The sequence below is a fragment of the Streptomyces sp. NPDC088252 genome, assembly GCF_044740965.1.
In the GTDB taxonomy this organism is placed as follows: Bacteria; Actinomycetota; Actinomycetes; order Streptomycetales; family Streptomycetaceae; genus Streptomyces.
Genome location: NZ_JBIURS010000005.1, coordinates 409,224 through 452,325 on the forward strand (window position 1 = coordinate 409,224; position 43,102 = coordinate 452,325).

Annotated in this window: 50 protein-coding genes (1 of these 50 running past the window's edge); 36 read left to right on the plus strand and 14 right to left on the minus strand. The window is 70.7% G+C overall.

The genetic code is table 11. The features are described 5' to 3' along the window. Together ACIOHC_RS13750 and ACIOHC_RS13755 are read right to left on the minus strand one after the other, a co-directional pair. A protein-coding gene (locus ACIOHC_RS13750; RefSeq protein WP_401842799.1) for an ABC transporter permease crosses the window boundary here: on the minus strand, nt 1-13 show its 5' end (the start). The gene continues 2,570 nt to the left of window position 1, outside the view; 13 of the gene's 2,583 nt are visible here — the first part of the coding sequence; its start codon is at nt 11-13; its stop codon lies off the left edge, out of view. Between the two features lie 71 nt (nt 14-84). After that, nucleotides 85-807: an ABC transporter ATP-binding protein gene (locus tag ACIOHC_RS13755; RefSeq protein WP_389636265.1), complete on the minus strand. Its 723-nt coding sequence runs from the start codon at nt 805-807 to the stop codon at nt 85-87. 164 nt (nt 808-971) lie between these two features. Between ACIOHC_RS13755 and ACIOHC_RS13760 the strand changes: the two genes are divergently transcribed. Then, nucleotides 972-2,201 carry a sensor domain-containing protein gene (locus tag ACIOHC_RS13760; protein WP_351073860.1) on the plus strand — a complete coding sequence of 410 codons (1,230 nt, stop codon included), beginning with the start codon at nt 972-974 and terminating at the stop codon, nt 2,199-2,201. Next, nucleotides 2,189-2,845 carry a response regulator transcription factor gene (locus ACIOHC_RS13765; RefSeq protein ID WP_351073859.1) on the plus strand — a complete coding sequence of 219 codons (657 nt, stop codon included), beginning with the start codon at nt 2,189-2,191 and terminating at the stop codon, nt 2,843-2,845. The genes ACIOHC_RS13760 and ACIOHC_RS13765 overlap by 13 nt, the downstream gene beginning before the upstream one ends. Nucleotides 2,846-2,878: 33 nt before the next feature. Here ACIOHC_RS13765 and ACIOHC_RS13770 read toward each other — a convergent pair whose 3' ends face one another. Then, complete coding sequence (locus tag ACIOHC_RS13770) at nt 2,879-3,265, minus strand: VOC family protein (RefSeq protein WP_351073858.1); 387 nt, start codon at nt 3,263-3,265, stop codon at nt 2,879-2,881. 148 nt (nt 3,266-3,413) lie between these two features. On the opposite strand from ACIOHC_RS13770, the gene ACIOHC_RS13775 reads away from it, so the two are divergent. Together ACIOHC_RS13775 and ACIOHC_RS13780 are read left to right on the plus strand one after the other, a co-directional pair. Beyond that, entirely contained in the window at nt 3,414-4,049 is a 636-nt protein-coding gene (locus ACIOHC_RS13775; protein ID WP_351073857.1) for a nucleoside/nucleotide kinase family protein, read from the plus strand. A 71-nt stretch (nt 4,050-4,120) separates the two neighbouring features. Continuing rightward, complete coding sequence (locus ACIOHC_RS13780) at nt 4,121-5,248, plus strand: aminopeptidase P family protein (RefSeq protein ID WP_351073856.1); 1,128 nt, start codon at nt 4,121-4,123, stop codon at nt 5,246-5,248. Between the two features lie 64 nt (nt 5,249-5,312). On the opposite strand, the gene treZ is transcribed toward ACIOHC_RS13780, so the two are convergent. After that, nucleotides 5,313-7,094 carry a malto-oligosyltrehalose trehalohydrolase gene (gene treZ / locus ACIOHC_RS13785; protein ID WP_351073855.1) on the minus strand — a complete coding sequence of 594 codons (1,782 nt, stop codon included), beginning with the start codon at nt 7,092-7,094 and terminating at the stop codon, nt 5,313-5,315. 169 nt (nt 7,095-7,263) lie between these two features. Between treZ and ACIOHC_RS13790 the strand changes: the two genes are divergently transcribed. Continuing rightward, nucleotides 7,264-8,661 carry a GH1 family beta-glucosidase gene (locus ACIOHC_RS13790; RefSeq protein WP_351073854.1) on the plus strand — a complete coding sequence of 466 codons (1,398 nt, stop codon included), beginning with the start codon at nt 7,264-7,266 and terminating at the stop codon, nt 8,659-8,661. Here the strand turns inward: ACIOHC_RS13790 and ACIOHC_RS13795 are convergent. Further along, a complete protein-coding gene (locus tag ACIOHC_RS13795; RefSeq protein ID WP_351073853.1) occupies nt 8,650-9,879 on the minus strand; it encodes an MFS transporter in 1,230 nt (409 codons plus the stop codon). The genes ACIOHC_RS13790 and ACIOHC_RS13795 overlap by 12 nt on opposite strands. Before the next feature lie 96 nt (nt 9,880-9,975). Between ACIOHC_RS13795 and ACIOHC_RS13800 the strand changes: the two genes are divergently transcribed. Continuing rightward, nucleotides 9,976-11,106 (plus strand): alpha-L-fucosidase, encoded by a 1,131-nt coding sequence (locus ACIOHC_RS13800; protein ID WP_351073852.1) that lies wholly within the window; start codon nt 9,976-9,978, stop codon nt 11,104-11,106. Here ACIOHC_RS13800 and ACIOHC_RS13805 read toward each other — a convergent pair. Further along, nucleotides 11,078-11,989 carry a GNAT family N-acetyltransferase gene (locus ACIOHC_RS13805; RefSeq protein ID WP_351073851.1) on the minus strand — a complete coding sequence of 304 codons (912 nt, stop codon included), beginning with the start codon at nt 11,987-11,989 and terminating at the stop codon, nt 11,078-11,080. The genes ACIOHC_RS13800 and ACIOHC_RS13805 overlap by 29 nt on opposite strands. Nucleotides 11,990-12,170: 181 nt before the next feature. Next, nucleotides 12,171-13,124 (minus strand): GNAT family N-acetyltransferase, encoded by a 954-nt coding sequence (locus ACIOHC_RS13810; RefSeq protein WP_401842803.1) that lies wholly within the window; start codon nt 13,122-13,124, stop codon nt 12,171-12,173. A gap of 343 nt (nt 13,125-13,467) precedes the next feature. Here ACIOHC_RS13810 and ACIOHC_RS13815 point away from each other — a divergent pair, with 343 nt between their 5' ends. After that, nucleotides 13,468-14,034 carry an FHA domain-containing protein gene (locus ACIOHC_RS13815; RefSeq protein ID WP_401842805.1) on the plus strand — a complete coding sequence of 189 codons (567 nt, stop codon included), beginning with the start codon at nt 13,468-13,470 and terminating at the stop codon, nt 14,032-14,034. A gap of 85 nt (nt 14,035-14,119) precedes the next feature. Here the strand turns inward: ACIOHC_RS13815 and lpdA are convergent, their stop codons facing one another. Further along, a complete protein-coding gene (gene lpdA, locus ACIOHC_RS13820; protein ID WP_351073849.1) occupies nt 14,120-15,523 on the minus strand; it encodes a dihydrolipoyl dehydrogenase in 1,404 nt (467 codons plus the stop codon). Between the two features lie 147 nt (nt 15,524-15,670). On the opposite strand from lpdA, the gene ACIOHC_RS13825 reads away from it, so the two are divergent. Both ACIOHC_RS13825 and ACIOHC_RS13830 read left to right on the plus strand, forming a co-directional pair. Beyond that, nucleotides 15,671-16,630 carry a LysR family transcriptional regulator gene (locus ACIOHC_RS13825; RefSeq protein WP_351073848.1) on the plus strand — a complete coding sequence of 320 codons (960 nt, stop codon included), beginning with the start codon at nt 15,671-15,673 and terminating at the stop codon, nt 16,628-16,630. A gap of 73 nt (nt 16,631-16,703) precedes the next feature. Continuing rightward, nucleotides 16,704-17,849 carry a cytochrome P450 gene (locus ACIOHC_RS13830; protein WP_401842807.1) on the plus strand — a complete coding sequence of 382 codons (1,146 nt, stop codon included), beginning with the start codon at nt 16,704-16,706 and terminating at the stop codon, nt 17,847-17,849. On the opposite strand, the gene treY is transcribed toward ACIOHC_RS13830, so the two are convergent. Both treY and glgX read right to left on the minus strand, forming a co-directional pair. Continuing rightward, a complete protein-coding gene (treY, locus tag ACIOHC_RS13835) occupies nt 17,809-20,205 on the minus strand; it encodes a malto-oligosyltrehalose synthase (protein WP_401842809.1) in 2,397 nt (798 codons plus the stop codon). The two genes, ACIOHC_RS13830 and treY, sit on opposite strands and share 41 nt — an antisense overlap. A 133-nt stretch (nt 20,206-20,338) precedes the next feature. Further along, nucleotides 20,339-22,504: a glycogen debranching protein GlgX gene (glgX, locus tag ACIOHC_RS13840; protein ID WP_351073845.1), complete on the minus strand. Its 2,166-nt coding sequence runs from the start codon at nt 22,502-22,504 to the stop codon at nt 20,339-20,341. A 354-nt stretch (nt 22,505-22,858) separates the two neighbouring features. On the opposite strand from glgX, the gene ACIOHC_RS13845 reads away from it, so the two are divergent. Together ACIOHC_RS13845 and ACIOHC_RS13850 are read left to right on the plus strand one after the other, a co-directional pair. Next, entirely contained in the window at nt 22,859-24,091 is a 1,233-nt protein-coding gene (locus ACIOHC_RS13845) for an SAV2148 family HEPN domain-containing protein (RefSeq protein ID WP_351073844.1), read from the plus strand. A gap of 78 nt (nt 24,092-24,169) precedes the next feature. Beyond that, nucleotides 24,170-24,898 (plus strand): 3'-5' exonuclease, encoded by a 729-nt coding sequence (locus ACIOHC_RS13850; RefSeq protein ID WP_351073843.1) that lies wholly within the window; start codon nt 24,170-24,172, stop codon nt 24,896-24,898. Between the two features lie 61 nt (nt 24,899-24,959). Here the strand turns inward: ACIOHC_RS13850 and ACIOHC_RS13855 are convergent, their stop codons facing one another. Continuing rightward, nucleotides 24,960-25,826, minus strand: a complete 867-nt coding sequence (locus ACIOHC_RS13855) for an aminoglycoside phosphotransferase family protein (RefSeq protein ID WP_351073842.1) — start codon at nt 25,824-25,826, stop codon at nt 24,960-24,962. A 125-nt stretch (nt 25,827-25,951) separates the two neighbouring features. Between ACIOHC_RS13855 and ACIOHC_RS13860 the strand changes: the two genes are divergently transcribed. Then, nucleotides 25,952-26,749: a carbohydrate ABC transporter permease gene (locus ACIOHC_RS13860; RefSeq protein WP_389636270.1), complete on the plus strand. Its 798-nt coding sequence runs from the start codon at nt 25,952-25,954 to the stop codon at nt 26,747-26,749. A 29-nt stretch (nt 26,750-26,778) separates the two neighbouring features. On the opposite strand, the gene xerC is transcribed toward ACIOHC_RS13860, so the two are convergent. Together xerC and ACIOHC_RS13870 are read right to left on the minus strand one after the other, a co-directional pair. After that, nucleotides 26,779-28,065, minus strand: coding sequence for a tyrosine recombinase XerC (gene xerC, locus ACIOHC_RS13865; protein ID WP_401842810.1), 1,287 nt, complete (start codon nt 28,063-28,065; stop codon nt 26,779-26,781). Nucleotides 28,066-28,501: 436 nt separating this feature from the next. Beyond that, complete coding sequence (locus tag ACIOHC_RS13870) at nt 28,502-28,984, minus strand: hypothetical protein (RefSeq protein ID WP_401842812.1); 483 nt, start codon at nt 28,982-28,984, stop codon at nt 28,502-28,504. A 112-nt stretch (nt 28,985-29,096) separates the two neighbouring features. Here ACIOHC_RS13870 and ACIOHC_RS13875 point away from each other — a divergent pair, with 112 nt between their 5' ends. From ACIOHC_RS13875 to ACIOHC_RS13950, 16 genes are all read left to right on the plus strand, one after another. Beyond that, complete coding sequence (locus ACIOHC_RS13875) at nt 29,097-29,342, plus strand: helix-turn-helix domain-containing protein (RefSeq protein ID WP_389636273.1); 246 nt, start codon at nt 29,097-29,099, stop codon at nt 29,340-29,342. A gap of 5 nt (nt 29,343-29,347) precedes the next feature. Further along, nucleotides 29,348-29,614, plus strand: coding sequence for a DNA-binding protein (locus tag ACIOHC_RS13880; protein WP_401842814.1), 267 nt, complete (start codon nt 29,348-29,350; stop codon nt 29,612-29,614). 87 nt (nt 29,615-29,701) lie between these two features. Beyond that, nucleotides 29,702-30,235, plus strand: coding sequence for a hypothetical protein (locus tag ACIOHC_RS13885; protein ID WP_401842815.1), 534 nt, complete (start codon nt 29,702-29,704; stop codon nt 30,233-30,235). Next, nucleotides 30,232-30,828, plus strand: a complete 597-nt coding sequence (locus tag ACIOHC_RS13890; RefSeq protein WP_401842817.1) for a hypothetical protein — start codon at nt 30,232-30,234, stop codon at nt 30,826-30,828. The genes ACIOHC_RS13885 and ACIOHC_RS13890 overlap by 4 nt, the downstream gene beginning before the upstream one ends. Beyond that, on the plus strand, nt 30,825-31,157 hold the full coding sequence (locus ACIOHC_RS13895; RefSeq protein ID WP_401842818.1) for a hypothetical protein: 333 nt from the start codon (nt 30,825-30,827) through the stop codon (nt 31,155-31,157). The genes ACIOHC_RS13890 and ACIOHC_RS13895 overlap by 4 nt, the downstream gene beginning before the upstream one ends. Then, nucleotides 31,154-31,363, plus strand: coding sequence for a hypothetical protein (locus ACIOHC_RS13900; RefSeq protein WP_401842820.1), 210 nt, complete (start codon nt 31,154-31,156; stop codon nt 31,361-31,363). Before ACIOHC_RS13895 ends, ACIOHC_RS13900 begins: the two co-directional genes overlap by 4 nt. Continuing rightward, nucleotides 31,360-31,665: a hypothetical protein gene (locus ACIOHC_RS13905; RefSeq protein WP_401842821.1), complete on the plus strand. Its 306-nt coding sequence runs from the start codon at nt 31,360-31,362 to the stop codon at nt 31,663-31,665. The genes ACIOHC_RS13900 and ACIOHC_RS13905 overlap by 4 nt, the downstream gene beginning before the upstream one ends. Then, on the plus strand, nt 31,662-32,078 hold the full coding sequence (locus ACIOHC_RS13910; RefSeq protein WP_401842822.1) for a phiSA1p31-related protein: 417 nt from the start codon (nt 31,662-31,664) through the stop codon (nt 32,076-32,078). The genes ACIOHC_RS13905 and ACIOHC_RS13910 overlap by 4 nt, the downstream gene beginning before the upstream one ends. Further along, complete coding sequence (locus ACIOHC_RS13915) at nt 32,071-32,355, plus strand: hypothetical protein (RefSeq protein ID WP_401842823.1); 285 nt, start codon at nt 32,071-32,073, stop codon at nt 32,353-32,355. Before ACIOHC_RS13910 ends, ACIOHC_RS13915 begins: the two co-directional genes overlap by 8 nt. A gap of 122 nt (nt 32,356-32,477) precedes the next feature. Then, the gene (locus ACIOHC_RS13920; protein ID WP_401842825.1) at nt 32,478-33,527 is read left to right on the plus strand and encodes a hypothetical protein; all 1,050 of its coding nucleotides are present in this window, start codon (nt 32,478-32,480) and stop codon (nt 33,525-33,527) included. Between the two features lie 102 nt (nt 33,528-33,629). Then, on the plus strand, nt 33,630-33,863 hold the full coding sequence (locus ACIOHC_RS13925) for a hypothetical protein (RefSeq protein WP_401842826.1): 234 nt from the start codon (nt 33,630-33,632) through the stop codon (nt 33,861-33,863). Between the two features lie 106 nt (nt 33,864-33,969). Then, nucleotides 33,970-34,794 (plus strand): PD-(D/E)XK nuclease-like domain-containing protein, encoded by an 825-nt coding sequence (locus ACIOHC_RS13930; RefSeq protein WP_401842828.1) that lies wholly within the window; start codon nt 33,970-33,972, stop codon nt 34,792-34,794. Between the two features lie 10 nt (nt 34,795-34,804). Further along, complete coding sequence (locus tag ACIOHC_RS13935) at nt 34,805-35,761, plus strand: AAA family ATPase (RefSeq protein ID WP_389636285.1); 957 nt, start codon at nt 34,805-34,807, stop codon at nt 35,759-35,761. 77 nt (nt 35,762-35,838) lie between these two features. After that, nucleotides 35,839-36,207 carry a hypothetical protein gene (locus tag ACIOHC_RS13940; RefSeq protein WP_389636286.1) on the plus strand — a complete coding sequence of 123 codons (369 nt, stop codon included), beginning with the start codon at nt 35,839-35,841 and terminating at the stop codon, nt 36,205-36,207. Continuing rightward, complete coding sequence (locus tag ACIOHC_RS13945; protein WP_401842831.1) at nt 36,204-37,034, plus strand: hypothetical protein; 831 nt, start codon at nt 36,204-36,206, stop codon at nt 37,032-37,034. Before ACIOHC_RS13940 ends, ACIOHC_RS13945 begins: the two co-directional genes overlap by 4 nt. Further along, nucleotides 37,031-37,435 carry a hypothetical protein gene (locus tag ACIOHC_RS13950; RefSeq protein ID WP_401842832.1) on the plus strand — a complete coding sequence of 135 codons (405 nt, stop codon included), beginning with the start codon at nt 37,031-37,033 and terminating at the stop codon, nt 37,433-37,435. Before ACIOHC_RS13945 ends, ACIOHC_RS13950 begins: the two co-directional genes overlap by 4 nt. A gap of 222 nt (nt 37,436-37,657) precedes the next feature. Here the strand turns inward: ACIOHC_RS13950 and ACIOHC_RS13955 are convergent, their stop codons facing one another. Next, the gene (locus ACIOHC_RS13955) at nt 37,658-37,870 is read right to left on the minus strand and encodes a hypothetical protein (RefSeq protein ID WP_401842833.1); all 213 of its coding nucleotides are present in this window, start codon (nt 37,868-37,870) and stop codon (nt 37,658-37,660) included. 185 nt (nt 37,871-38,055) lie between these two features. On the opposite strand from ACIOHC_RS13955, the gene ACIOHC_RS13960 reads away from it, so the two are divergent. The 8 genes from ACIOHC_RS13960 to ACIOHC_RS13995 all read left to right on the plus strand — a co-directional run bounded on the left by ACIOHC_RS13960 (nt 38,056) and on the right by ACIOHC_RS13995 (nt 43,066). Further along, a complete protein-coding gene (locus tag ACIOHC_RS13960; RefSeq protein WP_401842835.1) occupies nt 38,056-39,867 on the plus strand; it encodes a DNA cytosine methyltransferase in 1,812 nt (603 codons plus the stop codon). Nucleotides 39,868-40,027: 160 nt separating this feature from the next. Then, on the plus strand, nt 40,028-40,801 hold the full coding sequence (locus ACIOHC_RS13965) for a helix-turn-helix domain-containing protein (RefSeq protein WP_401842837.1): 774 nt from the start codon (nt 40,028-40,030) through the stop codon (nt 40,799-40,801). Further along, entirely contained in the window at nt 40,798-41,535 is a 738-nt protein-coding gene (locus ACIOHC_RS13970) for a hypothetical protein (protein WP_401842838.1), read from the plus strand. Before ACIOHC_RS13965 ends, ACIOHC_RS13970 begins: the two co-directional genes overlap by 4 nt. Further along, nucleotides 41,532-41,843, plus strand: a complete 312-nt coding sequence (locus ACIOHC_RS13975; protein ID WP_401842840.1) for a hypothetical protein — start codon at nt 41,532-41,534, stop codon at nt 41,841-41,843. Before ACIOHC_RS13970 ends, ACIOHC_RS13975 begins: the two co-directional genes overlap by 4 nt. Then, complete coding sequence (locus ACIOHC_RS13980) at nt 41,840-42,160, plus strand: hypothetical protein (protein WP_401842841.1); 321 nt, start codon at nt 41,840-41,842, stop codon at nt 42,158-42,160. Before ACIOHC_RS13975 ends, ACIOHC_RS13980 begins: the two co-directional genes overlap by 4 nt. A 119-nt stretch (nt 42,161-42,279) precedes the next feature. Then, complete coding sequence (locus ACIOHC_RS13985; protein WP_401842843.1) at nt 42,280-42,471, plus strand: helix-turn-helix domain-containing protein; 192 nt, start codon at nt 42,280-42,282, stop codon at nt 42,469-42,471. Beyond that, entirely contained in the window at nt 42,468-42,686 is a 219-nt protein-coding gene (locus ACIOHC_RS13990) for a DUF6011 domain-containing protein (RefSeq protein WP_401842845.1), read from the plus strand. The genes ACIOHC_RS13985 and ACIOHC_RS13990 overlap by 4 nt, the downstream gene beginning before the upstream one ends. Beyond that, nucleotides 42,686-43,066 carry a DUF4326 domain-containing protein gene (locus ACIOHC_RS13995; RefSeq protein WP_401842846.1) on the plus strand — a complete coding sequence of 127 codons (381 nt, stop codon included), beginning with the start codon at nt 42,686-42,688 and terminating at the stop codon, nt 43,064-43,066. Before ACIOHC_RS13990 ends, ACIOHC_RS13995 begins: the two co-directional genes overlap by 1 nt. Nucleotides 43,067-43,102 lie beyond the last annotated feature (36 nt).

The following is a 43,102-nucleotide window of genomic DNA, read 5'->3' on the forward strand; positions in this document are numbered from 1 at the left end:
ACGCCCGCCGCACCCCGGACCGCACATCCCCCCGGGACCTGCGCCCATCCGTGCTCGTGGACGGTGCCGTGCTCGTGTCCGTGTTCATCGCAGCCGACCGCCGTCCATCGTCAGCACGGTGTCCGCCCAGCCCGCCGCGACCGGATCATGGGTGACCATGACGACCGTGCGGCCGTCGGTCCGTACCGCGTCCCGCAACAGACCGAGCACCAGCGACGCCGACTCCGGGTCCAGGGACGCCGTCGGTTCGTCCGCGAAGATCACATCGGGCTCGGTCACCAGGGCCCGTGCCACCGCGACCCGCTGCTGCTGGCCGCCCGAGAGCGTCGCGGGACCCTGGGTCCCGCGGCCCGCCAGTCCGACCCGGGCCAGCAGATCCCGGCCGCGGGTCAGTACCCGCTCGTCCGACGGGTCGGCGCCCGCCAGCACCAGCGGCAGCACGACGTTCTCCTCGATGTTCAGCGAAGGCACCAGATTGAGGGCGTGCGACTGGAAGACGAAACCGATCCGGTCCCGGCGCAGCCGGGTCAGCGCCGCCTCGGACAGCGAGCCGAGATCGGTGCCGCCGACCCGTACGGTCCCCTCGGTCGGACGGTCCAGGCCCGCCGCGCACTGCAGGAACGTGCTCTTCCCCGATCCCGAGGGGCCCACCACCGCGGTGAAGCTCCCGGCCGGGACGGCGCAGCTCACCGCGTCGAGCGCGACCGCCTCCCGACCGCCACCGCGCCGCCCGTAACGTCGGCTCACCGACTCCAGACTCAGCGCGGTCGCCCGCACCCCCGTGATCGTCTCCACCGTCGATCCCACCGTTCCTTCTCCGCCATATGCCTTCTGACCTGCATAAACAATAGGAGTGTGGCAGTTTCGGGGCGAGGGTGAGCGCTCCCGGACCGGGGGTTCAGCCAGCTCCACCACGGCCCGGGAGAGGGCACCACTCCTCAGGCCGGCGCACCCCCGTAACGTGAAGGGTCATGACCACCCCTCCCGCCCCGCTGACGGTCGCCATCCGGCGTTCGTGGGATGCGTCGCGCTACCTGTTCATCGGTGTCCCGATCGCGCTGCTCGCGTATGTGGGCACGTTCCTGGTGGTGGCGGCCCTGATGTTCGCCGTCGTGCTCATCGGACTGCCGGCCCTGCCCGAGGCCGCCAAGGTGCTGCGCCGGTTCGCGGAGTTCGAGCGCCGCAGGGCGGCGGCGCGGCTCGGTGTTCCGTTCACGCCGACGCCGTACCTCCCCCTGGACGGCGGTGAGCTCTCCGAACGGGTCCGGTGCGTCCTCACCGACCCGACGGTCTGGCGCGACGCGCTCTGGCTGCCGATCCAGGCGCTCATGGGCAATGTCCTCGGCTACCTCGCCATGGTGCTGTGGCCGGTCGGGCTGCTCGTGGACGGAGCCGCGCTGCCCGTGGCACATCTGCTGGACCGGCGGTCCGCCGACGAGTACGGCACGCCGCCGCCCGTGCGCCAGGGGTGGGTGCTGCGCTGGCACGCCGTGCTCGCCGATCTGTCGGCGACCTGGACCCGGTCCCTGCTCACCCGGTCGCCGTCCACCGCCCTCGCCGACCGGATCGCCCAGCTGACCGAGAGCCGGGCCGGGGCGGTCGAGGCGCACGGTGCCGAACTGCGCCGCATCGAACGGGATCTGCACGACGGCGCCCAGGCCAGGATCGTCGCCCTGTCGATGCGCATCGGCCTCGCCAAACAGCTCCTGGACCGGGACCCGGCCGCCGCCCGCATCCGCCTCGACGAGGCACAGGACGGTGCGGACGAGGCCCTCGCCGAGTTGCGGCACGTGGTGCGCGGCATTCATCCGCCGGTACTGACGGACCGTGGACTGGCCGGGGCGGTACGGGCATTGGCCGCCGACGCCGGCGTGCCCGTCACCGTGCGACTCGACGGTGTCGAGGACGGGCGGCGGCTCCCGGCCGCGATCGAGGCCGCCGCCTACTTCGTGATCGCCGAGGCCCTCACCAATATCAGCAAGCACAGCGGCGCCGCGGCCGCCAGTGTGCGGATCGACCGGACCCCCGCCGCCCTCCGGGTGGTCATCGGCGACGATGGTCACGGCGGCGCGGACGAACGCGCCGGCAGCGGGCTGGTCGGAATCAGGCGGCGGATCGCCGCCCTCGACGGAACCACCCGCATCAGCAGCCCCACCGGGGGGCCGACGAACATCGAAGTGGAGCTGCCGTGCGGATCGTGATCGCCGAGGACAACGCGCTGTTGCGCGAGGGCCTGATCCTGCTGCTCACCAGCTCGGGCCACGAAGTGGTGGCCGACGCCGCGACCGGGCCCGAGATCCTGCCGGCCCTGCTGGAACACCGCCCGGACGCCGCGGTGCTCGACGTACGGCTCCCGCCCACCTTCCGCGACGAGGGGCTGCGCGCCGCGATCGCCGCCCGCGCGGAGCTGCCCGACCTGCCGATCCTGGTCCTCTCGCAGTACGTCGAGGAGACGTACGCCGCCGAGCTGCTCGCCCGGGGCGCCCGGGGCATCGGCTATCTGCTCAAGGACCGGGTGGGCCGGGTCGACCAGTTCCTCCAGGCGCTCGACCGGGTGGCGGGCGGCGGCACGGCGCTCGACCCCGAGGTCGTGACCCAGCTGCTGACCCGCAAGTCGTCGGCCGAACCCCTGCAGAGCCTCACCCCGCGCGAGCGCGAAGTCCTGGAGCTGATGGCGCAGGGCAAGGCGAACGGCACCATCGCCACCGAACTGGTGGTGACGGAACGGGCCGTGAGCAAGCACATCGGCTCGATCTTCGCCAAGCTCGGCCTGGAACCGGACGACGGCACGGTGCACCGGCGGGTGCTCGCGGTACTGGCGTACCTGGAGGGCAGCACCCGCTGAGCGCGCCGGGACCGCTGCCCCACCCGGGCCTCCTCACTCCGGCTGGAGCAGATCCCAGCGGTTGCCGTACAGGTCCTCGAAGACCGCCACCGATCCGTACGGCTCGTGCCGCGGCTCCTCCAGGAACCGCACCCCGGCGGCCAGCATCCGGGCGTGGTCGCCCGCGAAGTCCTCCGTGTGCAGGAAGAAGCCGACCCGGCCACCCGTCTGCGCACCGACGCTCGCCCGCTGCGCCTCGTCCTTGGCGCGGGCCAGGAGCAGCCCCGTCCCCTGCGTGCCGCGTGGTCGCACGACCACCCAGCGCGAGCCGTCGCCCCGGTCGGTGTCCTCCACCAGTTCGAGGCCGAGGGCGTCCGTGTAGAAGGAGACGGCTTCGTCGTAGTCGCGGACGACCAGGGTGACCAAGGCGATGTGCGGCATGGGACTCCTCGGAGGGGAGCGGGCCACGGTGTGGCGATCCGGTTCGTAGTTATACGTAACACTACCCCTCTCCGTGAAAGCCGTGTCGACCGCACCACGACGACACCCGCCATGACATGCGTCGGGCGCGGGGCAGGACAATGCCCGCATGGACATCAGCGACCTCACCGGGCCGACGGCCCGCGCCCGGCGCCTCGCCGTCCCCGGCCAGCGCCGCATCCTCGGCATCGCGGGACCGCCCGGGGCCGGGAAGTCCACCCTGGCCGCGCGGCTCGTCGAGGCGCTCGGCCCTCTCGCCGTCCTCGTCCCCATGGACGGCTTCCACCTCGCCGGGGCCGAGCTGGAACGGCTGGGCCGGGCCGGGCGCAAGGGTGCCCCCGACACCTTCGACGCCGCCGGGTACGCCGCCCTGCTGCGACGCCTGCGCCGACCGGAACCGGACACCGTCGTGTACGCCCCCGCCTTCGACCGGGCCCTGGAGGAGCCGATCGCCGGGGCCGTACCCGTTCCTCCGGACATCCCGCTCGTCGTCACCGAGGGCAACTACCTCCTGCATGACGAGGGCGCCTGGGCATCCGTGCGCGGGCTGTTGGACGAGGCGTGGTTCCTGGAACTCGAACCGGCCCTGCGGGTACGCCGGCTCGTCGACCGGCATGTGCGGTTCGGCAGGCCGCGGCCCCGCGCGGAGCGCTGGGTGGCCGAGTCGGACGAGCCGAACGCGCGCCTGGTCGAGCGGGGGCGTTCGCGCGCCGACCTCGTGGTGCGGGCGCGGCCGGAAACCTGATTCCCGCTCGCGCCGAGAGGAACGCACGGGCAGGATGCTGTGTGCCGTGTCGCGCCCCCAGGAGGTTTCGCATGTCCAGCCCCGACCAGCCCGTACCGTTCACCGCCGACGACTACCGGGCCCGGATGGCGCGTGCCGCCGAGAGCGCCGCCGAGGCCGGGCTCGCGGGGGTTCTGGTCGCTCCCGGACCCGACCTCGTTCATCTCACCGGCTACCAGCCCGTGAACACCGAACGTCTCACCGTTCTCGTCCTCAGGGCCGGCCAGGACCCCGTCCTCGTCGTCCCGACCCTGGAGGCCCCGGACGCCGAGAAGGCCGTCGGCGCACCGGTCCTCACCTTCCGGGACTGGACCGACGGCAAGGACCCGTACGCAGTCACCGCCCCGCTGCTCGACGGCCGGGGCCGGTTCGCGGTCAGTGACAACGCCTGGGCGATGCATCTGCTCGGACTGCAGCGGACGCTCCCGGACACCTCGTACGTCTCCCTCACCGACGCCCTGCCGATGCTGCGCGCGGTGAAGGACGCGGCCGAGCTGGAGCGGCTCGCGGCCGCCGGGGCCGCCGCCGACGCCACGTACGGCGAGATCCTCAAGGTCCGCTTCGCCGGTCGCAAGGAGACCGACATCGCCGCCGAACTGGCCGCCCTGCTGAAGCGGTTCGGGCACTCCCAGGTCGACTTCACGGTCGTCGGCTCCGGTCCGAACGGCGCCAATCCGCACCACGAGGCGGGCGACCGCACCATCGAGCGGGGCGACATGGTGGTGCTCGACTTCGGCGGCCTCAAGCACGGCTACGGCTCCGACACCTCCCGTACGGTCCACGTCGGCGAACCGACCGCCGAGGAGCAGCGGGTCCACGACATCGTGCGGGAGGCCCAGGAGGCGGGCTGTGACGCGGTCCGGCCCGGCGTCGCCTGCCAGGAGATCGACCGGGCGGCCCGCGCCGTCATCACCGGATTCGGCTACGGCGAACGCTTCATCCACCGCACGGGCCACGGCATCGGCGTCACCACCCACGAGCCGCCGTACATGATCGAGGGCGAGGAACAGCCGCTGGTGCCCGGAATGTGCTTCTCCGTGGAGCCGGGCATCTATCTGCCGGGCCGGTTCGGTGTCCGGATCGAGGACATCGTGACCGTGACCGAGGACGGCGGCCGACGCCTCAACAGCACTGCCCGCGAACTGGCGATCGTCGAGTAGCGGGACGGGGCGCCGTGCGGGGCGTCCCGCACGGGTCCTCCGGTCGGCGCGGGCGCCCGGTGTCTCAGTCGTCGGCCAGCACCACGCACGACTCCGGCGGCAGATGCAGCAGCCCGTCGCCGCCGGGCGCCCGCAGCGGCTCCCAAGCGGCCACCACCCTGACTCCGGCACCCCGGCGCCGGCCACCGCCCAACGCGATCGTGGCCGGCTTCTCGTCGAGGTTGACCGCGATCCGCAGATCGCCCCTGCGGTACGCCAGCCAGCGTGCCTGCTCGTCGTGGGCGGTGCGCACCGACGCCAGATCCGGGTCGGAGAGGTCGGGCAGTGTGCGGCGCAGGGCGATCAGCTCGCGGTACCAGGCGTGCAGCCGGGCGTGCGGCTCCCGCGCCGGTTCGCCCCAGTCCAGGCAGGAGCGGTTCCGGGTGGCCGGGTCCTGCGGGTCCGGGATGTCGTCCGCCGTCCAGCCGTGGGCGGCGAACTCACGCCGCCTGCCGTTGCGGACCGCCTCGGCGAGTGCCGGATCGGTGTGGTCGGTGAAGAACTGCCAGGGGGTACGGGCGCCCCACTCCTCGCCCATGAACAGCATCGGGGTGAACGGCCCGGTCAGTACGAGGGCCGCGGCGCAGGCCAGCAGGCCGGGGGAGAGCGTGGCCGAGAGCCGGTCGCCCAGTGCCCGGTTGCCGATCTGGTCGTGGGTCTGGGCATAGCCGACGAAGCGGTGGGCCGGGGTGCGGGCGATGTCGACGGGACGGCCGTGGGTACGGCCGCGGAAACCGGAGTACGTGCCGTTGTGGAAGAACGCACTCGTCACGGTCTTGGCGACGGCGGCCAGCGGGGCGGCGGCGAAGTCCGCGTAATAGCCCTGCGACTCTCCCGTCAGCGCGGTGTGAAGGGCGTGATGGAAGTCGTCGTTCCACTGGGCGTGCAGTCCGATGCCGCCCGATTCGCGCGGTGTGGTCGTCCGCGGGTCGCAGAGGTCGGACTCGGCGATCAGCGACAGCGGACGGCCGAGTTCGGCCGCGAGCGCGTCGGTCGCCGTGGACAGTTCCTCCAGGAAGGTCAGTGCCCGGGTGTCGGCCAGGGCGTGGACCGCGTCCAGCCGCAGCCCGTCGAGCCGGTAGTCCCGCAGCCAGGCGAGCGCGCTGCCCAGCAGATACGCCCGCACCTCGTCCGAACCGGGGGCGTCCAGGTTGACCGCCGCGCCCCACGGGGTGTGATGGGTGTCGGTGAAGTACGGGCCGAAGGCCGGAAGGTGATTGCCGGACGGGCCGAGGTGATTGTGGACCACGTCCAGGAGGACCGCGAGCCCGAGACCGTGCGCCGTGTCGACGAAGCGCTTGAGTCCTTCCGGTCCGCCGTACGGCTCGTGCACGGCCCAGGGCGACACCCCCTCGTATCCCCAGCCGTGCGTGCCGGGGAAGGGGCAGACGGGCATCAGGGACACATGGGTGATGCCCAGTTCGGCGAGGTGGCCGAGGCGGGCCGCCGCGGCGTCGAAGGTGCCCTCGTCGGTGTACGTACCGATGTGCAGCTCGTACAGGACGGCGCCGGGCAGCCCGCGGCCCGCCCAGTCGTTGCGCCACTCGTACGCCGAGTGGTCGACGACGGCGCTCTCGCCGTCCGGCCCGTCCGGCTGGCGGCGCGACCGCGGATCGGGCAGCACGGGCCCGCCGTTCGCGCCGTCGGCGCCGGCGTTCAGGACGAAGCCGTAGCGGTCCCCGTCGGACGCCTGCGCCTCCACCGTCCACCAGCCGTCCCGCAGGGGATCGCGCCCCATCGCCCGCGGCTCACCCCCCAGCCGCAGTCCGACCGAGTCCGCATCCGGTGCCCATACCTCGAACAGCATGCAACGCTCCTCGTCTCCTCGCCCCCGTGTCCCATGGTCGGCAGTAGCCGCGACGGCTGCCTCACGACACTGGATCGAGCCCGTTACTGGCGATTAAGGTCTGGTTCTGATCATTGCCCCACCAGGTTCTGCTCAATACGCACTCCCTCTTACGGCTGTGGAGGCCGAGATGAATGTGCCGTCGTCGAATGCACCGTCGTGGGACGTGCCGTCGTTCCCGCCCGGATTCCTCTGGGGAGCATCCGCCTCCGCCTTCCAGACCGAAGGGGCGTCCGACACCGACGGCAAGGGGCCCTCCGGCTGGGACGCCTTCGCCGCACAGCCCGGACGGATCAAGGACGGTACCGACACCACCCGGGGGACCGGCTTCCACCAGCACTACCGCGAGGACGTCGCCCTCCTCGCCGGACTCGGCGCCGATGCCTTCCGGTTCTCCATCAGCTGGCCGCGGGTGGTGCCCGGCGGCAGCGGACCGGTCAACCCGCAGGGGCTCGACTTCTACGACCGGCTCGTCGACGAGCTCTGCGCCCACGGCATCACCCCGGCCCCCACCCTCTACCACTGGGACACCCCGCTGCCGCTGGACGAGGCGGGCGGCTGGCTCAACCGGGACACGGCCTACCGCTTCGCCGAGTACGCAGGCATCGTCGCCGAGCGCCTCGTCGATCGCGTACCGATGTGGATCACCCTCAACGAACCGGCCGAAGTGACGATGCTCGGCTACGCCCTGGGCGAGCACGCGCCGGGCCGCACCCTCCTCTTCGACGCCCTTCCCGCCGCCCATCACCAGCTCCTCGCCCACGGCCTGGCCGTACGCGCCCTGCGCGGCGCGGGCGCGGACAACATCGGCATCGCCGTCTCGCACACCCCCGTCTGGACCGCCGGGGACGCCGACGAGGACCGCTTCGGCGCGGAGCTGTACGACACGATCACCAACTGGCTGTTCGCCGATCCGATCCTCACCGGGCGCTACCCCGACGAGAACTTCGCCGCGCTGATGCCCGGCCCGGTCGAGGACGACCTGTCGACCATCTCCACCCCGCTCGACTGGTACGGGGTCAACTACTACAACCCCACTCTCGTCGGCGCGCCCGACGCGGAGGCCCTGGGCTCCTTCTCCGGCTTCGAGATGCCCGCCGGGCTCCCCTTCGGCATCCGCGAGATAGAAGGCTACGAGAAGACCGACTTCGGCTGGCCGGTCGTCCCCGACGGCCTGCGCGAAACCCTCGTCCAGCTCCGCGACCGCTTCGGGGACCGGCTTCCGCCGGTCTACATCACCGAGAACGGCTGCGCCGTCGACGAGCCCGCCCGGGACACCCGACGCATCGCCTACCTCGAAGGACATCTGAAGTCCCTGCGCACGGCCATCGACGCGGGCGTCGACGTCCGCGGCTACTTCACCTGGTCCCTCACCGACAACGTCGAATGGATCGAAGGGGCCGGCAAGCGGTTCGGCCTCGTCCACATCGACTACGAGACGCTGCGCCGGACCCCGAAGGACTCGTACGCCTGGTACCGCGATCTGATCCGAGCGCAGAAGTCCGGCACCGGCGGCTCAGCCCACTGACCTGATGCGCCACACCAGAACCCCGCCCACCACCGTCACCACGGTCGACGCCAGATACAGCCCGGCATAGCCACCCGCGTACGCCACGATCGGTGCGGCCAGTGCCGGGCCCAGCACCTGCGGCGCGGAGTTGGCGATGTTGATGACCCCCAGGTCCTTCGCCCGGTCGACGGCCGCCGGAAGGACCTGGGTGATCAACGCCTGGTCGACCGCGACGTAGATGCCGTAGCCGAGCCCGAGCACCACCGCGGCCACCATCGCCGCAGGCCAGGTGTGCCGGAACGTCAGCAGCAGCGAACCCGCCGCCATCACCGTCGAACTGACGCCGACCATCATCTTCCGCTTGCCCAGCCGGTCCGAGACGACCCCGCCCGCCACCGCGGTCACCACCACACCACCGGTGTAGAGCAGGGTCAGGTACAGAACGCCCATCTCCGGATCCGGATAGCGCACCGCGTCCTTGAGGAAATACAGCAGATAGAGCGTGCCGATCGCATTTCCCAACTGCACCAGGAAACGGGTCAGCCACGCCCACCCGAAATCGGGATGCAACCGCGGACTCACCCAGAAGTCCCTCGGCCGGACCGCCGGTCCTCGCACCCCGCCGGGCTCGACCGGGTCGCGCGTCAGCAGGACGAACGGCAGTGCGCACAGCACCACGAGCCCGGCCAGCACCAGATAGCCCGGACCGGTTCCGGTCACCGCCACCGACACCAGCAGCACCCCGAAGACCAGCCCCAGTGTCTGCGGTATCCCGATGAACCCCGACACCGCCGCCCGCTGCCGCACCGGCACCTGGTCGGGGACCACCGCGTTGGTGCCGGCCAGCATCGCGTTCAGCCCCAGTTGTGCCAGACACCAGCCGAGCGCCACCCCGACCACGGTGGTCTGCGCCGCCGTCACCACCAGACCCACCGCGCCGACCAGCGCACCGCCCAGGATCCACGGGTGCCTGCGGCCGAACCGTCCGGCCGTACGGTCCGACAGCGCTCCGGCGACCGGGTTGGCGATCACCGCGACCAGCGCCCCCGCGCCGGTCGCCCAGCCCAGCGCGACCTCCTTGCCGGACGAGGTCAGGGCATCGATCTGCTGCGCGAGCAGCACCTGGATCGGGGTGAGGAAGGCCATGTACAGGCCCAGGTTGGCCAGCACCAGGCCACCGATCCAGCCACCACCGACGCGTCGCCGCGGTTCCGTACGAGGATCGTCCAGGGTCATGGGGCGCTCGCCATCAGCTCGTAAGGGTCCGGCACAGTGCCCCCGGAGGTGCCCGGATCTTACGAACGACCCCCTGTGTGATCAATACTTCGCGCCATGGTTGCTTCATGGTGGTCCCGGGCCCGACTGGGGATCTTTGTGCACTGGACGCCCGCCTCGGTTCCGGGCTGGGCCCCGCCCCACGTTCCGGCGGACGAACTGCCCCTGGCGGGCCGCCGCTCGCCGCTCGGCTGGACGTCGTACGCCGAGTGGTACGAGAACGCGCTCCGTTTCCCCGGCAGTCCCGTCTCCGCGCACCACCGCGCGACCTACGGCACCCGTCCGTACACCGCCTTCGGGGGCGACTTCAACGACGCCCTGGACACCTGGGACCCCGCCGCCTGGGCCCGCAGCTTCCGCGCCGCGGGCGCCCGTTACGCCGTTCTCGTCACCAAACACCACGACGGGTTCTGCCTGTGGCCCTCCGAGATCGAGAACCCGCACCGCGCCGGCTGGCACACCACGCGCGACGTGGTCGGTGAGTTCGCCGAAGCCGTACGGGCCGAGGGGCTCCGCTTCGGCGTGTACTACTCCGGCGGACTCGACTGGACCTTCGACGACCGCCCCATCGGTACCGGCGCGGACACCGTGTCCGCGGTCCCGCGCGGCAACTACCCCGGATACGCGAACGCCCAGATGCGCGAGCTGATCCGGCGCTACCGCCCCGACATCCTCTGGAACGACATCGCCTGGCCGGCCTCCCGCACCGAGGTGCAACGGCTCGTCGCGTACTACCGCTTCACCGTCCCGCACGGAGTCGTCAACGACCGGCTGTTCCCGTACGCGCCGATGTGGCGCGCACTGCAACTCCCGGGCGTCAAGGCCCTGTACGACCGCTGGGAACGCCGCACCATCGCCCAGGGAGAGGGCTTCGTCCCGCGCGAACCCCCCTACTACGACTTCCGCACCCCCGAATTCGCCCGCTACACCGGACCCGACCCGTACGAAATCACCCGCGGCATCGACCACAGCTTCGGCTACAACCGCAACTCCCCGCCCGAGGCGTATCTCGGGCGGGACGCGCTGGACGCGCTGGTGCGGGGGACGGCGGCCGCGGGCGGCAACCTGCTGCTCAATGTGGGGCCGCGCGGCGAGGACGCGACGATCCCCGCCGAGCAGCAGCTCCGCCTGGACTGGCTGGCGGAACTCACCCCGGAACTCACACCATATGGACACGTTCCTGGTTGATGCGATGGCCGGCCCGTGCGAACGCGGCCGCCATCGGCGCATTGCCCCGGTCGGTGGCGCCCGCGATGAACGTGGCGCCCTCGGCCGCCAGGAAGTGCGTGCACTCGACGAGCAGGTCGTACCCGTAGCCGTGCCCGCGCTGCTCGGGTACGACCCCGATGAAGCCGATGCAGGGGCCGGACGGGTTGCGGGCGGGCACATGGATGCCGGCCGGCTCGCCGTCGGGGGTGTACGCCAGTTGCCACCAGGAGCGCGGTGACGGGCACCATCGGAAGAAATCGAGTTCCTCCTGCGCCGCCTGCTCCAGACCGCCGGGACCCTCGACGGCCCGCCGGGCATGCGCGTCCAGTGTGACGGAGTGGACCCGGCGCAGCACGTCGAGGATCACCGCGTCGTCCGGCTCCGGGCGGAAGACCAGCCGGCCGGGCCGCGCGGGCAGGCCGCACTCCGGCGTCCACTCGTAGCGGTACCGCTCGACCAGCGGCTTCATCCCGGCCGCACGGGCGGCGGCGATCCGGGCCTCCGCGGCGCCACGGACGTCGGGCCGCTCCCGCCAGTCGGCCGGCAGGATCAGCTCGTACTCGGCGTACAGCGGTGCGCGGCGCAGCAGTTCGGTGCCCGCCTCGTCGTCGCCGTCGGCGAAATCGAACCAGTTGAGCAGTATCGGCTCGGTGTCGTCGGGCCCGCCCCACCAGGCGGCCCGAGCGACCACGACACCGTCGCGCAGGGCGATCCAGGTCCACTCGGGCCGGTACTCGCCGCCGTTGAGCGAGGTGACGTACCGATGCCCGAAGGCGGCGCGGCCGACGAGATCACGGCAGCGCAGGGAGTGGAAAAGATGTGCGTCGCTCTCGGTGAGCGCGCGGATGACCAGATCGGTCATGGAAATGTCCTCCGGAAGAAGCGATGCGCTCCCGGTCAGACCGAAACCGGAACCGCCCGGCGAACGGGACGGGAGCGCGGGAATGAAGTGGTATGGGTACGCACTGTTCTCGCCTCCTTCCTCGGTTCTCGGGCGGATCCCCGTCACCGTATCCGGCGGTCCGGCCGACCGTCCACCCGATTCAGTCCCAGACCATGTCGAAGGCGCGCTCGAAGTTCACATACCCGAGACGTTCGAAGGACTTCGCCATCGGGATGTTGCCGAGGTCGGTGGCGGCCCGGATCCGCTCCACACCGTCCTGCGCGGCCAGTACCCGGGTGCCCTCGGCGAGGAGGTCGTCGATGTAGCCCTGGCCGCGCCGGGCCGGCGTTACGCCGATGTAGGCGATGACCGGGTTGTAGCTGTTGCGTGCCGGGATCACGAACCCGACCGGCTCACCACCGGGAAGTTCCGCGACGCGCCACCACTCCCGCGGTGTCGTGTACCCCGCCAGCTCCTCGTCGTAGTGCTTCTCGGCCGCCTCGCGGGCGCTCAGCCCGGAGGCCAGGTCCGCCCGGCCATGGGCGTCGAGGGTGCCCTCCATCACCGGGGTCATCAGCGCGAGGAGGTCGTCCCGTCCACCGACCGGACGGAACCGCAGCCGCCCGCTGTCCGCGGGGACCGGCGTACCGGCGCGCCACTCCAGGCGCAGCCGCTCGACCAGCATCCGCGCGCCGGAGCGCTCCATCACCCGGATCCGGGCCTCCACGACATCGCGGGCGGCCGGGTCCTCGCGCCAGTCGGGGGGCACGAACCGTCCGTACTCGGGCCGCGGGGCCCCCTCGGGCACGACCGCTGCCGTCGCCTCCTCCAGCAGCCGCAGCCCGGCCTCGCCGCGTTCGGGCTCGGGCAGGGTGTCGTCGAGGTCGAAGAAGTCCAGCAGCAGGGGCACCTCGCCGTCCCGGCTCCACCAGGCGATCCGCGCCACCACACGTTCGCCGCGCAACGCCACCCACATCCACTCGGGACGGCGACGTCCGCTCTCCAGGTCCTCGGCGAGCTCGTCGTCGAGGACGTACGACAACCGGCAAAAGAGCTCCAGCTCCTGCGGGCCGCGGAGCAGACGGACAGTCAGTTCCTTTGGTGCGGGGGACATGCGGTCTCCTCGAAGTGCGCGACAGGCGTTCCGCCTGTGCCGCGGCCGCCGGCGGGAGACAGTAGCAACGCCCTTTCCGCACCGCCCAGGAATTGCGGCCGGGTGCACGATGGAGAGTGGGTCGGGGAGCGGTGTCATGCGGCCTCGGATCCGAGGCGGAGAGGGAGGCGACGCGGAGCGTCGTCGACCGACGACCACGCCGGAGGCGAAGCCGCATGACGCCGGGAGCCCGCTCGCCATCGTGCACCCGGCCGTTACGGGCCAGGCGCCCCACGCAGGTCAGGAGCGCGGAATACGGGCCCGTTCTGGACACTCCGGGGCCGTCGCCCCGACAATTGGCCGGGTGACGTCCTCCTTCGAGTCCCACACGTATCCCGTGCGGCTGTCCGACGCCCAGCGCGACCGTGTTCTCGGCGTACTCAGAGACGGCGCGGCCCAGGGCATGCTGTCCCACGACACCTTCATGCGACGCATGGAACTGGCACTCGTCGCCCGGCATCCGGAGGAGCTGGAGGCGCTCACCGCCGACCTGGAGAGCAAGGGCCGCTGGTCGCGGCGGGCACTCAGGGTCGTGAGCGGGGTGTCCGGCTTCCCCGGCCGGGTGCGCCGGGTCTGGCAGACCGAACGGCTCCCGAAGCTCCTGCTCCCGGCTCCCAGCCCGTACCCCCTTCGGATAGGCCGCGATCCGGGCAACGGACTGCGCCTCAACCACGAGACCGTCTCCCGGCTCCACGCCGAACTCACCGCGCAGGGCGGACACTGGATGCTGCGCGACCTCGGCTCGACCAACGGCACCTGTGTCAACGGACAGCGGGTCATCGGTACGGTCCCGGTCCGCGAGGGGGACCAGGTGAGTTTCGGCCGGATGAGCTTCCGGCTCTCCGCACCCGTCCTCGGACCCCCTGCCTGAGACCGACCGGCAAACGGGGGCCGCGCGACGCCGCCTCCCCTTCACCGGTCGGTCCGAACCCTCCGGGACCCCGGCGGCTGCCGGATCAGGACTGCTGGTGCAGACCGCGTCCGGCGAGAGTGAGGAACGCTTCACCGACCGCCTCGGAGAGCGTCGGGTGGGCGTGGACATGGCGGGCCACATCGGCCGGTTCGGCGTCCCACCCGGTGATCAGCTGACTCTCGGCGATCATCTCGGAGACGTGCGGGCCGACGAGATGCACACCGAGCACCCGGCCGCCGCGCTCGGAGACGACCTTCACCATGCCGCCCTGTCCGTGCACCATGCCCTTGGCCACGGCCGTCAGCGGCATGGTGTTGACCACGACATCGTGTCCGGCGTCACGGGCCTGCGCCTCGGTGGGGCCCACCGCGGCGGTCTGTGGGGACGAGTAGGTGACCCGCGGGACCGCCGCGTAGTCCACCGCCGGTGAGCGGAGACCGGCCAGGGTCTCGGCGACCGCCAGGCCCTCGGCGAAGGAGGCGTGGGCCAGGCCCGGTGACGGCGGCGGCAGCAGATCGCCCACCACATGGATGCCCGGTACGGACGTTTCGAGACGGGCCCAGTCGGCGGGCGCCACATGGCCGCGGTCGTCGGCGACCAGACCGGCCGCCGCGAGACCGAGCCCGTCGGTCACCGGGGACCGCCCCACCGCGACGAGCAGCCGCTCGGCCCGCACCGTGCGGGTCTCCGCGGGCGCGGTGCGCACGGTCGCCCGTACCCCGTCGTCCAGTACGGCCACGTCCGACAGCCGCGCCCCGGTCAGCACATCGATGCCGCGCCTCTTCAGACCGCGGGTCAGATGACGCGACACATCGACGTCCTCCAGCGGCACGAGCCGGTCGGCGGCCTCGACCAGGGTCACGTGCGCGCCCATCGACCGGTGGAACGAGGCGTACTCGACCCCGATCGCCCCGCCGCCCAGCACCAGGACGGACCGGGGCAGTTCCGGCGCGAACAGCGCGTCGTCACTGGTGACCACGCGTCGGCCGTCGGCCATCAGGCCCGGCAGCGTGCGCGGCCGCGACCCGGTCGCGAGGACGATGCCGCGGCGTGCCACGACCTCCCCGTGCCCCGTCACGCGGGCGGTGCGAGGACCGGTCAACTCGGCGCTCCCGTGCACCACTTCGACCGCCGCGTGCGCGAGCCGGCCCGTCACGCCCCGGTGGTTGCGTGCCACGATGTCGTCCCGGGTGGCGATCAGCGCCGACCAGTCGACGGCCTCCAGGGTCGCCTTCACACCCCATCGCTCCCGCGCCTCCACGACGCCGTCCACGAGTTCGGCGGCGTGCAGCATCGCCTTGCTGGGGATGCAGCCGCGGTGCAGACACGTGCCGCCGACCTTGTCGCGTTCCGCGAGCACCACGTCCAGACCGAGGGCCGCCGCCCGCAGCGCCGTGGAGTACCCGCCCGTGCCACCGCCGATCACCAGCACATCGGTCTCGTTCATGCGCGTGTTCTCGTTCCTTGCCGTCGTCCCCGTCATGGCCCCAGCCTCCGTCCCGTCCTTGCCATGAGTCCAAGGCAATGTTTCTGTGGATCCGATGCACGGCATTTATGAGTCGTCTTCACGGGCACGGTCCACGAGGAGGGCGCGATGAGCCTGCGACAGATGGAGTACTTCGTCACGGTCGTCGAGGAGTCGTCGTTCACCCGGGCCGCCGAACTCCTCCACGTCACCCAGCCCGCGCTGTCGCACCAGATCAAGGCCCTGGAGAAGACCGTCGGGGGCGCCCTGCTCGAACGGCTGCCGCGCGGCGTGCGCCCGACCCCGATGGGCCGCGCCTTCCTGCCGCACGCGGAGCGGTCCGTGCGCAGCGCCGCCCAGGCGAGGCGCGCGGCCCGTGCCGCGGCGGGCGCGGAGGGCGGCGAGCTGCACATCGCGACGGTGCACGCGGTGGCCGTCGGCGTCCTGCCGGAGGTCTTCGCCCAGTGGCGCCGTGCGCATCCCGGGGTCGGGCTCGTCCTCCACGAGTACGCCACCACGGAGGCACTGGAGGAACAGATCGAACGCGGAGCCGCCGACCTTGCCGTCGGCCCGGCGCCGGCCGACTGGCCCGGACCCGTCGTCCCGATCGGCGCGGAGGACATCGTCGTGGTGGTCCCGTTCGACGACCCGCTCGCCGGACGTGCCTCGGTCCGCCTCCGGGAACTGGCCGACCGGTCCTGGGTGCGCTGCGCGATGGAACCCGTCGTCCAGGGACAGGCGTTCCTCGACCGGGCCTGTGGGGAGGCCGGCTTCACCCCCCGTACGGCGGTCCGCACCGAACACACGTCGACGGCGGTTCGGATGGCCGCGGCCGGGGTCGGAGTCGCCACGGCCCCCGCGCACATGGTCCGCGCAGCGGTCGGTGAGGACTGCGCGGTCCTCACTGTCGACCCGCCGTGGCGGCGCCCGCTGGCGGTCCTCTCCCGCGTCGAGCTGACCGGGGCCGCCGCCGCGTTCACGGAACTGCTCAAAGCCTCCGCCCCGTTCGACCGCCGGTCGTCCACGGACCGGGGCCCGGCCGTCCGGGTACCGCGCCGTCACCCGGACGGCCGTACGCCGACTGCGTGACGCCCCCGTCTGTGATCCCCTGGTGAGGAACCGCGCCGCACATCGCCGGCGCCCTGACGCCCCGGGGGTACGGATGCAGGCCGACGCGCCCGAAGGCATACCGGCACCCGGCCGGCGGTCGAGCCGGACGGCGCACGGATCCCGCCCCGGCACCGGCCCCAGCCTGCTCGCCCCCGGCGCCGCGCACGACCCGTACCGGCTCTACCGTGTCCTGCGCGAGGAATACCCGCTGAGCTACGACGCGCCCCTGGGTGCCTGGCTGGTCAGCCGCTACGCGGATGTGACCACGGCCCTCGGCGACCCCCGGTTCACCGGATTCCCGCACGACGGTGCGCCGCGCGGCGGCCCCGCACCCCTCGGGCTCTGCCACGGCAGCCACCTGTGCACGCCGCACGGACAGCGCGGGACCGCGACCGGACCGGGGTCACGTGGCACGACGGATCCCGGACCGGTGCCACGTCATATGACGGACCCAGGGGCGGTGCAATGTGACAGTGCGGCTCCGGGGCTGGTGGCACGTCACATGGCCGAACCCGGATCAGTATCACGTCACATGGCAGACCGGATCGAGCGCACCGCCCATGTACTGGCGCGCCGCATCGCGGGCCGCCCGCAGGCCGACCTCGTCGAGGAGTTCTGCCGCTGGCTGCCCGCCGGTTCCAACCCCGAAGCGCCTTCCCGCACGTACACCACCCGGCGGCCCCGCAGCGGCATCGGGAGCACCCTCACCCCTTGCATCCGCCACACCGGGCTCCGCGAGACGGCGCTCGCCTCCTTCCTGGCCAATCTCCTGGACGCCCCCGATCTCCTGGCCGCCCTGCGCGTCGAACCGGCCCTGGCCGACCGGGCCTGGACCGAGTCGCTGCGCCGCGACCCGCCCGTGCAGATCGTGCTGCGCCGCACCGTCACCGAGGTCGCCCTCAGCGGCGGCACGCTGCCCGCCGGGGCCCCCGTCGCCTGTCTGATCGGCTCGGCGGGCCGCGATCCGGAACGTTTCTCCGCCCCTGACCTCTACGACCCCTTCCGGCACGACCAGGGCAGTTCGCTCACCGGACCCGCCGACTGTCCGGCCGTCGTGCTCGGCCGGCTGGAGGCGCGGCAGGGCGTGCGCGCCCTGCTCGACGCGATGCCCCGGCTCCGCTGGGCGGAGGGCTTTTGCCCGGCCGGCACCGGACTGCTCACGCGCGGCCCGCGGGCCCTTCTCGTCCGGCCCGGCTGAGCAGCGCCACCGGACGTTCGGCGAAGAGCTCGGCCGCCGCGACCGTGGGCCCGGTGAACTTCCGGCCGGGTGTCAGCAGATCGGCCCACGGCCCGGCGTCCGGCAGCGTCAGTTCCGTCCCGCGCCAGCCGCCCGACTCCGCCAGCCGCAACGAGAGCCTGGTCACCGCGGTGACCACGTCGCCCGAGCGGCAGAAGGCCAGACAGTGCGCGGCCGCCGGTCCACGGGCACCCAGCGGGGCGTACGTACCCGACTCGCCGAACACCTCGGGCCGTTCGCGCCGCAGCCGCAACGCCGCCGCGGTGAGGTCGCCCTTCTCACCGAGGGACCACTCCTCGGACGGGTGGGTGAACGGCCGCCGGTTGTCCGGGTCGACCAGCGCCACGTACTCCCGCTCCGTGCCCTGATACAGGTCCGGCACTCCCGGCATCGTCAGCTGGACCAGCGCCGCGCCGAGCACATTGGCCCGGATGTGCGGATCGAGTGCGTCCGCGAACCGCTCCAGCGCCTCGCGCGCCGGACCGGTGTCCGCGGCCGGTCCCGCCGCGACGAAGTCCGTCACCGCCCGCTCGTACACCGGATCCGGCTCCGTCCAGTTGGTGAAGAGCCCCGCCTCGCGGACCGCCTTCAGCAGGCCGGGCTCCAGCCGGCCCGCGATCTCCCGGGCCGGCACCGTCGCGCATCCGAAGGCGGTCTGCCAGGCCTGCCAGGCGAGCTGCGCGTCGGGCGCGGTCGCGGGAGTCAGCCGTCCGAGCTCCACCAGCAGCTCGGCCCACTGCTCCGGACACTGGGTCAACACCGCGATCCGCGCCCGTACGTCGGCGCTCCGCTTGGTGTCGTGGGTGGTCAGAGCCGTGCCCGTGGCCGACAGGCCGCGCGCCTGCCGGGCACAGAACGCGTGGAACTCCTCCGGCGCCACCGCCGGCCGCCCGGGGTCGCCGCCCACCTCGTTCGCCGAGATCAGCGGTACGTACCGGTAGAACGCCATGTCCTCGACCGACTTGGCGCGCAACGCGGACGCGGTCTGGGCGAACCGGGCGCAGAACGCGGACCGGTCTGCCCCCTCGCCCAGCCGCCCCAGTGCCAGCTCCCGTACGACGTCGACGGCCGACGCCTCCTCCGGGACGGAGAACACCGCCTTGGCGTCCCGCACGACCGAATCCGGGAGCGCCGCCTCGGCCGACTCCGTGCGGGGGCCCCCGGCCGTCGCGTACGGGCGGTAGACGGGCACCCGTACGAGCAGTTCGCGCACGGCGGTGTGCAGCGTCCATGGGGCGTGGTCGCGAAGGAAGGGGTCCTCGGCGCAGACGCGTACGGCGAGCCTGGTCAGCAGCGCGGTCTCGGCGGCCAGCTCGTGCGTCACCACACGGTACGCGGCCCGGCGGACCGTCGCCGCCCAGTCACCGCCGCGCCCCTCGGCGGGGCGGGCGTACGCGCGGTAGTGGCCGACCAGCTCCGCGGCGCCCATCGGGTCGACGAAGACACCGTCGACACGGTGCAGCGCGTCGTACCCGGTGGTCCCCGCGACCGCCCAGTCGGCGGGCAGCGGTTCGGAGCCGGTGAGGATCTTCTCCACCACCGTCCACCGTCCGCCGGTCGCCGCCGAGAGCCGCTCCAGATAGGCCGCGGGCTCGGCGAGTCCGTCCGGGTGGTCGATGCGCAGCCCGTCGACGACCCCGTCCCGCATCAGTTCGAGGATCTTGTCATGGGTGGCGGCGAAGACCTCCGGGTCCTCCACCCGCACGCCGATGAGGTCGGAGATGGTGAAGAACCGCCGGTAGTTCAGCTCGGTACGGGCCAGCCGCCACCAGCCGAGCCGGTAGTGCTGGGCATCCAGCAGCTCGGGCAGCGGCAGACGGGCGGTACCGGCCCGGAGCGGGAACTCCTGCTCGCCGTGGCGCAAGACCTCGCCGTCGACCCGGAGCCTGTCGAGTTCGTCGCCGATCCGCCCTGCGAGCACCGGCAGCAGCACCTTGCCGTCCCCCGCCGCCCAGTCGATGTCGAACCAGCGGGCGTACGGGGACCCGGGGCCTTCGCGCAGCACCTCCCACAGGGCGTGGTTGTGGCGCGGGACGGCCGCCATGTGGTTCGGCACGATGTCCACCACCAGCCCGAGACCGTGCTCACGCGCCGTGCGGGCCAGCTCCCGCAGCCCTTCCTCACCGCCGAGTTCGGCGCGTACCCGGGTGTGGTCGACGACGTCGTATCCGTGTCTGGAGCCGGGCACGGCTTCGAGCACGGGGGAGAGATGCAGATGGGAGACGCCGAGCGCGGCGAGATACGGCACGGCGTGAGCGGCGGCCGAGAACGGGAAGTCCGGCTGGAGCTGGAGCCGGTAGGTGGCGGTGGGCGTCATGCGCCGTTACGTACCCAGCCCGCGGCCTTCTGTGTCACGCAACGCCGCAAAGGGCTCGACCGGCGGTGCGGACGATCGCCGGACGGGCCGTCGGTCCCGGACCCGCCACCCGCGGGGGCCGCCGGTCCCGGTCCTACGCGGGGCGCTGCAGCACCGCCATGCTCCGCCCGACCAGCCTCACCCGTTCGCCCGCCGAGACCTTCGGCCCCGAGCGGGGAAGCACCCCGGCCGGACGCGCCGTGTCGACCACCACCGTCCACTGCCGGCCGTGATTCACCGGAACCGAGAACTCCAGCGTGTCGGCGCTCGCGTTGAACATCAGCAGGAACGAGTCGTCGGAGATCCGCTCGCCGCGCGGCCCCGGCTCCGAGATCGCGTGACCGTTGAGAAAGACCGTCAGCGCCTTGGCGTGCGCGGCCTGCCAGTCCCGCTGCGTCATCTCGCCGCCCTCGGGCGTGAACCAGGCGATGTCCGAGAGCTCGTCGTGCGTGCCCTCGACCGGACGCCCGTGGAAGAACCGGCGACGCCGGAAGACCGGATGGTCGCGGCGGAGCCAGACCATCGCCCGGGTGAACTCCAGCAGGCTGCTCCCGAGGCCGTCCCCCTCGTCCGGGGCGTCCTCGTCCGCGTCGCTCCCCGGGGCTTCGGCCGGCTCGGGCCAGTGCACCCACGACAACTCGCTGTCCTGGCAGTACGCGTTGTTGTTGCCCCACTGCGTGCGCGCGAACTCGTCGCCGTGGCTCAGCATCGGCACGCCCTGCGACACCATCAGCGTGGCGATGAAGTTCCGCATCTGCCGCATCCGCAGATCCAGCACCTCCGGCTGGTCCGTCTCGCCCTCCGCACCGCAGTTCCAGGACCGGTTGTGGCTCTCGCCGTCCCGGTTGCCCTCGCCGTTCGCCTCGTTGTGCTTCTCGTTGTACGAGACCAGGTCGTGCAGCGTGAATCCGTCGTGGCAGGTGGTGAAGTTGATCGAGGCGAGCGGCCGCCGTCCGTCGTCCTGGTACAGGTCCGACGAGCCCGTCAGCCGTCCGGCGAACTCGGCGAGGGTCCTCGGCTCGCCCCGCCACAGGTCCCGCACGGTGTCCCGGTACTTGCCGTTCCACTCGGTCCACAGCGGCGGGAAGTTTCCCACCTGGTAGCCGCCCTCGCCCACGTCCCACGGCTCGGCGATCAGCTTCACCTGGCTGACCACCGGGTCCTGCTGCACCAGGTCGAAGAACGAGGACAGCCGGTCCACCTCGTGGAACTGCCGGGCCAAGGTGGCCGCCAGGTCGAAGCGGAAGCCGTCCACGTGCATCTCCGTGACCCAGTACCGCAGGGAGTCCATGATCAGCTGGAGTACGTGCGGCGACCGCATCAGCAGGGAGTTCCCGGTCCCCGTGGTGTCCATGTAGTACCGCTGGTCGTCCGCGAGGCGGTAGTACGAGGCGTTGTCCAGACCCCGGAAGGAGAGCGTCGGACCCAGGTGGTTGCCCTCCGCGGTGTGGTTGTAGACCACGTCGAGGATCACCTCGATGCCGGCCTGGTGCAGCGCCCTCACGGCCTGCTTGAACTCCAGCACCTGCTCGCCGCGGTCGCCCCAGGAGGCGTACGCGTTGTGAGGGGCGAAGAATCCGATGGTGTTGTAGCCCCAGTAATTGGCCAGCCCCGCGTCCGCCAGCCGGTGGTCCTGGACGAACTGGTGCACCGGCATCAGCTCGATCGCCGTGACCCCCAGTTCCGTCAGATGGGCGATCACCTCGGGATGGGCCAGTCCCGCGTAGGTGCCGCGCAGTTCCTTCGGCAGCCCCGGATGGAGCATCGTCAGGCCCTTCACATGGGCCTCGTAGATCACCGTGCGGTGGTAGTCGGTACGGGGGCGCCGGTCGTCGCCCCAGTCGAAGTACGGGTTGACCACGACCGAGGTCATGGTGTGCGGCGCCGAGTCGAGATCGTTGCGCGCGTCGGGGCGGCCGAAGGGATAGCCGTACACCGCCTCGCCCCACCGGATCTGCCCGGCGACCGCCCTGGCGTAGGGGTCGAGCAGCAGTTTCGCCGAATTGCAGCGGGCACCGCGCTCCGGTTCGTACGGTCCATGGACCCTGAATCCGTACCGCTGACCGGGCATCACCCCGGGAAGATAGGCATGCCGGACGAAGGCATCGGTCTCCCTGAGCTCCACCGCCGTCTCGGAACCGTCGTCGTGCAGCAGGCACAACTCGATTCGGCTGGCGGCCTCCGAGAAGACCGCGAAGTTGGTCCCGGCGCCGTCGTACGTGGCGCCGAGCGGATACGCCTGTCCCGGCCAGACCTGCATAGGTTCGACTCTTCCTCTGATCCGGGTGCCTGGGGCTTGCGGGCTGCTTGAGCCAGATCTTCCCCGAAAGACGTGCGGCTACCTAGGACGTCGCGCGGTCCGGTCAACATCGGTCCTCTCCGTGTCGCCCGAAACCGGAATCCGGGGCCCCGATTCGACCGCAGGCCCCGTACAGGGCCCCGGACGAGGGACTCAATCACTATGAATCCGCTCACTACGGCAGATCTTGCCCCCAGGAACATGCGTACGTCATAGGGGAGTTGAGGAAGCAGCCTGTGCATCCGGCTGCACCGGCTCCCGCTCGCGGAGTACCCTTCCTTGATCGTTGGTGGGGGAGTGGAAGGCGGTGCGCGGTTGAGCTCGGGAGGGTTCGAGCTGCCCCCAGGTGACGCAGGTCACGAGGGGGAATCCACCGATGCCCCGCCAGGGGCGGTCTCGCTTGCGCAGCCCATGGAGATCGGCGCGGAACTGGACTGGGGAGCGGACGCCTGGAGCGAGGTGCGCACGCGCGCCCAGCGGGCCGGACGTGCCTACATCTGGCTCAATCTCGTGGAGCAGCGGCTGCGCGCCGTGGTCGCCGCGGTGCTCCGGCCCATCTACGAGCCGGTCCACGGCGAGGACTGGGTGGTGGCCGCCGCCGGGCCGGCCGGACAGGAGTGGGTGCAGCGCGCCGTGGCCGTGCGCGAGGTCTCGCGCCGCAAGGGCTATCTGCTGGACCCGGCCGACGACAACGTGCTCAGCTTCCTCACGCTGCCGCAGCTGCGCGAGCTGATGGTCCAGCACTGGCCGTGCTTCGAACCGTACTTCGACGACCGACGCGAGGTCGAGCTGGCGCTCGACGAACTGGAGGTCGCGCGCAATGTGGTCTCCCGCAACCGCGCCCTGAACGAGGCCGTTCTCGCCCAGGCCGAGCGTGCCTCCGCCCGGCTCCTGGAGATCCTGGGCAGTGGCGCCGCGGTCCCGTCGTCCGACCGGCTGCCGGTCGACGCCGTCGAGGAGCTGGTCGGCGACCGGTACGCGGACGTGGTCTCCGTCCACTCCGACCGGGTGCGCCTCCAGCGCCAGCTGCCCGCCGAGGACCTCTTCGGCGGTTCGCGCCGTCTCGACGCGATCGGCATAGGGCTCAACCTGCTCGTGCAGAACTTCTCCGGCCGCAGGCTGATCCGGCTCGCCGAGTCGGGCTGCCGGGTCCGGCTGCTCTTCATCAACCCGGCGAGCAGCGCGGTCAAGCGCCGGGAACGGGAACTGGGTCTCAAGAAGGGTGAGCTGAGCCGGTCGGTGGAGATGAACATCCTTCACATGCGCCGGGTCCGCTCCAAGCTCCGTGACCCGGGCGCCTTCGAGATCCATGTCTTCGACGAGACGCCGCGCTTCACGGCCTATCTGGTCGACGGCGACGGGACGGACGCGGTCGGGGTCGTCCAGCCGTATCTGCGGCGCGCACGCGGCATGGAGGCACCCGTGCTGGTGCTGCGGGGCGGCGGGCGTGCGGTGGTCCGGGCGGGCCAGGACAACGAGCACGGGCTGTTCGAGACGTACCGCGAGGAATTCGAGTCCGTGTGGACGGACTCCCGGCCCGTCTCCTGAGGGGCCCTCGCTCCGTTGTCAGTGGTGCGTGCGAGGGTGGTCATCACCTGGGGGAGAGCACCACGAAGGAGGTACGGGATGAGCTGGCACCGGGAGGCGCTGGTCGGCTTCGACCTGGAGACGACGGGTACGGAACCGCTGGAGGCCCGGATCGTGACAGCCGCGGTCGTCGATGTCGCGAGCAGGGACGGGGAGCCGGTGCGGCAGCACAGCTGGCTGGCGGATCCGGGCGTCCGGATTCCCGCACAGGCCTCGGCGATCCACGGCATCAGCAGCGAGCGGGCGGCGGCGGAGGGCCGACCGGTGCGCGAGGTGGCCGACGAGATCGCCGAGACACTCACCGGCCACTGGCGCCAGGGGGTGCCGGTCGTCGCGTACAACGCGGCCTTCGACCTGACGCTGCTGACGGCGGAGCTCCGGCGGCACGGGCTGCCGTCGCTGAGCGACCGGCTCGACGGGGCGGGGATCGGACCCGTCATCGACCCCTACACCATCGACCGGGCCGTCGACCGCTACCGCAAGGGCAAGCGCACCCTCGAAGCGGTCTGCGTCGAGTACGGCGTGGTGCACGGCGGCGCCCATGACGCGGGGGCTGACGCGTTGGCCGCGGTCCGGGTGGCGTACGCGATAGCCGAGCGGCACGGCTCGGTGGCGGGGCTGACCGCCGCCGAGCTGCATGAGCGCCAGGTGGAGTGGTACGCGCAATGGGCGGCCGACTTCCAGCAGTTCCTGCGCCGCAAGGGCACGGCGGACGCGGTGGTCGACGGTCACTGGCCCCTGCGGGAGCCGGCCCGGGTGGCGGGCTGAGAGTCCGAGCCGGTGCGGGGGCCGGGGGTGCGACGGCCGCCGGACGGTCCTGGTCACGGCGTCAGAACGGATACCACCGCACGGCGGTGTCGCCGTCGCGCAGCGACGCCACCCGGCGGCGGAACTCCGCGAGGGCCTTCGGGTTGGTCGGCGCGTGCTGGGACACCCAGGCGCAGCTGGCCGTCTCCCGCGCACCGCGCAGCACCGCGCAGCCGTCCCATGCGCGCACGTCCCAGCCGTAGGCGGCGGTGAACGCGTCGTACGCCTCGGCCGCCAGTCCGTACCGGTCCCGGGACAGCGCGAGCACCACCAGATCGTGCTCGCGCAGATCCGTGGAGAAGGTCTCCAGGTCGACCAGCACCGGCCCGTCCGGACCGACGTGGACGTTCCGGGGGAGCGCGTCGCCGTGGATCGGGCCGGGCGGAAGATGAGGGACCAGCGCGGCCGCGGCTGCGGCGAAGCCGTCGCGGCGTTCACGCAGATAGTCGGCGTCGGCCGGGTCGATCGCATCGCCCGCGAGCCGCAGCCAGCGCTCGACCCCGCCCAGCAGCTCACGGCGCGGAAGGGTGAAACCGTCCGGGTCGGGCAGTGCGTGGACCAGGGTGAGCAGGTGCGCCAGATCCCGCGGCTCGGCCGGGCGTACTGCGTCGGGCAGCCGGTGCCAGAGGGTCACCGGGTGGCCCTCCACCAGCCGTGCCCCGGGCTCCGCGGCCCGTACGGCGGGAACCCCGGAGGCGGCCAGCCACTGCGCGACAGCCACCTCGCGCTCGGCCCGGTCCCGAAGTTCCGGGTTCCGCACGGCGTTCCGGCCGACCTTGACCACCAGGTCGTCCACGGCGAACACCGCGTTCTCACCCAGCGCGAGCAGTTCCGCACCGCCGGACAGCCCGGCAGCGGTCAGCACCTCGCGCGCACGCATCTCGTTCATGTCTCTGATTTTCGCATCCGTGCAGGCCCGCTTGACGAACCGATGGACCGTCAGCACGATGACGAGGGCCACCTGAGCGGCCAGAACGGTATGAAACCGATCGAATGACGCAAGGGGGCGAATTCATGACATTGGCGACTGCAACCGTACGAACCGGGAGGCACGGCCCGACCGGCGGCCCGCACGGCAGACGGATCGGGACGACGCGCCGGAGCGGGGGCACCTGGTTCCTGGTACTGCCCGCGCTGATCCCGATCCTGATCCTCAGCGTCGGCCCGCTCCTCTACGGCATCGCGCTGGCCCTCACCGACGCCCAGTCCGGCCGCACCCGCTCCACCCAGTGGGTGGGCGGGCTGAACTTCCAGGATCTGCTGCACGACGCCCTCTTCTGGGACTCGTTCCGCATCGGCCTGCTCTGGGCGGTCGGTGTCACCGTCCCGCAGTTCGTGCTGGCGCTCGGCCTCGCCCTGCTGCTCAACCAGAATCTCCGGCTGCGCTGGCTGGCGCGGGCGCTGGCGATCGTCCCATGGGCGATGCCGGAAGTGGTCGTCGGCATCATGTGGCGGCTCGTCTACCACCCGGACGCGGGCGTCCTCAACGAGACCGTGCGCGATCTCGGCCTCGGCGACGGCCGGGCCTGGCTCACCGGACTGGCCACCGCTCTGCCCGCCGTGATCGTGGTGGGCGTCTGGGCCGGCATGCCGCAGACCACCGTCGCCCTGCTGGCCGGACTGCAGAACACCCCGCACGAACTCCACGAGGCGGCCGCACTGGACGGAGCGGGCGCCTGGCGCCGCTTCCGCACCGTCACCTGGCCCGCGCTCAGACCCGTCGCGCTCTCCATCACCGCGCTCAACTTCATCTGGAAGTCGAAGACTTGGGGTGCTAAATGGCCCTCACCTGCAGGTTCCTTGATCTGGTGAGAGGGAGTGGGAAACATCTGGGAGATGATCTAGCTCTTCTCCCTGCTCAGTCGCTCCTGCAGCCCGTCCCAACGCTCCTGCATCGTCTTCATGATGGCACGCTCCATCGGAACCGTCACGCTGCTGTACAAGCCCTCGACGCCCGGCACTTCATGCCCCATCCGGGACTCCACAGCAAACTTGCTGTGCCCATCCTCGTCGAGCCAGGCCTTGTGCCCGTGCCGCACGAGATACAGCCGCTTACCTGCGAAAGACGGGACCGGGGGAATGGCCGGCCGCGCCTTCCGGGTCCGCGGTCCGGTGCGCTTTTTTGCGCCGTCGGCGATCGGCCGCCAGTACCGGTAGTCGAAGTTCACCGCACCCAGCGAACCGCCCTGCATCGCTGGGAAGACCCAGTTGTGCCCGTGGGACGAGAGGAGCCCTTCCAGCATCTCCGCGAGGAACGGTGGCACCACCAGCGCCCTGTGACTGTCGTACTTCGGCGGAAAGAACTGAAGCTCACTGTCTGAGTACTGAACTTGGCGTTCCACACGAATGGCAGGCATCAGGTCTCCACCCTTGCCATACCGCTCAGCGTCCTCCTCGTACCGCTCGAACTCGTCGGGCTCCGCACGCGGGTCGCTGCTGGGCCAGTTCGGGTAGCAGTACTCCCGCGTAAGGCCAAAAAGTTCAGCCGGCCGCATGCCCGTCGCAGCCATCGTCCAGAGGAAGACGTAGCCGGACTCACCGAAGACCGTCCGAGCGTTGCGGGCGAGCTGCTCGACAGCTTCGGGCGTCATGTCCTTCTTGCGCTCCTTGGGCTTCTTCGTGAACTTGCCCCTGCGTCTAGTGCGTTCGACTGGCGACGTCTTGATGAGTCGCGGAACGGCGTCGTCGAGGATCATGCCGAAGATCATCATGACGTTTCTTGCCGAGCTCGCCTTCATCTTTCCGTGGACATGCTTCTTGAACGCTCGGTAGGCGAGGATGTCGATGTCAGCGACCGACGCCTTCTGCTTCGCGAAGTACGGGCGGATGTGTGTCTCGATGGCCGACCGGTAGCCGCGCTCGGTCAGGTGCCTGTGATCCATTCCGGCAAGCCAGTCGTCCAGCCAGTCGGACATGAGCGTCGCGCCGTCGCGGTTCTTGACGTGGGTGCCGTGGCGGATCTCGTACATCTTGTCGAGTCCGTGCTGAATGGCCTCTTCTTCGTCGGTGAATCCGCCCTTGGACTCGTACCGCTTGCGGCCGTTCTCCAGGTACTCACCGCTCCACCACTTCACGCGGCATGTGCCGCCCCGCCACTCGACGTGGACGTGCTGGTGAATCCGGCTCATTGAACCCCCTCGGCAGGTGAGACGCGGGTGCTCGGCAGGTACCCCTACCGCCGAGACAGCCCGACGTTCTCCATGGTGTCAGCCGCGTTGCCCGAGTGGACAGTCGCGGCAGGCGCCACAGTTTCCTCCGAGTTCCCTCACCATCTCCTTCAGTGCGGCAGAGGCAGCACTGTTGGTCTGGCGGGGGATCACACACACGATCCTCTTGTTGACCAAAAAGCTATGGCCAAGGAAGTTCGGCCCGTAGTCAACTATGAGCGGCTCGCTGTATTGCATGGCTCCCCCTTGCGTGGGTGTTGCGGGAGCCTCCAAGGGCATGCTTCGACTCTGCCATGTTCAGGGTCAGTTGGGACCACCTGTGGCCAAAGTGGTGGGAGAAAAAGTAGCAATGAGAACTTAAAAACAAATGGTTGTACGCCAACTGGGTGAACTTCAGTCAGATCAATCCGTTGGCCTTCAGGTCGCGTACCGCCCTGTCGCTCAGCTCGCGAATCTCCTCCGCGGTGAGGCCGCTCGTGGTGGCGATCGTCGCCAGCTGAATCACGTCACGGGCGCGGCCTTCAAGGTCGGCTACCGGCCTTTGTGAGATCTCGGCGCCCGGCGCGCCTTCTGCCGGCTTGGTGAGGATGGGCTCCTTGCCCTCCAGGATGCCGACGGCGCTGCCGCTGGCCCAGCCGAGCACTGGGTCGACCTTGCTCACACTCATCAGTCGAACGTTGTCGGCTTCCTCGATGCGCTGCCAGGTGTCCTTGGACATGCCGGCGAGCGCAGCAGCCTTCTTGCGGGGGATTCCTAGCTCCAGGCGTCGATCCTTGACGTGCTTCGCGAGCCGGGCGGGGTCTTGGTGGGCCATGAACCCCATCTTGACAGGGCCAGCCAGGGCCAGCCAGGGCCACACGGCAACTAAGGCTGAATCCATGACCTGCACGTTTGCTCTAGGACTCACCAGGTCGATATTGGTGGCTAACTCTGGCGCGACCAGTGACTAACTAGCGCTGGACATGAGGACTAACTAGGTCTAACTTTGAGTCATGCACCAACCCCCAACCACGTTCCAGGTGGACGGGACGGTCATCCGTGAAAAGCGGATGGCTGCCGGTTTCGAAACCTCTGAGCTGGCCGAACGCGCGGGGATCAGCAGGCGCTACCTCAGCCATCTGGAGAACGGCACCCGCTCACATATGCGACCCGCACCTTATGCACGGCTGCGTCGAGCCCTCGGCGCGGCCGAATACGACCTCCTGACCCCACCCGAGGTCCCGCCCCCCAAGGAGTGACACACATGAACGGCAGCAAGTACGAGCTGTACGGCCGACCGGAAGCCCCTGCGGATCTGAACCAGGAGTTCATGACGGTTCAGGAGACGGCCTTCGTCCTCGGCTGCAGCGTCCCCACGGTGCGTCGGCGCTTGCAGGCTCTTGGCATCAAGAGCACTCCGGGTCGCCGGATCTTGACGAGCAAGCAGGACCGGCTCGACATCCACAACGCGTCCCGGACCGAACCGCGGCAGCGCAGGCGCGCTGGCCGTCGCCTCCCCGCCGCTGCCTGACCGCAGCAAAAGAGGCCGCCCCGCACGACCAAGCCCGGGACGACCTCCGTGACCCACCCACACACGTCAAGACGAAAGGCGGGCCCCGTGCCCAACATCATCGCATCCCCTGAGGCTCAGGCCTCTGCCCCGTTCTCTCACAGGTACCCCGAGCTCCACGTCGACGGCTGCCCCGATGCGTCGTGCCTGGCCTGCCGGGCTCTGACCGCGTCGACCCTCGCCTCTGTCGACGACTGGCTGGACCGCCGCGGAGTCTTCGCGAAGCAGTACCACGAGAACGTCGAGGGCGAGTTGATCGTGACCGGCCTGCGGGTCGGCGAGCGCCCGAACCACTTCGTCGCCCGCTTCGGTGACGCCATCGTCCGGCACCGGGACGGCACCTTCTCGGTGCGGTCCCACGCGGTCGACCCGGGCGAGCTGACCTCTGCGCAGTGGAACGCCCGGTACCCGGTGGGTACGCCGGTGAAGGCGTACCCCGGCGTCTACGGCGAGGACGGGTTCACCACCTGGACGACCAGCAAGGCATGGACGCTTGGCGGCCACACACCGGTCGCCCTCGTCGAGGGCTACTCCGGCGGCATCGCTCTCACGCACCTCGACGTGATCGAGGTGGCCGCATGAACGCCCCCCTGTCGCCGCAGCGCGAGGCCGAGATCCGCACCGGCCTGGACGCCATTCCCGCGCCTCCCTGGCGCTGGATCGGATCGCGCCACGCTGGTGGCCCGCAGCTCGTCACCGACCACTCCGGCCGCCAGTACGTGCTGCGCGCCGCCAAGCCGACCGACCACCGGGGCGATGAACTTCTTGACCCCGAGACGGACTACGTGGTCTACGGCGACCTGGAGTTCCGAGACCAGCGTGAGGGCGAGGAGTACTCGACGATGCGCTCGGGTGACGCGCTCGCCATCGGTCGCACCGAGTACGACCCGGACAGCATCGTCGGCGTCGCTAACCCGGTCGCCCGCTGGCTTGAGGCATCGGCGCAGTACGCCACCGACCTCCTCGCCGAGCTGGACCGTGTCCGCGCCGAACTGGCTACGGCCCGTGCCGACGCGCTGACTGACTTCGCGGCCCGCCTCACCCGCAAGGCCGAGGCTATGGGCGCCGAGTGGTTCCGCGCGGACCAGGTATGCGAGGCGCTTCACCGCGTCGCTGCCGAGCCGGAACCGGCCGAGAAGCCCGCTGAGCAGCTTGCAACAGGCGGTGCGGCATGAGCGCCGACGACAAGCTGACGGTGAGCGCTGCGGAGATCCGTCTCGCCCAGTACGGCGAGCAGTCCGGGCTCCGGGTCGCCACCTACGACAGCGGCACCGAGAAGGCGCTGCATCAGATCGCGCTCACGCTCCTTGCCGAGCTGGACCGTGTCCGCGCCGAGCTGGCCGCCCTGCCGACCCCCGTCGTGGAGACCGCCTTTCGTGATGCCCTCGGCAACGTCTGGCCCGTGGGCCACTTCCCCGCCGAGATTGAGGCGCGGGTCCTCCAGACGACCCCGACCATCCAGCGCACCATCCGGATCAGCGAGTGGACCGAGGTGACGTCATGAGCGCCACCGACCTGGCCCGCGTGGACGTGCCGACCGCCGACTGGGTGGCCGCCGCCGACGGGCTGACCGCTCTGAAGGCCGAGCGCCTCGCCGCTGGCCTGGCCGCCGAGTACCGGCACCTCCTCTACGACGCCGACCCGGGCAGCACCGTCCCGCCGCTCGTCGACCTCCACCACCACAAGACCACCCGCAGGGGGACCCAATGAGCTACACCGCCACATTCTTCCTGGGCGCGAAAGCCCATTTCCGGGGCAAGGCGTCTGTGCATCCTGTGTTGTACGTGGAGCCGGACGGCGAGAACCGGCCTGGCCACATCACTTTCCAGCTCGACTCGGAGCTCAGCACCGACGAGCAGCTGAAGGTCGCTGACTGGTTCGCCAAGGCAGTGACTGCCTGGCGTGATGAGATCGCAGTGCGAGCTGATCAGCAGCGCACCACTGCCGACGAGCTCGAAGCCGCCCGCAAGGAGATCGCCCGCCTCAAGGCCGAGGCCGGTGAGGCGTCATGACCCCGTACCTGCACGACGGCGTGACCTTCGACCTGGACGTCCCGCACGCCGATGTCCTGGGCGTCGAGTGGACGTGGTCGGGCACCTGGGCCGACAGCGAGCCGCTGCTCCGGTGCCGCTCGGACCGCTCCGACTGCCAGACCGAGCTCCCGCTGCCGACGGTGTACCGCGACCACGGCCCGCTGATCCCGATCTCGCCCCGGCCGACGGCGGGCCAGTACCGGGCTGCGGTCGACCCGGACTACGCCGACACCGTGGCCTCCGGGTACGTAGAGACGCCCGCCGCGTTCGGTGCACGCCTCGCCGCCCAGACCATCCCGCAGGCGCCCGGCCGGGTCCTCGCATCCAGCCCGCTGGAGCAGACCGGGTTCCGCGCTTTCATCCGCAGCCTCAAGGAGGCCCGTAATGCCTGAGCTGATGGTCCAGATCGAGGACTCCACCGTCCCGCTCGCCAAGTGCGTGTGGATCACCTGGGCGCCCTGTGGCTGCCCGTGCGGAGCCCTTACCGCCGGCTATGGCGATACCGCGCACGCCACGGAGGGCCAGGCCCTCGCCGAGATCTGGCCGACGAAGCGTGAACGCGACAAGTACACCCGCCAGGGCTACCGGGTCGAGCTCATGTCCTGGGACCGCTACCAGGCCGAGATCGACCTGGCAGCGAAATGCCCGCACATCGCGACCGCCTCGTGAACGCCACCGCCGCCTGACCCGCCGGGCCGGCCGTGACCTGACCGGCTGGCCCGGCGCACCACGCAGAAGCCCCGCCAATCGAAGTGGCGGGGCGTCCACCACCAAGCATCCCAGGAGACAGCATGTCCGTCACCATCAACGCCCACCAGCTCGGACGCCTCATCGACAAGGTCCGCGGCCACGTTGGCAGCGAGTACACCGAGGTCTTGCACGGCATCCGGCTGGATGTCGACTCGACCTACCTGTACGCCGTTGCCACCGACCGTTACACCGTGGCCGTCGCCCGCTACCGCCACGACGGAGAGCAGAACGGCGAGCCGCTCGCCCGCACGGTCCCCGCTTCGTACCTCCGCACCCTTCGCGAGTGGATCAGCACACAGGAAGGCCAGTTCGGCGTCACGATCAGCACCAAGGTCGGTCGCCTCGTCTTCGCCACCCCTCACACCGAGATGCGCATCCCGGTCACGGACAGCCAGGAGTTCCCGGACTGGCGGGGCCTGATCCGCGGCGTGGTCAACCAGCCCGGCAGCGAGGAGCTGTTCCCGGCCCTGAACTCCGGCTTCCTGGCCCGTTGGGCTGAGGCAGGCGACAACATCCGTGTCCGGGTCGCCGCCGAGGACAAGGCCATCGCCGTATTTGCGGACGATTTCATCGGCGCACAGGTGCCCGCCCGCTACTCGGGGGTCAGCCCGGTCAAGCAGCAGACCTTCGGAGAAGCGCAGAACGCCTGGGGCTGGACGCTCCTCCAGGGCGCCGACGGCCTCGACATGGCAACGGACATGCCCGCCGAGCAAGACCGGCCGTACTACGAGACCGACACGTCGGTCCCCGGCACGGTCGCGAGCCTGCTCCAGCAGACGCTTCGCTCCACCAGCGACCTGCTTGGCGCCCCTAGTGATGACTCCGGAGCGATGGCCTCATTCGCCATCGCGGGAGTCAACGCATGGTCCGCCTACCGATTCCTCGCCGCCCTGCACCAGGCGGATCCCAGGCTCGCCGAACAGGTGGTTGGCGAACTGGCCGAGGAGTTGGACGCGGGGGACTTCAGCGAGACCGCCTGGAGCATCGCCGAAGCGGCCGGCCACGACCCGCAGAAGTGGCACGACGACTACGAGGCCCACCTCCAGAAGCTCGCAGCCAAGCGGGCCGCCGAGGCCGCACCGGCCGCCTGACCCACCCCGACCGGCAGCCGTAGAGCCCCCGCTCCGTCTGCCAGCCGCGGGCCGCCGACCCCCATGGCGGCCCGTGGCACCACACGCCAACCGGAGGCCCATATGAGCCCTATCCGCATCGGCCGCTGGACAGCAGAGCTGCACCAGCGCGCCATCCACATCACCCGCGAACCCGACCCGAACTGCCCCGACTGCTCTGGCGGCGGCGGCGGCTGGATGCCCAACGGCTTCGGCGCCGACTGGGACGAGTGCCTGTGCCTCGACCAGCTCCGTACCTGGTCCGTCCCGCTCTGGTTCCGCACCCGCCGCCAGTGCCCGGAAGGAGCCCCGTTCTAGTGGCCCCCATCGCCTGCGTCCGCTGCGACAACACCGCCGGGCCGTTCTCCCGGCAGCCCGAAGGGCCCGTGTGCGAAGACTGCCTCGACGAACAGGACGGCACGAAGTGACTGCGGTCGCCGACGACGTCATCCCCGGCGTCTACGACATCCCCGCCGAGATGTACCACGCCGACCCGGTCCCCGGCGGCAGCCTCTCGTCGACCGGGGCCCGCACCCTGACGTCGAAGTGCCCGGCGAAGTTCCGGTACGACCTCGACCACCAGCAGCCGTACAAGCAGGCGTTCGACTTCGGGACCGCCGCCCACAAGCTCGTCCTGGGCGACGGGCCGGAACTCGTGCTCGTCGACGAGCTGTTCTGGAACACGGACGCCACCAAGGCTCGGGTCGCCGAGATCCGCGCCGCGGGGGACATCCCGCTGAAGCGGGCCGACCTTGAGCGGGTCCACGACATGGCGACCGCCCTCACCCAGCACCCCGAGGCCGCCGACCTCCTCCACCCCGACAGCGGCCAGGCCGAGCAGACCCTCTTCTGGCCCATCGGCAACGTCTGGTGCCGGGCGCGCGTCGACTGGCTCCGAGACGACCAGCTCGTCGACTACAAGACGGCCCGCTCCGCCCACCCGGACGCCATACAGAAGGCCGTCCAGGAGCACGGCTATCACGTCCAGGAGGACTGGTACCGCCGCGGCGCCGACGCCCTCGGACTGCTCCCGCGGCAGGCCCCGTTCCCCTTCATCTTCCAGGAGAAGGAACCGCCCTACCTGGTGACCGTCGCCCGCCTCGACCTGTGGCGCAACATCGCCCACCAGGTCAGCGAGCAGGCCCTGTTCCTCTACGAGTCCTGCCGGGCCGCCGACTACTGGCCGGCCTACAGCACCGCCACCGCGTTCATCTCGCCGCCCGCCTGGCTTGAGCGCCAGTACGCCTAGGAGAACCACCATGAACCAGCTGCCCCCGCCGACCCGCGTCGGCCGCCCGCAGACCGCAACCGCCGACGAGTACGACGACGGACCGTTCGTCTTCCGGCCCGCCACGAAGGACGGCTTCACCGCCACCGTCGCCATCCAGGGCCCGTCCGGATCCGGCAAGACATGGACCGGGCTGTCCGTCGCCAGCGGCCTCGCCGAGGGCCGACGATTCGCCGTCATCGACACCGAACGCGGCGCCGCCGCCCTGTACGTCAATGACCTCGGCGTCGCCTTCGACACCCTGCCCATGCATCGGTACGACCCGCGCGACCTGCAGAAGGCGCTCGCTGCCGCAGCCCAGGCCGGATACCCGGTCGTGATGGTCGACTCCCTCAGCCACTTCTGGAAGGGCACCGACGGCACCCTCGACCAGGTCGACAAGGCCAAGTCCAAGTACGGCGGCAACAAGTTCGCCGGCTGGAAGGACGGCACCCCGCTCCAGAACGACATGATCGAAGCGCTCATGTCGTACCCGGGGCACGTCGTCGTCACGATGCGGTCCTACACCGACTGGGTCCTGGAGAACGGGCAGCCGGTCAACAAGGGCATGCGCGCCGAGCAGCGCCGCGGCATCGAGTTCGAGTTCGGTGTCGCGGCCGAGATGGACAAGGCGAATCGGCTGCGCTTCATCAAGTCCCGCTGCCCCGCGTTCCGGGGCCTGGTCCTCGACCAGCCGGACGGGGCGCGCGACATCGCCAAGCTCTACCTCGACTGGCTCCGCGACGGCGCCAAGGAGACCGACCCCAGCATCTGGGTCGATGCCGCCACCGCGTCGGAGGCCACTGCGGACAGCCTGCTCGCGCTCTACCGCGAGGTCGAAGCGGCCAGCGCCCTCGCCACCCCGCTGCTGCACCCGGAAACCGGCAAGCCGATCAGCCTCGGTGACCTCATCAAGGAGCGCGGCACCGCGCTCAAGACCGCCTCGTAACAGCCCGCGCATGGGGCCGCCCGCGGGCAATGCGGGCGGCCCCGGAACCCAGCACACCACACGGAAGGGAACACGTCATGACCCGTCGCCTCACCGTCGCCGAGCGTCTCGCGTCCGCCGAGAAGGACCTGCTGCTCGCCGACATAGCCGCCCAGTCCAGCTGGGACCAGTTTCTCGTCGAGCAGGCCGCCTTCCACTACGGCCTGGCCAACGGCACCTTCACCGCCAACGACATGCGCCGAGTCCTCCCCGAGATGGGGCACGGATTCCTCGGCGCCGCCATCAACTCGCTGCGCACCGGCGGGATCATCGCCCACACCGGCCGGGCCGTCCCCTCCACCTCGCCCGCCACCCACGGCCACCGCCTGGCCGTCTGGGCCCTCACCGACAAGGGACACGCCGTCGCCGTCCAGCGCCGAGCCGGACGAGCGGAGCGTGCGGCATGACCGCCCACAAGGAAGCCCCGCACCACGACAAGCTGACCTGCTACGTCGACTACCACTGCCGCCGCCCCGAGTGCGTTGAGCGCTACACCCAGCAGAACCGGGCCCGCCGACTCGCTCAGGCCGCCGGTACGTGGGACACGCTCATCGACGCCGAACCCGTCCGCCAGCACCTCCTCGCGCTTCACGCCGCGGGCATCACCATCTACCGCGTCGCCGCACTCGCCGGCATGGAGTACGCGAAGGTTCGGATCTACACCCAGCACGGCTACGGGAACAGCGAACCGCGGCGCCGGCGCATTACTCCCGAAGTTGCCGCGCGGTTCCTCGCGCTCGACATCAACGAAATCACCCCCGCCAAGGTCGACGCCACCGGGCTGAGGCGCCGCATCCAAGCCCTCGCCGCCATCGGCTGGCCCACCGAACACGTAGCCAGCCGTGCCGGACTCAGCCCGCGCCACATCAGCACCCTCACTCGGCAGCCCACGGTCTTGGCCAGCACTGCTCAGGCCATCACCACCACCTACGACGACCTTCGTCACCGCAGCGCCCGCCGTAACGGCGTCTCGAAGAACGTTGCGAACAGGACGCGCAACCGGGCCGCGGCCAAGCGGTGGCCGCCGCCGAAGTACTGGGACGAGACCGGCGCCATCGACGACCCGCACTTCACCCCTGAGTACAAGGTCACCCAGGCGGAGATCCTCGCCGAAGAAGCTCAGTGGCTGATCAGGGTTGGCGGCCTCAACCGCACGCAGGCCGCCGAACGACTCGGCAAGAACCGTTCCTACATCGACCGCGTCCTCAGTACCAACTTCGAGGCGGCAGCGTGATCGCCACCCGGCCCGGCGCCGCCACCGTGTACATGCACCCGTCGACCACCGCCACGTTCAACGGCGACCTCGACTACATCGCCATCGAGCGCGCCATGAATGGCGAGCCTGCCGAACTCACCCTCGCCGAACGCGTGGAAGTGGCCCGGCAACTCGTCGCCCGCGGTATCTGCCTTGCCGAAGCAGGGCTGCGCGTCGGATGCGCCCGCGAGACCGTTGTCGGCTGGCAGAACAACGGGTGGGCGGCGCCGGCCAAGCCCCCCGACCCGGACCCGATCGACATCGGCGGCGCCACCCACGGCCGCTCCGGCTACACCAAGGGCTGCCGCTGCCGCACCTGCAAAAACGGGGCCAGCGCCGCCAAGCGCGAGCGCAACGCCAGGCTCCAGGCCGCCGCATGAGCACCGACCCGAACCGCGACCCGGACACCGGTCGGCTTCGGCCCCCGGCGCTCCGCCGGCCCGTCCCGCACCGGTGCAGCGCCGGAGTCACCCCGTGCGGCAAACCGGCCCGGTTCTACGCCTGCGGGTGGCGCTGCGTGGATCACGCACCCGGCACCCAGACCGCCTGAACGCACACGACAAAGCCCCGCGGCGACGCGGGGCAGGAAGGGAGGGGACGTGTCAGTCGGAGGACTCGGTGGGAACGGACCACGGACCTGCGTCAGGGCGTGCAGGCAGCTTGGCCCCCGGCCGGCGCAGGTACCAGCGGACCAGATCGCGGACGACTGCGGCGCGCGTCAGGCCCTGGGTCTTCGCAGCGGCGTCGAACGGGAGCCACTCGTCGTCTGGGATGCGCATCTGGCGCGCCGGCGTGTGCGGGGGGTTCTCGGACATGCCGCAACCGTAGCCGCACGTAGCTACATGCGGCAACAGCGGATCGCGGAGTGTGTAGCTACAAGTCGCGGCGATTGTCGCTTGCTGTGTAGCTACACGAATGCTTACTGTGTAGCTACACACCGAGTGCTTGAGGCGGGCAACTTCCCCTGCCTCGCCTCGACGTACCTCAAGAAGGGGCACCAGTGGCCTACCGAAACGACAACGACGCCCTGACCGTCATGGACTGGTTCTGCGGAGCAGGCGGCAGCAGCCAGGGAGCCCACGCCATCCCGGGCGTCCGGGTGGAGCGGGCCGCGAACCACTGGGAGCGGGCGATCGAGTCGCACGCCGCGAACTTCCCCGAGGTCGACCACTACCGGGGCGACATCCGTGAGGCCCCCGTCGACCGGTGGCCCGTGACCGACATCTTCTGGGCATCACCGGAATGCCCGCAGTGGTCCAACGCCCGCGGCAAGAAGCGCGACTTCGCGACCAGTCTGCAGGGCGACCTGTTCGACGACTTCTTGGCCCCGTCCGAGGAGGTCGAACGCTCCCGCGCGCTCATGGAGGAAGTGCCGCTGTACCTTCGTGGCGTCCAGGAGCGCGGCGGACTCGTCAAGGCGGGCGTCGTCGAGAACGTCGTCGATGTCCGAGCCTGGGACCAGTGGGACCGGTGGCTCGGCGAGCTCCACAAGCTCGGCTACAAAACCCGGGTCATTGCCCTGAACTCCATGCACGCCGACCCCCGTGCCGTCAAGAAGGCCCCGCAATCCCGCGACCGCCTGTACGTCGGCTACTGGCACGAGTCCCTCGGCCGGACCCCGGACTGGAACAAGTGGCTGCGGCCCCGCGCCTGGTGCACCGGGTGCGGCGAGTGGGTGCGTGCCATGCAGGTCTTCAAGAAGCGCGGCGCCGACATGGGCCGGTACCGCCAGCAGTACGTGTACCGGTGCCCGCAGACGAAGTGCCGGAACCAGATCGTAGAGCCCGAAGTGCTGCCCGCCGCAGTCGCGATCGACTGGACCCTGCCCGGCCAGCGCATCGGCGACCGGGCCAAGCCCCTCGCCGACAAGACCCTCGCCCGTATCCAGGCCGGCCTCGATAAGTTCGCCCGGCCCATCACCCTCGAAGCCGCAGGCAACACCTTCGAGCGGCGGCCCGGCGTCCGCACCTGGCCCGTCGATGCGCCGCTCACCACGCAGACCACCACGTCGACCAAGGCCATGGCCTACGAGCCGTTCATGGTCCCGGCCGGCGGCACCTGGCGGGAGGCACCCACCCCGGTCTCCGAAGCGATGCCGTGCCGCACCACCCGGGAGAACGACGGCATCGCCATCCCGCCGCTGCTGATCCCCGTCGAGGGGCGCGACGGCAAGGAGCCTGCCTCCGCGAACAGCCCGCTCCGCACCCAGACCGCGCGCAATGAGACTGGCCTCGCCTGGCTCCCGTTCATGGTCACCATGCGGGGCGGTGGCGACCAGCTCCGCGGCCGGTCCATCCACGACGCGCTCGGCACCGTGTCCGCGAACGGCAACCACCACGGGCTCGTGACGCCGGACATCCCGGCCATGGTCATGCGGAACAACGGCAGCAAGGGCGACGGAGGCGAGCACTGCACTACCGCGGCCGAGCACTTCCGCACTCTTACCACGGCTGGCCACCAGTCCCTCGTCACCTGGGAGCACCTGCTCGTCCCGTACTACGGCAACGGCTCAGCGAAGCCTGTGGCCGAGCCCGTCGGCACCCTCTCAACCCGCGACCGGTACGCGCTCGTCTCTGGCGACGTCGACATCAACGACGTGCTGTTCAGGATGCTCGAACCCCACGAGATCGGCCGGGCCATGAGCTTCGCCGACCAGTACATCGTCCTCGGGTCGAAGCGCGAGCGCGTGAGGCAGTACGGGAACGCCGTCACGCCGAATGCCGCCGAGGTCATCCTCTGCGCCCTCGTCGAAGCGATCACAGGCGAGGAACTCGACCGGTACGCCGAGCCGCAGCTGACAGCCGCCGCATGACCCGCCCCCGGTCGCGAACGGCCCCCACCTGACCTGACCGCGGCCCGCGGGCCGTAACCGGCAGACCTATCCATACCGCCTTAAGGAAGATCCCGTGAGCATCAAGGTCACCAACTGGGTGTGGGCCCGTTCGGAGTCCCGGAATGGGGCCCGGCTGGTCATGCTCGCCCTGGCCGACCGGGCGGACGACAACGGGTTCTGCTGGCCGTCCATCGATGACCTGGCAGAGCGGACCCGGTTGTCCCCGCGAGCCGTACAGAAGGGGATCGCCACTCTCGTCAAGGACGGCGAGCTGAACGTCGAGAACGGTGGCGGCCGGCACCGCTCGAACCGGTACCGGATCATCCCGAAACCCTGCACATCTGACGGGGTTACTGACCAGGAACCCCGCACATCTGACGGGGTATCGCCCGAAGAAACCCCGAACTTTGAAGCAGAAACCCCGAACTCTGCGACAGAAACCCCGCACTTTGCGCCCAGAAACCCCGTCCAGAGTTCACCCGAACCCCCAGTAGAACCCCCAGTAGAACCGTCAGAGAACCCCTCAGCGCGCGAGCTCGAACCGCGGGGCGTCAACGAGCAGATGTTCACCAAGTGGTGGGAGCAGTACGGCCGCACCACCGCGCAGGGCAAGAGCACGATTCGCCGCGCCATCTCCGACGCGCTTCGTAACGGCCTTGAGCCCGCAGTCCTCTGGCAAGCCCTCGTTCGCCTCGGCGACCTCTCGAAGCCCGTCACCGGCGGAACCCTCCAGTTTGCCCTCTCGGAGATCCGCCAGCAGGACGTACTACCCGCTGCGGTCGACGGCACGAACGTCGTATCCCTCGCCGCGGCCCGCCGCCCCTCCACAACTGACGCCCGCGTGCAGCAGGCCCTTGAGGCCGGTCGCCGCCTCCAGGCCATCCATGACGCACAGACCCGGGAGAACCAGTGATCAGCTTCGAAGAAGCGGGCGGGCTCCTCGGCCTCGCCGCAGCCCGCGACCAACGCACCGTCGGAGACGCCGACATCCTCGCCTGGCACGCCGACCTCAACGCCGCGAACGTCACCTACCCCGTAGCCGAGCAGGCCCTCACCCGGTTCTACGCCAAGGACATGGCCAGCCTGGAACCGGACCAGCGGCGCCGGGTCACGACGCCCGACATCATCGGTATCGCCCGCAAGATCCGCGCCGAGCGGGTGGCCGACTTCATCTACGAGCCGCCACCCGGCGATGAAGACCCGCACTACCTCCGGCGACTCCGCGACCAGCTGGAAGCCACCGCGAACGGCGAACGCCCTGCCGCACCCGAGAATCTTGCGATTCCTTCTGGCAAGGCCCGCGACATGCAGGCGCTTACCGACCTCATCGGCCGCGCCGTTCCGAACGAGCCAGGCGAGGAGCCGTCGGACGAGGTCTCCGCCATCCGCCGGCCCGGACCGCTCGGCGTCGACTGCCCGACCTGCAAGGCGGCTATCGGAAACCCTTGCAACGCAGGGGAGTTCGGCGGCAACCGGCGGCCGAGGCAGCTCCGGAACCCGCACGCTGCCCGCGGTCGCGTCGCCCGGGGCGAACCCGCATCCCTGGAGACGCCCGAGGAGATCGAGCGCCGCCGCGCCGCATCCCTCGCCGCCTTGGAGCGAATGAGTGCCAACCAGGACGAGACCCGCGGGGAGGCGGCGTCATGAACGGCCCCGAAACGGACCCGGACGACATCCGCGAGATGCGCAAGCACGGCGACCTGCGGGCGTTCATGCGGGCCCAGATCAGCATCGGCAAGTCCCGGAAGGTTGCCCCGCCCGCGGTGAAGCCCCCGCCACCGCCCGGTCACCGGCCCGGTGCTTGGCCAACCGGCACCAGACCGCCCGACCCGCTGAAACCCCAGCCGCCCGGCGCGTGGGCCGAAGCCCTCGACCAGTACCGGGCCGGAATCGGCGCGAAAAACGACCCCTGCCACTGCGGGGGCTGCCACCCCACCACCAAGGAGGACCAGTGAAGACCACCCGCTACGGCGCCACCGCCCCGATGCCCGACAGCCTCCGCCACTTCATGCGGGCCGGCCAGCACCCCGCCCGCAGCCTCCCCTGCCCGCACTGCGGCGTCGCCGCCCACAAGCCTTGCCAAGTCCCTTCGAACGGAAGGGCGCTGGCCGAGCCGCACCCGCAGCGCGTCGCAGCCCGCGCCCGCACCATCGCCTGCTGCCCCGCCTGCCAGGTCGAGCCCACCGTCCCCTGCCACAACAACGGCCGGGCCCTCGAAGGCGGCGCCGTCCACCACCAGCGGTACACCGAAGCTGACAGGAGCTCCGCATGACCTGCCGCATCGAAGGCTGCGGCAGGCCCCGCGCTCACCACAGCACGCTCTGCCAAACGCATCGGACTCGGATACGCAGGTGGGGCGACCCGCACTTCACCCAGTGGGGGACCGCAGACATGCAGGACGTGGATCTGATCGTCAGCGAGCGGCGGCCGGCCGAAGGACTGACCCGGTTGGAGCGTGTGCTCATTGCCCGCGGTCTTGCCGAGCGGAAGGTTCCCGCCCGTGAGGTCGCTCGGATCGTCGGTGTTGACCAGCGCACGGTCGAGCGGTGGCGGTCCAAGGACCGGAAGGCGGGCGCACGGTGACCCCCGACTCCGCCGCCTTGCCCCCGCGTTGCGCCGCCTGTCGCCGTCTCCTGCGCTCTCAGACGTCTCGCGCCCGTGGGCTCGGCCCGCACTGCGCGCGGCTGTTACGCGGGCACACAGGGGCCTTCGTGGGCCTCCCCGCCGCCGAGCCGCCTATCCCCGGACAAGTCGAAATCCCGCTACGGGACCACCAACCCACCCTTTGGAGCCTCTGATGACCGAACGACCCGTCCGTATCCAGCGCCGTCGCACCAAGGGGTGGCGGCTCCCCGAGAACGCTGTGATCGTCAGCCGCCCGTCCCGCTTCGGAAACCCGTTCCTGATCAAGGACGCCATCGACGCCGAGATGGGCGAACCCCGCAGCGCCTGCGCCGTCAACTACCGCGAGTGGTTGCGCGTCGGCACCGAAGGCGGCTGGCACGAGGAGACCTACCGGATCGGCAAGCAGACCTTCGACCGGCGTCGCGTCCTCGCCGAACTTCACCTGCTCCGCGGCAAGGACCTTGCATGCACCTGCCCGCTCCCTGCCGACGGCGAGCCCGACCACTGCCACGCCGCGGTGCTCCTCGAACTCGCCAACGCACCCACCCCGTGACGCACAGCTGGACGGCCCCGCTGATACCGGGGCCGT

Bases quoted from the DNA above. Each gene is read 5' to 3' on its own strand.
- ACIOHC_RS13770 (WP_351073858.1), bottom strand. From the start codon at position 3,265: ATGCCGCACATCGCCTTGGTCACCCTGGTCGTCCGCGACTACGACGAA.
- treZ (WP_351073855.1), bottom strand. From the start codon at position 7,094: ATGCTGTTCGAGGTATGGGCACCGGATGCGGACTCGGTCGGACTGCGG.
- ACIOHC_RS13965 (WP_401842837.1), top strand. From the start codon at position 40,028: ATGCTCGCCCTGGCCGACCGGGCGGACGACAACGGGTTCTGCTGGCCG.
- xerC (WP_401842810.1), bottom strand. From the start codon at position 28,065: ATGAGCCGGATTCACCAGCACGTCCACGTCGAGTGGCGGGGCGGCACA.
- glgX (WP_351073845.1), bottom strand. From the start codon at position 22,504: ATGCAGGTCTGGCCGGGACAGGCGTATCCGCTCGGCGCCACGTACGAC.
- ACIOHC_RS13795 (WP_351073853.1), bottom strand. From the start codon at position 9,879: ATGACCCTGGACGATCCTCGTACGGAACCGCGGCGACGCGTCGGTGGT.
- ACIOHC_RS13830 (WP_401842807.1), top strand. From the start codon at position 16,704: ATGCAGGCCGACGCGCCCGAAGGCATACCGGCACCCGGCCGGCGGTCG.
- ACIOHC_RS13985 (WP_401842843.1), top strand. From the start codon at position 42,280: ATGCAGGACGTGGATCTGATCGTCAGCGAGCGGCGGCCGGCCGAAGGA.
- ACIOHC_RS13995 (WP_401842846.1), top strand. From the start codon at position 42,686: ATGACCGAACGACCCGTCCGTATCCAGCGCCGTCGCACCAAGGGGTGG.
- ACIOHC_RS13780 (WP_351073856.1), top strand. From the start codon at position 4,121: ATGTCCAGCCCCGACCAGCCCGTACCGTTCACCGCCGACGACTACCGG.
- ACIOHC_RS13915 (WP_401842823.1), top strand. From the start codon at position 32,071: ATGCCTGAGCTGATGGTCCAGATCGAGGACTCCACCGTCCCGCTCGCC.
- ACIOHC_RS13760 (WP_351073860.1), top strand. From the start codon at position 972: ATGACCACCCCTCCCGCCCCGCTGACGGTCGCCATCCGGCGTTCGTGG.
- ACIOHC_RS13935 (WP_389636285.1), top strand. From the start codon at position 34,805: ATGAACCAGCTGCCCCCGCCGACCCGCGTCGGCCGCCCGCAGACCGCA.
- ACIOHC_RS13860 (WP_389636270.1), top strand. From the start codon at position 25,952: ATGACATTGGCGACTGCAACCGTACGAACCGGGAGGCACGGCCCGACC.
- ACIOHC_RS13875 (WP_389636273.1), top strand. From the start codon at position 29,097: ATGCACCAACCCCCAACCACGTTCCAGGTGGACGGGACGGTCATCCGT.
- ACIOHC_RS13775 (WP_351073857.1), top strand. From the start codon at position 3,414: ATGGACATCAGCGACCTCACCGGGCCGACGGCCCGCGCCCGGCGCCTC.
- ACIOHC_RS13945 (WP_401842831.1), top strand. From the start codon at position 36,204: ATGACCGCCCACAAGGAAGCCCCGCACCACGACAAGCTGACCTGCTAC.
- ACIOHC_RS13925 (WP_401842826.1), top strand. From the start codon at position 33,630: ATGAGCCCTATCCGCATCGGCCGCTGGACAGCAGAGCTGCACCAGCGC.
- ACIOHC_RS13910 (WP_401842822.1), top strand. From the start codon at position 31,662: ATGACCCCGTACCTGCACGACGGCGTGACCTTCGACCTGGACGTCCCG.
- ACIOHC_RS13900 (WP_401842820.1), top strand. From the start codon at position 31,154: ATGAGCGCCACCGACCTGGCCCGCGTGGACGTGCCGACCGCCGACTGG.
- ACIOHC_RS13975 (WP_401842840.1), top strand. From the start codon at position 41,532: ATGAACGGCCCCGAAACGGACCCGGACGACATCCGCGAGATGCGCAAG.
- ACIOHC_RS13880 (WP_401842814.1), top strand. From the start codon at position 29,348: ATGAACGGCAGCAAGTACGAGCTGTACGGCCGACCGGAAGCCCCTGCG.
- ACIOHC_RS13850 (WP_351073843.1), top strand. From the start codon at position 24,170: ATGAGCTGGCACCGGGAGGCGCTGGTCGGCTTCGACCTGGAGACGACG.
- ACIOHC_RS13805 (WP_351073851.1), bottom strand. From the start codon at position 11,989: ATGACCGATCTGGTCATCCGCGCGCTCACCGAGAGCGACGCACATCTT.
- ACIOHC_RS13870 (WP_401842812.1), bottom strand. From the start codon at position 28,984: ATGGATTCAGCCTTAGTTGCCGTGTGGCCCTGGCTGGCCCTGGCTGGC.
- ACIOHC_RS13825 (WP_351073848.1), top strand. From the start codon at position 15,671: ATGAGCCTGCGACAGATGGAGTACTTCGTCACGGTCGTCGAGGAGTCG.
- ACIOHC_RS13790 (WP_351073854.1), top strand. From the start codon at position 7,264: ATGAATGTGCCGTCGTCGAATGCACCGTCGTGGGACGTGCCGTCGTTC.
- ACIOHC_RS13890 (WP_401842817.1), top strand. From the start codon at position 30,232: ATGAACGCCCCCCTGTCGCCGCAGCGCGAGGCCGAGATCCGCACCGGC.
- ACIOHC_RS13940 (WP_389636286.1), top strand. From the start codon at position 35,839: ATGACCCGTCGCCTCACCGTCGCCGAGCGTCTCGCGTCCGCCGAGAAG.
- ACIOHC_RS13905 (WP_401842821.1), top strand. From the start codon at position 31,360: ATGAGCTACACCGCCACATTCTTCCTGGGCGCGAAAGCCCATTTCCGG.
- ACIOHC_RS13810 (WP_401842803.1), bottom strand. From the start codon at position 13,124: ATGTCCCCCGCACCAAAGGAACTGACTGTCCGTCTGCTCCGCGGCCCG.
- ACIOHC_RS13955 (WP_401842833.1), bottom strand. From the start codon at position 37,870: ATGTCCGAGAACCCCCCGCACACGCCGGCGCGCCAGATGCGCATCCCA.
- ACIOHC_RS13920 (WP_401842825.1), top strand. From the start codon at position 32,478: ATGTCCGTCACCATCAACGCCCACCAGCTCGGACGCCTCATCGACAAG.
- ACIOHC_RS13800 (WP_351073852.1), top strand. From the start codon at position 9,976: ATGGTTGCTTCATGGTGGTCCCGGGCCCGACTGGGGATCTTTGTGCAC.
- ACIOHC_RS13855 (WP_351073842.1), bottom strand. From the start codon at position 25,826: ATGAACGAGATGCGTGCGCGCGAGGTGCTGACCGCTGCCGGGCTGTCC.
- lpdA (WP_351073849.1), bottom strand. From the start codon at position 15,523: ATGAACGAGACCGATGTGCTGGTGATCGGCGGTGGCACGGGCGGGTAC.
- ACIOHC_RS13895 (WP_401842818.1), top strand. From the start codon at position 30,825: ATGAGCGCCGACGACAAGCTGACGGTGAGCGCTGCGGAGATCCGTCTC.
- treY (WP_401842809.1), bottom strand. From the start codon at position 20,205: ATGACGCCCACCGCCACCTACCGGCTCCAGCTCCAGCCGGACTTCCCG.